The sequence below is a fragment of the Alkalispirillum mobile genome (genome assembly GCF_003664325.1).
Classification (GTDB): domain Bacteria; phylum Pseudomonadota; class Gammaproteobacteria; order Nitrococcales; family Halorhodospiraceae; genus Alkalilimnicola; species Alkalilimnicola mobilis.
The window spans coordinates 1-57,671 of the sequence record NZ_RCDA01000005.1; the positions used below are offsets into that span (position 1 = coordinate 1).

43 protein-coding genes, 2 pseudogenes and 1 riboswitch (1 of these 46 running past the window's edge) are annotated in these 57,671 nt (G+C 66.7%); of the genes and pseudogenes, 28 read left to right on the forward strand and 17 right to left on the reverse strand.

Annotated elements, in window-relative coordinates:
- The 12 genes and pseudogenes from DFR31_RS12300 to DFR31_RS12355 form a co-directional block, all read left to right on the forward strand.
- Positions 1-709: pseudogene (locus tag DFR31_RS12300) on the forward strand (hypothetical protein); the annotation flags it as partial.
- 158 nt (positions 710-867) lie between these two features.
- Entirely contained in the window at positions 868-1,758 is an 891-nt protein-coding gene (locus DFR31_RS12305) for a tetratricopeptide repeat protein (RefSeq protein WP_121443094.1), read from the forward strand.
- Between the two features lie 13 nt (positions 1,759-1,771).
- On the forward strand, positions 1,772-2,833 hold the full coding sequence (locus DFR31_RS12310) for a hypothetical protein (RefSeq protein ID WP_245971189.1): 1,062 nt from the start codon (positions 1,772-1,774) through the stop codon (positions 2,831-2,833).
- Positions 2,834-2,883: 50 nt separating this feature from the next.
- A complete protein-coding gene (locus DFR31_RS12315) occupies positions 2,884-3,897 on the forward strand; it encodes a tetratricopeptide repeat protein (RefSeq protein WP_342767666.1) in 1,014 nt (337 codons plus the stop codon).
- A 13-nt stretch (positions 3,898-3,910) separates the two neighbouring features.
- On the forward strand, positions 3,911-4,924 hold the full coding sequence (locus DFR31_RS12320; RefSeq protein ID WP_245971190.1) for a hypothetical protein: 1,014 nt from the start codon (positions 3,911-3,913) through the stop codon (positions 4,922-4,924).
- Positions 4,925-5,112: 188 nt separating this feature from the next.
- The gene (locus DFR31_RS12325; protein WP_121442999.1) at positions 5,113-5,988 is read left to right on the forward strand and encodes a tetratricopeptide repeat protein; all 876 of its coding nucleotides are present in this window, start codon (positions 5,113-5,115) and stop codon (positions 5,986-5,988) included.
- A gap of 13 nt (positions 5,989-6,001) precedes the next feature.
- Positions 6,002-6,955, forward strand: a complete 954-nt coding sequence (locus DFR31_RS12330) for a hypothetical protein (protein ID WP_245971191.1) — start codon at positions 6,002-6,004, stop codon at positions 6,953-6,955.
- 255 nt (positions 6,956-7,210) lie between these two features.
- On the forward strand, positions 7,211-8,089 hold the full coding sequence (locus DFR31_RS12335; protein ID WP_245971192.1) for a tetratricopeptide repeat protein: 879 nt from the start codon (positions 7,211-7,213) through the stop codon (positions 8,087-8,089).
- Positions 8,090-8,102: 13 nt separating this feature from the next.
- The gene (locus DFR31_RS12340; protein WP_245971193.1) at positions 8,103-9,131 is read left to right on the forward strand and encodes a hypothetical protein; all 1,029 of its coding nucleotides are present in this window, start codon (positions 8,103-8,105) and stop codon (positions 9,129-9,131) included.
- Positions 9,132-9,191: 60 nt separating this feature from the next.
- Positions 9,192-10,202 (forward strand): tetratricopeptide repeat protein, encoded by a 1,011-nt coding sequence (locus DFR31_RS12345; RefSeq protein ID WP_121443001.1) that lies wholly within the window; start codon positions 9,192-9,194, stop codon positions 10,200-10,202.
- A gap of 13 nt (positions 10,203-10,215) precedes the next feature.
- The gene (locus DFR31_RS12350; protein WP_245971194.1) at positions 10,216-11,016 is read left to right on the forward strand and encodes a hypothetical protein; all 801 of its coding nucleotides are present in this window, start codon (positions 10,216-10,218) and stop codon (positions 11,014-11,016) included.
- Between the two features lie 9 nt (positions 11,017-11,025).
- Complete coding sequence (locus DFR31_RS12355) at positions 11,026-12,090, forward strand: tetratricopeptide repeat protein (RefSeq protein WP_342767667.1); 1,065 nt, start codon at positions 11,026-11,028, stop codon at positions 12,088-12,090.
- A gap of 77 nt (positions 12,091-12,167) precedes the next feature.
- Here the strand turns inward: DFR31_RS12355 and DFR31_RS12360 are convergent.
- Positions 12,168-13,017 (reverse strand): annotated as a pseudogene (locus DFR31_RS12360) (transposase).
- Positions 13,018-13,419: 402 nt separating this feature from the next.
- Between DFR31_RS12360 and ettA the strand changes: the two are divergent.
- The 3 genes from ettA to DFR31_RS12375 are packed head-to-tail and all read left to right on the forward strand — an operon-like array spanning position 13,420 to position 17,086.
- Complete coding sequence (gene ettA / locus DFR31_RS12365; protein WP_121443003.1) at positions 13,420-15,087, forward strand: energy-dependent translational throttle protein EttA; 1,668 nt, start codon at positions 13,420-13,422, stop codon at positions 15,085-15,087.
- A 7-nt stretch (positions 15,088-15,094) separates the two neighbouring features.
- Positions 15,095-15,919: a ModD protein gene (modD, locus tag DFR31_RS12370; RefSeq protein ID WP_121443004.1), complete on the forward strand. Its 825-nt coding sequence runs from the start codon at positions 15,095-15,097 to the stop codon at positions 15,917-15,919.
- 45 nt (positions 15,920-15,964) lie between these two features.
- Complete coding sequence (locus tag DFR31_RS12375; RefSeq protein WP_121443005.1) at positions 15,965-17,086, forward strand: sensor domain-containing diguanylate cyclase; 1,122 nt, start codon at positions 15,965-15,967, stop codon at positions 17,084-17,086.
- A gap of 49 nt (positions 17,087-17,135) precedes the next feature.
- Here DFR31_RS12375 and DFR31_RS12380 read toward each other — a convergent pair whose 3' ends face one another.
- Positions 17,136-17,687, reverse strand: coding sequence for a rhodanese-like domain-containing protein (locus DFR31_RS12380; protein WP_121443006.1), 552 nt, complete (start codon positions 17,685-17,687; stop codon positions 17,136-17,138).
- 176 nt (positions 17,688-17,863) lie between these two features.
- On the opposite strand from DFR31_RS12380, the gene purU reads away from it, so the two are divergent.
- Both purU and DFR31_RS12390 read left to right on the forward strand, forming a co-directional pair.
- Positions 17,864-18,733 carry a formyltetrahydrofolate deformylase gene (purU, locus tag DFR31_RS12385; protein WP_121443007.1) on the forward strand — a complete coding sequence of 290 codons (870 nt, stop codon included), beginning with the start codon at positions 17,864-17,866 and terminating at the stop codon, positions 18,731-18,733.
- 118 nt (positions 18,734-18,851) lie between these two features.
- Positions 18,852-19,067, forward strand: a complete 216-nt coding sequence (locus DFR31_RS12390; RefSeq protein ID WP_121443008.1) for an SPOR domain-containing protein — start codon at positions 18,852-18,854, stop codon at positions 19,065-19,067.
- Positions 19,068-19,153: 86 nt separating this feature from the next.
- On the opposite strand, the gene DFR31_RS12395 is transcribed toward DFR31_RS12390, so the two are convergent.
- Positions 19,154-20,431: an O-acetylhomoserine aminocarboxypropyltransferase/cysteine synthase family protein gene (locus DFR31_RS12395; RefSeq protein WP_121443009.1), complete on the reverse strand. Its 1,278-nt coding sequence runs from the start codon at positions 20,429-20,431 to the stop codon at positions 19,154-19,156.
- Between the two features lie 259 nt (positions 20,432-20,690).
- A riboswitch (cobalamin riboswitch) is annotated at positions 20,691-20,837 on the forward strand.
- A gap of 166 nt (positions 20,838-21,003) precedes the next feature.
- Between DFR31_RS12395 and DFR31_RS12400 the strand changes: the two genes are divergently transcribed.
- Both DFR31_RS12400 and DFR31_RS12405 read left to right on the forward strand, forming a co-directional pair.
- Entirely contained in the window at positions 21,004-23,796 is a 2,793-nt protein-coding gene (locus DFR31_RS12400) for a ribonucleoside-diphosphate reductase subunit alpha (protein ID WP_121443010.1), read from the forward strand.
- Positions 23,768-24,922 carry a ribonucleotide-diphosphate reductase subunit beta gene (locus DFR31_RS12405; protein ID WP_425452574.1) on the forward strand — a complete coding sequence of 385 codons (1,155 nt, stop codon included), beginning with the start codon at positions 23,768-23,770 and terminating at the stop codon, positions 24,920-24,922. Before DFR31_RS12400 ends, DFR31_RS12405 begins: the two co-directional genes overlap by 29 nt.
- Here DFR31_RS12405 and DFR31_RS12410 read toward each other — a convergent pair.
- The gene (locus DFR31_RS12410; RefSeq protein WP_121443012.1) at positions 24,919-25,845 is read right to left on the reverse strand and encodes a LysR family transcriptional regulator; all 927 of its coding nucleotides are present in this window, start codon (positions 25,843-25,845) and stop codon (positions 24,919-24,921) included. The genes DFR31_RS12405 and DFR31_RS12410 overlap by 4 nt on opposite strands.
- 97 nt (positions 25,846-25,942) lie before the next feature.
- Between DFR31_RS12410 and metE the strand changes: the two genes are divergently transcribed.
- From metE to DFR31_RS12430, 4 genes are all read left to right on the forward strand, one after another.
- Entirely contained in the window at positions 25,943-28,261 is a 2,319-nt protein-coding gene (metE, locus tag DFR31_RS12415) for a 5-methyltetrahydropteroyltriglutamate--homocysteine S-methyltransferase (RefSeq protein ID WP_121443013.1), read from the forward strand.
- A 236-nt stretch (positions 28,262-28,497) separates the two neighbouring features.
- Positions 28,498-29,121, forward strand: coding sequence for a DUF1007 family protein (locus DFR31_RS12420; RefSeq protein WP_121443014.1), 624 nt, complete (start codon positions 28,498-28,500; stop codon positions 29,119-29,121).
- A 3-nt stretch (positions 29,122-29,124) separates the two neighbouring features.
- Positions 29,125-30,141: a nickel/cobalt transporter gene (locus tag DFR31_RS12425; RefSeq protein ID WP_211328307.1), complete on the forward strand. Its 1,017-nt coding sequence runs from the start codon at positions 29,125-29,127 to the stop codon at positions 30,139-30,141.
- Between the two features lie 230 nt (positions 30,142-30,371).
- The gene (locus tag DFR31_RS12430) at positions 30,372-31,691 is read left to right on the forward strand and encodes a short-chain fatty acid transporter (RefSeq protein WP_121443015.1); all 1,320 of its coding nucleotides are present in this window, start codon (positions 30,372-30,374) and stop codon (positions 31,689-31,691) included.
- A gap of 44 nt (positions 31,692-31,735) precedes the next feature.
- Here the strand turns inward: DFR31_RS12430 and DFR31_RS12435 are convergent, their stop codons facing one another.
- The 7 genes from DFR31_RS12435 to DFR31_RS12465 all read right to left on the reverse strand — a co-directional run bounded on the left by DFR31_RS12435 (position 31,736) and on the right by DFR31_RS12465 (position 39,365).
- The gene (locus tag DFR31_RS12435; RefSeq protein ID WP_121443016.1) at positions 31,736-32,209 is read right to left on the reverse strand and encodes a universal stress protein; all 474 of its coding nucleotides are present in this window, start codon (positions 32,207-32,209) and stop codon (positions 31,736-31,738) included.
- Positions 32,210-32,341: 132 nt separating this feature from the next.
- Entirely contained in the window at positions 32,342-34,297 is a 1,956-nt protein-coding gene (locus DFR31_RS12440; protein ID WP_121443017.1) for an acetoacetate--CoA ligase, read from the reverse strand.
- Between the two features lie 22 nt (positions 34,298-34,319).
- Positions 34,320-35,102, reverse strand: a complete 783-nt coding sequence (locus tag DFR31_RS12445; protein ID WP_121443096.1) for a 3-hydroxybutyrate dehydrogenase — start codon at positions 35,100-35,102, stop codon at positions 34,320-34,322.
- Between the two features lie 13 nt (positions 35,103-35,115).
- The gene (locus tag DFR31_RS12450) at positions 35,116-35,556 is read right to left on the reverse strand and encodes a universal stress protein (RefSeq protein ID WP_121443018.1); all 441 of its coding nucleotides are present in this window, start codon (positions 35,554-35,556) and stop codon (positions 35,116-35,118) included.
- Between the two features lie 31 nt (positions 35,557-35,587).
- Complete coding sequence (locus tag DFR31_RS12455; protein WP_121443019.1) at positions 35,588-36,976, reverse strand: GntP family permease; 1,389 nt, start codon at positions 36,974-36,976, stop codon at positions 35,588-35,590.
- 272 nt (positions 36,977-37,248) lie between these two features.
- Positions 37,249-38,709 (reverse strand): sigma-54 interaction domain-containing protein, encoded by a 1,461-nt coding sequence (locus DFR31_RS12460; RefSeq protein ID WP_121443020.1) that lies wholly within the window; start codon positions 38,707-38,709, stop codon positions 37,249-37,251.
- 86 nt (positions 38,710-38,795) lie between these two features.
- Positions 38,796-39,365, reverse strand: coding sequence for a superoxide dismutase family protein (locus DFR31_RS12465; RefSeq protein ID WP_211328309.1), 570 nt, complete (start codon positions 39,363-39,365; stop codon positions 38,796-38,798).
- A 176-nt stretch (positions 39,366-39,541) separates the two neighbouring features.
- Between DFR31_RS12465 and DFR31_RS12470 the strand changes: the two genes are divergently transcribed.
- The 3 genes from DFR31_RS12470 to fadJ all read left to right on the forward strand — a co-directional run bounded on the left by DFR31_RS12470 (position 39,542) and on the right by fadJ (position 43,959).
- Positions 39,542-40,369 carry an SDR family oxidoreductase gene (locus DFR31_RS12470; protein WP_121443021.1) on the forward strand — a complete coding sequence of 276 codons (828 nt, stop codon included), beginning with the start codon at positions 39,542-39,544 and terminating at the stop codon, positions 40,367-40,369.
- A gap of 126 nt (positions 40,370-40,495) precedes the next feature.
- The gene (gene fadI / locus DFR31_RS12475) at positions 40,496-41,812 is read left to right on the forward strand and encodes an acetyl-CoA C-acyltransferase FadI (protein ID WP_121443022.1); all 1,317 of its coding nucleotides are present in this window, start codon (positions 40,496-40,498) and stop codon (positions 41,810-41,812) included.
- The gene (gene fadJ, locus DFR31_RS12480; protein WP_121443023.1) at positions 41,809-43,959 is read left to right on the forward strand and encodes a fatty acid oxidation complex subunit alpha FadJ; all 2,151 of its coding nucleotides are present in this window, start codon (positions 41,809-41,811) and stop codon (positions 43,957-43,959) included. Before fadI ends, fadJ begins: the two co-directional genes overlap by 4 nt.
- An 80-nt stretch (positions 43,960-44,039) precedes the next feature.
- Here the strand turns inward: fadJ and DFR31_RS12485 are convergent, their stop codons facing one another.
- Positions 44,040-44,567 carry a thioesterase family protein gene (locus tag DFR31_RS12485; protein WP_121443024.1) on the reverse strand — a complete coding sequence of 176 codons (528 nt, stop codon included), beginning with the start codon at positions 44,565-44,567 and terminating at the stop codon, positions 44,040-44,042.
- Positions 44,568-44,818: 251 nt separating this feature from the next.
- Between DFR31_RS12485 and DFR31_RS12490 the strand changes: the two genes are divergently transcribed.
- A complete protein-coding gene (locus DFR31_RS12490) occupies positions 44,819-46,162 on the forward strand; it encodes an OmpP1/FadL family transporter (protein ID WP_121443025.1) in 1,344 nt (447 codons plus the stop codon).
- 138 nt (positions 46,163-46,300) lie between these two features.
- On the forward strand, positions 46,301-48,940 hold the full coding sequence (locus tag DFR31_RS12495; RefSeq protein WP_121443026.1) for a PEP/pyruvate-binding domain-containing protein: 2,640 nt from the start codon (positions 46,301-46,303) through the stop codon (positions 48,938-48,940).
- Between the two features lie 135 nt (positions 48,941-49,075).
- Here the strand turns inward: DFR31_RS12495 and gdhA are convergent, their stop codons facing one another.
- The 5 genes from gdhA to DFR31_RS12520 all read right to left on the reverse strand — a co-directional run.
- On the reverse strand, positions 49,076-50,425 hold the full coding sequence (gene gdhA, locus DFR31_RS12500; RefSeq protein WP_121443027.1) for an NADP-specific glutamate dehydrogenase: 1,350 nt from the start codon (positions 50,423-50,425) through the stop codon (positions 49,076-49,078).
- A 219-nt stretch (positions 50,426-50,644) separates the two neighbouring features.
- Positions 50,645-53,122 (reverse strand): acyl-CoA dehydrogenase, encoded by a 2,478-nt coding sequence (locus DFR31_RS12505; protein WP_121443028.1) that lies wholly within the window; start codon positions 53,120-53,122, stop codon positions 50,645-50,647.
- 97 nt (positions 53,123-53,219) lie between these two features.
- On the reverse strand, positions 53,220-54,410 hold the full coding sequence (locus DFR31_RS12510; protein WP_121443029.1) for an acetyl-CoA C-acyltransferase: 1,191 nt from the start codon (positions 54,408-54,410) through the stop codon (positions 53,220-53,222).
- Positions 54,411-54,445: 35 nt separating this feature from the next.
- Positions 54,446-56,863 carry a 3-hydroxyacyl-CoA dehydrogenase/enoyl-CoA hydratase family protein gene (locus DFR31_RS12515; protein WP_121443098.1) on the reverse strand — a complete coding sequence of 806 codons (2,418 nt, stop codon included), beginning with the start codon at positions 56,861-56,863 and terminating at the stop codon, positions 54,446-54,448.
- Between the two features lie 40 nt (positions 56,864-56,903).
- Positions 56,904-57,671 carry the 3' end of an AMP-dependent synthetase/ligase gene (locus DFR31_RS12520; RefSeq protein WP_245971195.1) on the reverse strand. Its footprint extends 1,080 nt past the window's final position, so the window shows 768 of its 1,848 coding nt (coding positions 1,081-1,848); its start codon lies off the right edge, out of view; the stop codon is at positions 56,904-56,906.

Below are 57,671 nucleotides of genomic sequence, written 5' to 3' on the forward strand. Positions count from 1 at the left end.
CGACGAGGACGCCTTCGAGCAGATGAGCATGCTCGCCTACCTGTCCGCCGTGACCCTGGTCGACGCCAGCCTGTTCCTGCTGCGCACCACCTACACCATCCGCCAGTGGTTCGAGCGCTTCACCCGACGGCGCGACATGGCCAGCCGGATCGCCCACGAGCTGGCCACCGAAGAACCGCCCGAACTGCGCTACGACCCCGAGGCCCGGGAGGCCCACACCCGCCGGGTCCGGCAACTGCGGGCCTGGGTGCGCCAGCTCCCGCCCGAGGCCCTTGGCCCCCTGCTCGATACCCTGACCAGCCAGCCAAGGGCTTTCGAGGTGGAGGTCGAGCACAATGGCCGGAAACAGGTGCAACGCTTCGGGCGCGAGCAGGCGCTCGTGTTCCACCAGCAGGCCATCCTCAACTGCCTGCAATGGATCGTCTCCGGCGTGGGCGAAGGCGTATACGGACCAAAGCGCACCTTCTCTGACGAAGAGCCCAACCCGGCCCAGAAGCTGTTCGAGAAGGCCGTGATCCGCATGGGTCGCGACGGACGCCCTACCAGCGAGTCGAAGCACGATGCCTATGAGGAGAACCGAGGGCGTCTATTCGAATTTTTCTCAGCTTCCAGTCAAGAAGGCGATCAAGCCAGGTTCCGCCGCAGGAACCTGGAAAAACACGTCTCGCGACTGGGAAGGCACGTCAACGATCACGAGGGACGACTTTGACGGACTTTCACAGAAAACTGCAGTGGGGGAGGCGCGCTGCCCTGTGTGCATTGGTTGCGCTGGTCTTGATCGCGGGGGGCGCAGTAGCCGCTGCGGCCGGTGAGACCGATGTAAAAGCACAAATTGACAAGCAAGCTCTTGATGCGAAGAAGGAAGGCATGCGCCTGTACGGCATCCGCTGGCGCAGCGTGGCCATACCTCATCTGGAGAAGGCGGCCGAAGCCGGCGATGTCGAGTCCATGTACACCCTGGGCGAAATCCACCGCTTCATGGACCGCGGCATGTCCCGCGAGGCCATCGACTGGTACCACCGCGCCGCCCTTGGGGGCGATCCCCACGCGATGCTAAGGCTGGAGTGGGGCATGATCTGCGAGCTCGCCGACATCTGCGCCGAGGACCACGACAGCTGGGTCGACAAGGCCCTCGAGCAGGAACTGCCCAGAGCCGAGAAGGGCGATCCGGAGGCCATGTCGACCCTCTTCGATGTCTACAACATGCTCGGCGAGCCCCGGACAGCCCTGGACTGGCTCGAGCGTGCCGCTGAGGCGGGCAACCCGGAAGCCCAGGATTGGCTGGGAACCATCACTCAGGAACGCTCCGACGAATGGCCGCCACCGCTCGAAGACGTCAAAGCCGCCGAACCCTGGTTCCGCAAGGCTGCCGAGCAGGGCTATGCACCGGCCATGAACAAGCTCTCCAAAAATTTGAGGCGGCAGGAAAGATTCGGAGAGGCCTGGACCTGGGCGCAGGACGCAGCCGATCACGGCCATGTCGACAGCCGGTTTTCCATTGCGTGGTGCCACCTCGACCCTAGCCTTGGCGAGGAAGAGGGCAATCCGTTCTGCCAGGTGGAGGAAGACCGAATCACTGGATGGGCCATGCTGCACGCCATGAACGAGGAGACGCGCGCATGGGCCCCACGGACACTGATGGAACAGGAACGCCATAGGTTGACGGAAAAGGAGATTCAGGAAGCCGAGCGACGTGCTGGACAGTGGCTGGATCAAGAGCCGCCAATGTCCAAGTTCCCGCCCAAGTACGGCTTTTAGGGAGAGGTCTCGCATGGACGCAGCCGGCACCGGCCTTGCCGCCCACAACCACTGCCGCCTGCTGTGGCAGCCACCCGAAGGCCTGCTTGCGCGCCTGCCGCGCTACCAGGCCCTGGCCCGCATCCACCGCGAGGACCGCGCCCACCGGGAGGCCGGGCGGTGGAAGACCCTCACCGCCGCCGAGATCAACCCCGAAGTACGCGCCGGGGTCGGCGGCGGTGCCGCCTTCCGGATCGGCCTGGACAACGGCCGGTTCGTGTTGCACGCCTCCCTGCGCCTGGTGCTCGGCATCGGCGGCGGAGGCAGCGTGCGCCTCACCCTCGACACCCGCCACCTGGACCTGTGGCTGACCATGCTCCACCAGGCCCTGGTCGATGTCGGCTACGAGCGGGTCGACTGGATCGACGAGGACGCCTTCGAGCAGATGAGCATGCTCGCCTACCTGTCCGCCGTCACCCTGGTCGACGCCAGCCTGTTCCTGCTGCGCACCACCTACAGCATCCGCCAGTGGTTCGAGCGCTTCACCCGCCGCCGCGATATGGCCAGCCGCATCGCCCATGAACTGGCCACCGAAGAACCGCCCGAACTGCGCCACGACCCCGAGGCCCGGGAGGCCCACACCCGCCGCGTCCGGCAACTGCGGGCCTGGGTGCGCCAGCTCCCGCCGGAAGCCCTAGGCCCCCTGCTCGACACCCTGACCAGCGAGCCGAGGGCGTTCGAGGTGGAGGGGCAGCAATACAACGCCGATGAGTCAAGACGCTTCCACCAGCAGGCCATCCTCAACTGCCTGCAATGGATCGTCTCCGGCGTGGGCGACGGCGTATACGGACCAAAGCGCACCTTCTCCGCCGACGACCCCAACCCGGCCCAGAAACTGTTCGAGAAGGCCGTGATCCGCATGGGGCGCGACGGACGGCCCACCAGCGAGGCGAAGCGCGAAGCCTATGAGGAGAACCGACGACGTCTGGACAGCTTTATGCCAACACCTTCACCAACTGCGGGTGGGCGCGAGGAGCGCAGGAAATACGACAATGCCGTTCGGATGTTATCCAGGCATCTGTCGCCGATTGACTGAGGAGCAAGAATCAACAGGTATGTCTTGGGGTGTGTTCATGGGACGGAAACATGTCTTTACGTAATATAAAAATCACTATTTTCGCGGTCCTTGTTCTTTCATTGGCAGGTGATCCTGTGGCCTCACCTGTTAATGCCGACCCAACGCCGGACCTTGACCAGACCGCCCAGCAGGCCAGGGAAGAAGGCATGCGCCTGTACGGCATCCGCTGGCGCAGCGTGGCCATTCCCCACCTGGAAAAAGCGGCCGAAGCCGGCGATGTCGAGTCCATGTACTACCTGGGCGAAATCCACCGCTTCATGGACCGCGGCATGTCCCGCGAGGCCATCGACTGGTATCACCGCGCCGCCCTGGGGGGCGATCCCTACGCCATGCTTCGCCTGAACTGGGGCATGATCTGCGAGCTGGCCGATATTTGTCCCGAGGACCACGACACCTGGGTCGACAAGGCCCTCGAACAAGAATTGCCCAGAGCCAGGGACGGCGACCCGGAGGCCATGCTTGCGCTGTATTCGATCTACGTTGCACTAGATGATGCTGAGGAGGGGCGAAACTGGCTGCGCCAGTCGGCCAAGGCGGGCCACCCCCAGGCACAGGACCTGTGGGCGAGTCGGATTCAGGAGCGCTCCGACGAATGGCCGCCACTGCTCGAAGACGTCAAAGCCGCCGAACCCTGGTTCCGAAAGGCCGCAGAGCAGGGCTATGCACCGGCCATGGATAACCTAGCCGGTAATCTGTGGCATCAGGAGGACGGGGAAAACGCCTGGAAATGGGTCGTGCGCGGCTCCGAGCACGGTTATGTAAACAACCGAGTCGTCTACGGCATATGCCATCTCAAACCTGACGATTGGGAGGATTGCCCTAAAGACAACGATCCGATCAAAGGCTGGGCCGTCCTCCACGCCGCCTACAAAGAGACCCGCAACGACGATGCCCGATGGTATTTGGAGGAATTTTCCAACCTCCTCACCGATGAAGAAATCGCCCAGGCCGAGAAATTGGCCGAGGACTGGCTGACCCGCGACCCGCCGTTGTCCTACTTCCCGCCGAAATACGGCTTTTAGGGAGAGGTGTCGCATGGACGCAGCCGGCACCGATCTCGCCGCCCACAACCACTGCCGCCTGCTGTGGCAGCCGCCCGAAGGCCTGCTTGCGCGCCTGCCGCGCTACCAGGCGCTGGCCCGCATCCACCGCGAGGACCGTGCCCACCGGGAGGCCGGGCAGTGGAAGACCCTCACCACCACCGAGATCAACCCCGAAGTGCGCGCCGGCGTCGGAGGCGGCGCCGCCTTCCGGATCGGTCTGGACAACGGCCGGTTCGTGCTGCACGCCTCCCTGCGCCTGGTGCTCGGCATCGGCGGCGGAGGCAGCGTGCGCCTCACCCTCGACACCCGCCACCTGGACCTGTGGCTGACCATGCTCCACCAGGCCCTGGTCGATGTCGGCTACGAGCGGGTCGACTGGATCGACGAAGACGCCTTCGAGCAGATGAGCATGCTCGCCTACCTGTCCGCCGTCACCCTGGTCGACGCCAGCCTGTTCCTGCTGCGCACCACCTACAGCATCCGCCAGTGGTTCGAGCGCTTCACCCGCCGCTGCGACATGGCCAGCCGCATCGCCTACACGCTCGTCAACGATCCGCAGCGGGCCGCCATCGCTGCCTGGGTGCGCCAGCTCCCGCCCGAGGCCCTCGGGCCCCTGCTCAACACCCTGACCAGCGAGCCGAGGGCATTCGAGGTGGAAGGTGACCAATTCAATGCCGAACAGTCACGGCGCTTCCACCAACAAGCCATACTCAACTGCCTGCAATGGATCGTCTCCGGCGTGGGCGAAGGCGTATACGGACCCAAGCGCTTCTTCTTGGCCGACGACCCCAACCCGGCACAGAAGCTGTTCGAGAAGGCCGTGATCCGCATGGGTCGCGACGGACGGCCTACCAGCGAGTCAAGGCGCGATGCCTATGAGAAGAATCGACGGCGTCTGGATAGCTTTATGCCATCACCATCGCCAACGGCGGGTGGGCGCGAGGAGCGCAGGAAATACGACAATGCCGTTCGGATGTTATCCAGGCATCTGTCGCCGATTAACTGAGGATCAAGAGCCGATAGGTACGTCTTGGGGTGTGTTCATGGGACGGAAACATGTCTTTACGTAATATAAAAATCACTATTTTCGCGGTCCTTGTTCTTTCATTGGCAGGTGATTCTGTGGCCTCACCTGTTAATGCCGACCCAACGCCAGAACTTGATCAGGCCGCCCAGCAGGCCAAGGAGGAAGGTATGCGCCTGTGGGGTCTCCATGAATGGATCGAATTGCAGCCATACCTTGAGACGGCTGCCGAGGCCGGCGACGCCGAGGCCATGTATTACCTGGGCGAAGCCAACCGTCTGCTCGACCGCGGCATGTCCCGCGAGGCCATCGACTGGTACCACGGCGCCGCCCTGGGGGGCGATCCCCACGCCATGCTTCGTCTGAACTGGGGCATGATCTGCGAGCTGGCCGACATCTGCCCCGAGGACCACGACAGCTGGGTCGACAAGGCCCTGGAGCAGGAACTGCCCAGAGCCAGGGACGGCGACCCGGAGGCCATGCTTGCGCTGTATTCGATCTACGTTGCACTAGATGATGCTGAGGAGGGGCGAAACTGGCTGCGCCAGTCGGCCAAGGCGGGCCACCCCCAGGCACAGGACCTGTGGGCGAGTCGGATTCAGGAGCGCTCCGGCGAATGGCCGCCACCGCTTGAAGACGTCAAAGCCGCCGAGCCCTGGTTCCGCAAGGCCGCAGAGCAGGGCTATGCACCGGCCATGAACAACCTTGCCGGCAATCTGTGGCGGCAGGACGATGTGGAGGGCTCGTGGAAGTGGGTCGTGCATGGATCTGAACATGGCCATGTGGAGAATCGGACTACCTACGGTGGCTGCCATCTCGCGCCCGAAGATCTGACTTATTGCCCGGAGGACAACGATCCGATCAAGGGCTGGGCGATACTCCGCGCCGTTTATGAAGAAACTCGACACCAGAACGCCAAATGGTACCTGGAAGAGTTCCCCGATCTACTCACCGACGAAGAAATCGCCGAGGCCGAAAAACTGGCCGAGGACTGGCTGAACCGCGACCCGCCGTTGTCCTACTTCCCGCCGAAATACGGCTTTTAGGGAAAAGTAGCGCATGGACGCAGCCGGCACCGGCCCTGCCGCCCACAACCACTGCCGCCTGCTGTGGCAGCCGCCCGTCGACTTGCTCGCGCGCCTGCCCCGCTACCAGGCCATCGAACGCAGCTACCGACAGGGTCAAGCCCACCGGGAGGCCGGGCAGTGGAAGACGCTCACCACCGCCGAGATCAACTCCGAAGTGCAGGTCGGCGTGGGCGGCGGGGGCAGCGTGCGCCTGACCCTCGACCCCCGCCACCTGGACCTGTGGCTGACCATGCTCCACCAGGCCCTGGTCGATGTCGGCTACGAGCGGGTCGACTGGATCGACGAAGACGCCTTCGAGCAGATGAGCATGCTCGCCTACCTGTCCGCCGTGACCCTGGTCGACGCCAGCCTGTTCCTGCTGCGCACCACCTACAGCATCCGCCAGTGGTTCGAGCGCTTCACCCGCCGCCGCGACATGGCCAGCCGCATCGCCTACACGCTCGTCAACGACCCGCAGCGGGCTGCCATCGCTGCCTGGGTGCGCCAGCTCCCGCCGGAAGCCCTTGGGCCCCTGCTCGACACGCTGACCAGCGAGCCGAGGGCTTTCGAGGTGGAGGTCGAACACGATGGCCGGAAACAGGTGCAACGCTTCGGGCGCGAGCAGGCGCTCGTGTTCCACCAGCAGGCCATCCTCAACTGCCTGCAATGGATCGTCTCCGGCGTGGGCGAAGGCGTATATGGACCAAAGCGCATCTTCTCTGCTGACGACCCCAACCCGGCACAGAAGCTGTTCGAGAAGGCCGTGATCCGCATGGGCCGCGACGGACGCCCCACCAGCGAGTCGAAGCACGATGCTTATGGGGAGAACCGACGGCGTCTGGATGAGTTCATGAGCCGTGATATGGAAGTGCAGGCACGGCGGGAGATTCTACAGAAGTACTCAATGGCGGCTCGTCGCCTGACAACACACCTCCGGACCCAGTAGGCAAGCTTTGTCCAGAACACTCGCCGATCACTGGGCTGCGGGTTTTCATGGCGTGTGTGAATGAAAGGTGGTTGGCCGGAGTTGCCCCGCCGGAATCAATATTGAAAGGGAAACCAACCGAGTATGCGCTATTCAAATTTCCTTCCTCAGACGGCCGGGATCATTCTGCTCACATCATTATTTGTGTCTGCCGTCGCCAGCGATCAGCACGATGTGACTCTTGAAACCTCTGCCCAACAAGCCAAGGAAGAAGGCATGCGCCTGTGGGGTCTCCATGAATGGATCGAATTGCAGCCATACCTTGAGACGGCTGCCGAGGCCGGCGACGTCGAGGCCATGTATTACCTGGGCGAAGCCAACCGTCTGCTGGACCGCGGCATGTCCCGAGAAGCCATCGACTGGTACCACCGCGCTGCCCTGGGGGGCGATCCCCACGCGATGCTAAGGCTGGAGTGGGGCATGATCTGCAAGCTGGCCGATATCTGCCCCGCGGACCACGACACCTGGGTCGACAAGGCCCTCGAGCAGGAACTGCCAAGGGCCGAGGAGGGCGACCCGGAGGCCATGTCGACCCTCTTCGATGTCTACAACATGCTCGGCGAGCCCCGGACAGCCCTGGACTGGCTCGAACGTGCCGCTGAGGCCGGCAACCCGGAAGCCCAGGATTGGCTGGGAACCATCACTCAGGAGCGCTCCGACGAATGGCCGCCACCGCTCGAAGACGTCAAAGCCGCCGAACCCTGGTTCCGCAAGGCCGCCGAGCAGGGCTATGCACCGGCCATGCATCACCTCGTTAGTAACCTCGTCCGCCAGAGAAGCACCGAAGACGCCTGGGAGTGGGTCGTCAAGGGCTCCAAGAGCGGGCACGTCCGCAAAAGGATCACATATGCCGTTTGCCAGCTCGCGCCCGAGGACTTGATTTACTGCCATCCAGCGGAGGCGGATCCCGTCAAAGGTTGGGCAATTTTATTGGCACTGGATGAAGAAACCCGTACCGACAGCGCACAGTGGAATCTCGACTATTACGCCGACCGGCTGGATGACGAAGAAATCGCCCGGGCCGAGAAACTGGCCGAGGACTGGCTGAACCGCGACCCGCCGTTGTCCTACTTCCCGCCCAAGTACGGCTTTTAGAGGCAGGTCTCGCATGGACGCAGCCGGCACCGGCCTTGCCGCCCACAACCACTGCCGCCTGCTGTGGCAGCCACCCGAAGGGTTGCTTGCGCGCCTGCCGCGCTACCAGGCCCTGGCCCGCATCCACCGCGAGGACCGTGCCCACCGGGAGGCCGGGCAGTGGAAGACCCTCACCACCGCCGAGATCAACCCCGAAGTGCGGGTCGGCGTTGGCGGCCGCGCCGCCTTCCGGATCGGCCTGGACAACGGGCGGTTCGTGCTGCACGCCTCCCTGCGCCTGGTGCTCGGCATCGGCGGCGGAGGCAGCGTGCGCCTCACCCTCGACACCCGCCACCTGGACCTGTGGCTGACCATGCTCCACCAGGCCCTGGTCGATGTCGGCTACGAGCGGGTCGACTGGATCGACGAGGACGCCTTCGAGCAAATGAGCATGCTCGCCTACCTGTCCGCCGTCACCCTGGTCGACGCCAGCCTGTTCCTCCTGCGCACCACCTACACCATCCGCCAGTGGTTCGAGCGCTTCACCCGACGTCGCGACATGGCCAGTCGGATCGCCTACACCCTCGTCAACGATCCGCAGCGGGCCGCCATCGCTGCCTGGGTGCGCCAGCTCCCGCCGGAAGCCCTTGGGCCCCTGCTCGATACCCTGACCAGCGAGCCGAGGGCGTTTATGGTGGAAGTCAAACACGATGGCCGGAAACAGGTGCAACGCTTCGGGCCCGAGCAGGCACTGGCATTCCACCAGCAGGCCATCCTCAACTGCCTGCAATGGATCGTCTCCGGCGTGGGCGAAGGCGTATACGGACCGAAGCGCTTCTTCTTGGCCGACGACCCCAACCCGGCACAGAAGCTGTTCGAGAAGGCCGTGATCCGCATGGGCCGCGACGGGCGCCCCACCAGCGAATCGAACGCCGAGGCCTATACCGAGAACCGGGAACGATTGGACACGTTTATGGCAAACGGTCATACGGCACTCTCGGAAAGCGAGTTGCATTGGAAGTACAGACAGAGGGCCGGGTGGCTTTCCCGGCACATCGAGTAGATGCCTTGCCTGGCACAGCAAGTCCGCATAGTTGAAGCAGGATTGAGCGAGGAATTGGCGATGCCCCGTACAAACATGTTTGTGGCCACCCTGGTCCTTGGGCTTTGGGCCGGGATGGCGTACCCAGCGGATGAGGAAAGGCCCTCGACACCCATATTGGGGGCCGAGGAACAGCAGGCCAAAGAAGAAGGCATGCGCCTGTACGGCATCCGCTGGCGCAGCGTAGCCATTTCCCACCTGGAAAAGGCAGCCGAAGCCGGCGATGTCGAGTCCATGTACTACCTGGGCGAAATCCACCGCTTCATGGACCGCGGCATGTCCCGAGAAGCCATCGACTGGTACCACAGCGCCGCCCAGGGGGGCGATCCCCACGCCATGCTAAGGCTGGAGTGGGGCATGATCTGCGAGCTCGCCGACATCTGCCCCGAGGACCACGACAGCTGGGTCGATATGGCCCTTGAGCAGGAACTGCCCAGAGCCGAGAAGGGCGATCCGGAGGCCATGTCGACCCTCTTCGATGTCTACAACATGCTCGGTGATCCCCGGACAGCCCTGGACTGGCTCGAGCGTGCCGCCGAGGCCGGCAACCCGGAAGCCCAGGATTGGCTGGGAACCATCACGCAGAACCGATCCGGCGAGCTCCCGCCAAAACTCGAAGACGTCAAAGCCGCCGAACCCTGGTTCCGCAAGGCCGCCGAGCAGGGCTATGCACCGGCCATGTACAACCTTTCGCTCGCCTTGCGGAAACAGGAGAGGCATGACGAGGACTGGGAATGGACCCAACAAAGTTCCCAGCACGGCCATATCAGCGGTCGGCTCGCTGTCGGCTGGTGCTACCTGGATCACACATGGGCAGACTTCTGCCCCGACGATATAGAGGACCGGATTAAGGGCTGGGCGATACTTCACGCCGTTTACAAAGAAACACGGAATGAAACAGCGGAGGGCATTCTGGGTCGGCACCAGGACCTGCTTACCGAAGCAGAAATCGCCGAGGCCGAGAAACTGGCCGAAGACTGGCTGAACCGCGATCCACCGTTGTCCTACTTCCCGCCCAAGTACGGCTTTTAGAGGCAGGCCTCGCATGGACGCAGCCGGCACCGGCCTTGCCGCCCACAACCACTGCCGCCTGGACCTGTGGCTGACCATGCTCCACCAGGCCCTGGTCGATGTCGGCTACGAGCGGGTCGACTGGATCGACGAGGACGCCTTCGAGCAGATGAGCATGCTCGCCTACCTGTCCGCCGTCACCCTGGTCGACGCCAGCCTGTTCCTGCTGCGCACCACCTACACCATCCGCCAGTGGTTCGAGCGCTTCACCCGCCGCCGCGACATGGCCAGCCGCATCGCCCACGAGCTGGCCACCGAAGAACCGCCCGAACTGCGCTACGACCCCGAGGCCCGGGAGGCCCACACCCGCCGGGTCCGGCAACTGCGGGCCTGGGTGCGCCAGCTCCCGCCGGAAGCCCTCGGGCCCCTGCTCGACACCCTGACCAGCGAGCCGAGGGCTTTCGAGGTGGAAGTCGAACACGATGGCCGGAAACAGGTGCAACGCTTCGGGCGCAAGCAGTCGCTGGTATTCCACCAGCAGGCCATCCTCAACTGCCTGCAGTGGATCGTCTCCGGCGTGGACGACGGCATCTACGGACCAAAGCGCATCTTCTCAGCCGACGACCCCAACCCGGCCCAGAAGCTGTTCGAGAAGGCCGTGATCCGTATGGGTCGAAACGGACGGCCTACCAGCGAGTCGAGGCGCGATGCCTATGCCGAGAACCGGGAACGATTGGACAGTTTTATGTCGCGTGGCGGTTCACGGTTTGAGCAGAGCGATATGCGGTCGAAGTACAGACAGAGGGCCGGGTGGCTTTCCCGGCACATCGAGTAAATGCCTTGCTTGGCGCAGCAAGCCCGCAGCGTTGAAGCAGGACTCACCGAGGAATCGGCGATGCCCCGTACGTACGTAATGGTAGTAATCCTGGTCCTTGGGCTTTGGGCCGGGGTGGCATACCCAGCGGATGAGGAAAGGCTCTCGACACCCATATTGGGGGCCGAGGAACAGCAGGCCAAGGAAGAAGGCATGCGCCTGTACGGCATCCGCTGGCGCAGCGTGGCCATACCTCATCTGGAAAAGGCAGCCGAAGCCGGCGATGTCGAGTCCATGTACACCCTGGGCGAGATCCACCGTTTCATGGACCGCGGCATGTCCCGCGAGGCCATCGACTGGTACCACAGCGCCGCCCTGGGGGGCGATCCCCACGCCATGCTCCGGCTGGAACGAGGCATGATCTGCGAGCTCGCCGACATCTGCCCCGAGGAGCATGACACCTGGGTCGACAAGGCCCTGGAACAGGAACTCCCGAAAGCGAAAGCCGGCGACACCGAGGCGATGATTGCGCTGCGTTCCATCTACGCCGTGCTCGAACAGCCTGATACGGCCGAACAGTGGCTACGCAAAGCCGCCGAGGCCGGCAACCCGCATGCCCAGGACTGGTGGGCGCGCAGCATTCAGAACCGCTCTGGCGAGCTCCCGCCAAAGCTCGAAGACGTCAAAGCCGCCGAACCCTGGTTCCGCAAGGCCGCCGAGCAGGGCTATGCACCGGCCATGAACAACCTGGTGCTCAATCTGATTCGCCAGGAAAAAATGCAGGCGGCCTGGAACTGGGTGATCAAGGGCTCGGAGCATGGCCATGTTCGAAAGCGCACCACATACGGGTTTTGCCATCTCGGTACCGGGGAACTGATTGATTATTGCCACCCGGATGAACCTGATCCCGTCAAAGGCTGGGCCGTCTTGCATGCAGTGTACGAAGAAACGAGGAACAGCACGGCCGAAAGCCTCCTGGGCCGATTCCAACACCTCCTCACCGACGAAGAAATCGCCCAGGCCGAGAAACTGGCCGAGGACTGGCTGAACCGCGACCCGCCGTTGTCCTACTTCCCGCCGAAATACGGCTTTTAGGGAAAAGTAGCGCATGGACGCAGCCGGCACCGGCCTTGCCGCCCACAACCACTGCCGCCTGCTGTGGCAGCCGGGTTCTACCCCATTTCCACGGACGGTTTGGAAACGCTTGAAAACTTCAGGTCCTGATTGGCGACTCTTCGTCTCATGCGCGGGTTATGGAACCGCTCGATGTAATCGAACAGGTCCGCCTTGGCGACATCGAGGGTCGGGTACGTCTTGCGGTTCATTCGCTCCCGTTTCAGCATGCCGAAGAAGCCCTCGCAGGCAGCGTTGTCGCCACAGTGGCCAACAGCACTCATGGAGCAAAGCAGCGCATTGCACTTGAGAAAACGCTGGTAGTCGCCGCGACACTGCCAGACCGCCATTTCAACGGCGCGCAGCACCATCTGACGATCCTGCCGATGGTGCATCGACCAGCCAACGATCAGCTTGCTGAACAGATCCAGAACCACGCACAGGTAGAGCTTCCCTTAACGTGCATCTGGCGGATGTGGCCCAGCAGCCTGTGGTTGTCGCGTTGCCGTGGGCTTGGCAGACGCAGCCGCCAATCATAATAGCCGCTTGGCGAGACCTTCAGGCATCGACACATCATGCGAACGGGGAACTCATCGCGACAACGCTGGATGGCCTGATACTTCAAGACGACTCCCTGGCAAAGTACGTTGCCGCTTCGCGCAAAACATCCCGTTCCTTCTTCACCCGGGCCAGTTCGCGCTTTACGCGGGCCAGCTCCTCATCACGCGGGCTGCCCATTCCGCCAAACGCCTGCTGCCCGGCAGCGTCTGCTTCACGCTTCCAGCGCGTCAGCAGGCTGGCCGCAATGCCCAATTCCCGGGCAACCTGGGCGCAACTGACGCCGGACTGCCGGGCGTGCTCAACCGCACCGCGCTTGAACTCTTCGCTGTATCGTCTTCTTTTGGACATGAACACTCCTTTTGCCCGTATCGGGCTTTTTAGAAGCGTCCGTAAAATCGGGGGCGACCCCCCTCCATAATGAACCCGACCGACGTTTCCACCGCCTCGTTCGCTGACCGCCTGCGGATCACCATGCAGACTGGCGAAGTTCAGGACCAGGCCGAGCACTACCTCGACCTCGCAACAGGAAACGCAAGGGGGATGTGAACCGGGGCGTTGGGAGTGCCTGCTCGGCGCCAGCATCGGGGCTTCCTGCCCGCCTCGACAACTCCATGGGTAGGAGGACTCGCCAAAGAGCGTTGCCCTTGGAATACTCGCCCCCCTGGCTGATAATGCCCGGTTCACAGTCACCTCCCCGGGCCCCTGGCGGCGTGGATCGCGCACGGGCCCCAAGCAACCGGACGGAGTCCCATGGCGCAGTACATCTACACCATGAACCGGGTGAGCAAGATCGTGCCGCCCAAGAAGACCATCCTCGAGGACATCTCGCTCTCCTTCTTCCCGGGCGCCAAGATCGGCGTGCTGGGGCTCAACGGCTCCGGCAAATCCACCCTGCTGCGGATCATGGCCGGGGAAGACAAAGAGTTTGAGGGCGAGGCCCGTGCCCAACCCGGCACCAACATTGGTTACCTGCCCCAGGAGCCCCAGCTGGACGACAGCAAGGATGTGAAGGGCAACGTCGAAGAGGGCGTGGCGGAGATCAAGGACCTGCTGACCCGCTTCGACGAGATCTCCGCCAAGTTCGCCGAGCCGGACGCCGACTTCGAAGCGCTCATGGCGGAGCAGGCCAAGCTGCAGGACCGCATCGACGCCACCGGCGCCTGGGAGCTGGACCGCAAGCTGGAGCAGGCCGCCGACGCCCTGCGCCTGCCCCCGTGGGACGCCGATGTGAGCAAGCTCTCCGGCGGTGAACGCCGCCGGGTCGCGCTTTGCCGGCTGCTGCTGTCGGCCCCCGACATGCTGCTGCTGGACGAGCCCACCAACCACCTGGACGCCGAATCGGTGGCCTGGTTGGAGCGCTTCCTGGCAGAGTTCCCCGGCACCGTGGTGGCCGTCACCCACGATCGCTACTTCCTCGACAACGTGGCCGGCTGGATCCTCGAGCTCGACCGCGGCCACGGCATCCCGTGGGAGGGCAACTACAGTTCTTGGCTGGAGCAGAAGGAAAAGCGCCTGGAGCAGGAGGCCAAGCAGGAGGCCGCCCACCGGCGCGCCATGAAGTCCGAGCTGGAGTGGGTGCGCAGCAACCCGAAAGGCCGTCAGGCCAAGAGCAAGGCGCGCCTGGCCCGCTTCGAGGAGCTGCAGAGCCAGGAGTTCCAGAAGCGCAACGAGACCCAGGAGCTGTACATCCCGCCGGGTCCGCGCCTGGGCAACAAGGTGGTCATTGCCGAAGGGGTCAGCAAGGCCTTCGGCGACCAGCTGCTTTACGAGGACCTGAGTTTCAATCTGCCCCCGGGCGGCATCGTGGGTATCATCGGCCCCAACGGCGCGGGCAAGACCACCCTGTTCCGCATGATCACCGGCCAGGATGAACCGGACAGCGGCACCATCGAGGTAGGCGAGACGGTCGAACTGGCCTACGTGGACCAGTCCCGCGACAGCCTGGATGGCAGCAAGACCGTCTGGGAGGAGATCTCCGACGGCCAGGACATCATCAAGGTGGGCAAGTACGAGACCCCGTCCCGGGCCTACGTGGGCCGGTTCAACTTCAAGGGTTCCGACCAGCAGAAGTACATCGGCGACCTGTCCGGCGGTGAGCGCAACCGCGTGCACCTGGCCAAGCTGCTGCGCAGCGGCGGCAACACCCTGCTGCTGGACGAACCCACCAACGACCTGGACGTGGAGACCCTGCGCGCCCTGGAAGAGGCCCTGCTGGCCTTCCCCGGCTGCGCCATGGTCATCTCCCACGACCGCTGGTTCCTGGACCGCGTCGCCACCCACATCCTCGCCTTCGAGGGTGACAGCCAGGTGACCTGGTTTGAGGGTAACTACCAAGAGTACGAGGCGGACCGGAAGAAGCGGCTGGGTGACGAGGCGCTCAACCCGCACCGCATCAAGTACCGCCGGCTGGGGAGCTGAGCCGCGGATGCTGGATGACGCCACCCTGTTGGCCCTGCTGGACGAGGACGCCCCCTACGGCGACCTCTCCACCGAGGCCCTGGGTATCGGCCAGGACCCCGGCCACCTGGTATTCGGTGCCCGGACGGATATGGTGCCGTGCGGCCTGCAAGGTGCCTGCCGGGTCCTTGAGCTGTCCGGGGCCAGTGCCCGGTGCGATGCCCCCGAGGGCACCCCGGTCCGCGCGGGCACCCAGCTGCTGCAGGCGGAGGGCAACGCCGGCGCCCTGCATCGGGCCTGGAAGGTGGCGCAGTACCTGGTAGAACACCTCTCCGGTATCGCGACCGCCACCCGCGCCCTGTGCCGGGCGGCGGACCCGGTACCGGTCGCCTGTACCCGCCGGGGCTTTCCCGGCACCCGGCGGCTGGCCGCCTACGCCGTTCGCACCGGCGGCGGCACCCTGCACCGTACCGGGCTGTCCGATACCCTGCTGGTGACCCCGGAGCACCGGGGGTTCCTGCCCGCCAGCAGCCTCACCCGACGCCTGCTGGCAGCGCCCAGGGTCCAACCCGGCAAGAAGCTGGTGATCGCCGTCAACAACGAGGCGGAAGCATTGCGGCTGGCGGACCAGGCCGACATGCTGCAATTGATTCATTTCAGTCCCGATGACCTGGGGCGGGTCCGGCAACGACTGGATGAACGACCGCGCCGGCCGCTGCTGGCCCCCGCAGGCGGTGTTTCCGTGGAACTTGCCGCCGCCTACCGGGATGCCGGCGCCGATCTGCTGATCAGTTCACAGCCACTGCTCACCCCACCCCTGGCGATCAAGGCCGTCCTGCAGCCGGCCGGCTGAACCGCGGGGGCCCTCCGCGGTGACCCCGCGTCTCGAGAAACCGCCATGCGCCGACCGTTGCTCCTCATCTATTGCCTGACCGCCCTGGCCGCTGGTCTCGGAGCCGCAGCGGCACTGCTTCTTCTGGCAGTCGTCGAGGCCCAACCGCTCCAACTGCTCTCGCCCGAGGTACTCGTCTCCACCCTGATTGGCCTGCTGGCGGGCGTTGTGGTCTACCGCCTGGCCATGGCCCGGTGGTCGTTGCGGTCATTGCGCTCCACCCATGAGGCGGTGCTCCACAGCATGGGGGATGGCCTCTACGTCCTGGATGCCACCGGTCGTATCCGCTACACCAACCCCGCCGCGGAACGCATTCTCGGTTTCGATGCCGACGAGATGATCGGCCGCAATGCCCATCAGCTCTTCCACGACCCAAGCGGTCAGGCCCACCCGCTTCGCTGCCCGATACTGGAGGCCGCTCGAACCGGTGAGCCCTACCAGAACAGCGAGGAGTATTTCCGGCACAAGTCCGGGCGTGCCATCCCGGTGGACGTCACCGCCACGCCGCTGCCTGGTCGGCGTGGCCACGCGGGCGTCGTGACCCTGTTCCGGGATATTTCCGAGCGCAAGCGCTGGGAGGAGGAACTTCGGGCGCTCAACCGCGAACTGCAGAGCCAGGCCCTGCAGGACGGGCTCACCGGGCTGGCCAACCGACGCGCGCTGGAGACCGGCATGCAGCGGGAATGGCGCCGGGCAATGCGCACCGATCGGCCCTTGAGCGTGATCATGCTGGACGTGGACAAGTTCAAGCCCTACAACGACCACTTCGGCCACCCTCAGGGCGACGAGGTGTTGAAGACCCTCGCGCGAATCCTGGAGGAAAATGCGCGCCGACCCGGCGACCTGGCCGCGCGCTACGGGGGCGAGGAATTCACCCTGATGCTGCCGGGTAACGAGGAGGCGGGTAGTCGCCAGGTGGCGGAGGAAATCCGGCAGGCCATGCTGGATGCACGGATCAGGCAGGCCCCGTCGGGCGGCAGCCCCTATGTCACGGTCAGTCTTGGCGTGGCGGTCGTGGTGGCACCCCGACAGCACAGCCCGGAACAGGCACTGGCAGCGGCCGACGCGGCCCTGTACGAGGCCAAGCAGGCCGGGCGTAACCGCGTCAGGGTGACAGTAATGGAGTGACGCCGGGCGGGAAAAGCGGGCACCGTCCATGGCACCCCATCGCGGGCGCTCAGGGCGCCTGGTAGATCTTGTCCCGGTTCATGTCGGTGCTCCAGGGCAACCCGGAGTTCTGCCAGCCGTTCACCACCCGCTGGCCCTCATGCTCGCCTTCACTGGCCGGATCCCCCTGGAAACCGTTTTCCACGTAGAAGACATTGGGGAAGCCCGCGTCCCGCAGGTACTCGGCACTGGGCTCTCCCCGGTCGCTGCCGGAGCGGCACATGGTGATGATCATGGCGTCCTCGGGCAGGCCCCGCTCTTCCAGCGCCCGGCCCACGGCGTCGGCAAAGTCATCGTTGATCGGCATGGCAAAGTGGTTGTTCTGTTCCATCCAGCCATCGGTGTCGACCATCCGGAAGGGGATGTTGGCGTGCACCACGTCGGTAAAGCCAACGAACATGATCTCCACCGGGTCACGCACATCGATGAACAGCAGCTCATCCCCTTCCGCCTGCACGCGCTCGTAAGTCTCTTCCGGGGTCAAGGCCCAGTCTTCGGCCAACACCGGGCCACTCAGGCCCAGCCCCAGGGCCAGGCAGGCGGTCATTATAAATCGATGCATGGTTTCCTCCTGTCGGTCGGGTTGCCACAGCAAATTGCTGAACCGCCGACAACGTATAACACATTCTAGATGTTTTAAATATATTCCTGCCGCGCCGCCCCGCAGAACCGCGGTTTGATGTGGTATAACCGGGGCAGTTGACCACGCCACCCGCCCCGAAAGGACCCGGACACGTCATGAGCGAAACCGACCGCCGCACTGCCATCCTGCTCATACACTGCCCCGACCGGCGCGGCATTGTCGCCGCCATCAGCCGGTTCCTCTCCGAGCACGGCGGTAACATCGTGGACCTGGACCAGCACGTGGATACGGAGCAGGGGGTCTTCTTTCTGCGGGCGGAGTGGGAGCTGCGCGGCTTCGCCCTGCCCGCCGACGGGATCGCCGAGGCCTTCCGCCGGGAGCTGGCGGAACCCTTCGACATGACCTGGCGGCTGCACTTCTCAGACGAGCGGCCGCGTATGGCGATCTTCGCCTCGCGCCTGGCGCACTGTCTCTATGACCTGCTGGCGCGCTGGCAGACAGGCGAACTGGCGGTGGATATCCCGCTGATCATCAGCAACCATGACGAACTGCGGCCCGTCGCCAAACGCTTCGGCATTGACTTCTACCACCTGCCGGTCACCCCCGAGACCAAGGCCAAAGTGGAGCGCCAACAGAACGACCTGCTCGCCGATTACCGGATCGACTTCGCGGTACTCGCCCGCTACATGCAAATCCTTTCGGCCGATTTCATCCAGGCCTGGCCGGAACGCATCATCAACATCCACCACTCCTTCCTGCCGGCCTTCGCCGGCGCCCGCCCCTACCACGCCGCCCACGAGCGGGGGGTGAAGATCATCGGCGCCACCAGTCACTACGTCACCGAGGACCTGGATGCCGGCCCGATCATCGAGCAGGACGTCACCCGGGTGACGCACCGCGACTCGGTGGCCGACCTGGTGCGCAAGGGGCGTGACCTGGAGCAACTGGTGCTGGCTCGGGCCGTCTGGCTGCACGTACAGCGCAAGACGCTGGTTTACCGCAACCGCACCGTCGTCTTTGACTGACCCCTGGGGACGCAGTGGGGGACGCAATGGCGCCCGCCATTGACTACCTTTCCGGTAACGGCCCGTAACGGCCGTTGTTGTCTGCCTTTCAGACCGACACCCGAGAGAGGTGCACGCCATGTCCCAAACAGTAACAGCAGCCTACGACAACGAGGACGCCGCCCGGAATGCCGTGGATGAACTCATATCGGACGGGTTTGATCAGGAGAAGGTGTTCCTGGACAAGGAGACCATCCAGGTGAAGGTGATGGTACCGGACAGCGGCCAGCGCGAAGCGGAAGAGATCCTCAAACGCCATACCCCGAAAGACATCTGGTCTCGCCCGGTTCAGTAAAACATCAGCCCTAACCGCAATGCCCCCGCCGGCCATCGGACCTGCGGGGGCATTCTTGGGACGCGCCGGCACACGGGCCGGAGTAACTATTTGGCCGCCTCCAGCGCCTGGTCAATATCGGCGATGATATCGTCCACGTGCTCGATCCCCACGGCAATGCGCACCATGTCCTGGGTAACCCCCGCCTGCTCCAGCTCCGCCTCGTCCAGCTGACGGTGGGTGGTGGTGGCCGGATGGGTGGCCAGCGACTTGGCGTCACCGATGTTCACCAGACGGGTGATCAGCTGCAGCGCATCGATGAACCTGGCACCGGCCTCCTTGCCACCGCGGATGCCGAATGAGAGGATGCCCGAGGCCATGCCGCCGCGCATGTACTTCTGCACCAGCGGGTAGTCCGGGCTGGACTCCAGACCCGCGTACTTCACCCAGTTCACCTGCGGGTGGTTCTGCAGGTGCTGCGCCACCGCCAGCGCGTTCTCGCTGTGGCGCTCCATGCGCAGGTGCAGGGTCTCGATGCCCTGCAGCAGCTGAAAGGCGTTCATGGGTGAGAGGGCCGAGCCGGTGTTGCGCAGCGGCACCACCCGGCAGCGACCGATAAAGGCGGCCTCGCCCAGCGCCTCGGTATAGACCACACCGTGGTAGGAGGGGTCGGGCTCCACCATCATCGGGAAGCGCTCGCCGTGGTCGGCCCAGGGGAACTTGCCCGAATCGACGATAACTCCGCCCACGGTGGTGCCGTGCCCGCCCATGAACTTGGTCAGGGAGTGGACAATAATATCGGCGCCGTCATCGATGGGCCGCCAGAGGAAGGGCGTGGGCACGGTGTTGTCCACGATCAGCGGTACCCCGTGGCGGTGCGCGATGTCCGCCAGCCGGCCGATATCCACCACCTCGCCGGAGGGGTTGCCCACCGTCTCGCAGAAGACCGCCTTGGTCTTTTCGTCGATCAACCCTTCCAGCCGGTCGAAGTCGTCGTGGCTGGCCATGCGCACCTCAATGCCGAAGTTGGGCATGGTGTGCGCAAACAGGTTGTACGTGCCGCCGTAGAGCTTGCTGGTGGAGACGATGTTATCGCCCGCTCGGGTGATGCACTGGATAGCGTAGGTGATGGCCGCCATGCCGGAAGCCACCGCCAGCCCACCGATGCCTCCCTCCAGCTCCGCAACACGCTGCTCCAACACCGCGTTGGTGGGGTTCATGATGCGGGTGTAGATATTGCCCGGCACCTTCAGGTCGAACAGGTCCGCCCCGTGCTGGGTGCTATCGAAGGCGTAGCTGGTGGTCTGGTAGATGGGCACCGCCACGGCCTTGGTGGTCGGGTCCGGGCTGTAGCCCGCGTGGATGGCCAGGGTTTCCGGTTTCACGTCCTGCTCCCCTCTTCTCGTTCGCTGTGCTTGCCTTGGGGCACCGCCCCGAACGGCCGGTGCGTGATCGGTACCGCCATTCTGCGCAGCCCGGTCCGGGAATAAAAGCCTGGAGCTTGTAACAAATGGGCATACCGTTAAGCGGGTGCGGCCGGCGCCGCGCTCCGCCGGATCCGACCAACCCCTGTTGCAGCATAGCGCAACCACAGTCACGGGCGACCCCCGCCGGGCGACCCTTGCACTCCCGGCCCTCATCCCATATATTGCGAGGCGTCCTCGCGCCCCCTACGAAATATGGGCCATGGAGGGGAACACCGGTGAGAATCCGGGGCTGTCGCGCAACGGTGTGACGGGGCCAGCCAGGCCACTGTCGAGCCCGAATACCTCCGAGGACCGGCCACCCCCGGTGGGTGCGCCGAGCCCGGAACCTTCGCGTCAAAGGTGCCCGGGGACAGGACGCCCTTGCTGCAGCCGGCCGCCCGCCAAGGCCGCAACGCGCTGCGCGTGTGCCCTGCCCTCACATCCCTCGCGTCGGTTCCTCCCGGTTCATCTGGACGAGCAGGAGGAATCCCATGTCCGCCAAGGCTGCCGAGGCCGCACCAACGGCCCAGAGCAACACCCAGCAAGTCATCCGCCGCAACGGCGCACTGACCGCCTTCAACCCTGACAAGATCCAGCTGGCCATGAAGAAGGCCTTCCTGGCCGTGGAAGGCGAACAGACCGCTGACGCCGCCCGCATCCAGCAGGTCACCGCCGACCTCACCGCGCAGGTGGTCCAGGCCCTGACCCGGCGCCCCACCGCCACCCCGATCCATATCGAGGATATCCAGGACCAGGTGGAGCTGGCACTGATGCGCGCCGGCGAACACAAGGTGGCCCGGGCCTACGTGCTGTACCGCGAGGAACACGCCCGCAAGCGTCGGGAGGAGCAGGCTGCCGCCCAGGACACGCCCACCCTGCACATGACCCGCGCCGACGGCGAAGAGGCGCCGCTGGACGAGTCCATGCTGCAGCGGTTGCTCGCCCATGCCTGCGAAGGGCTCGCCGACACCGAGCCGCAGCGGGTGGCGCGGGAGGCCTGGCGCAACCTCTACGACGGGGTCACCGAACAGGAGGTGCACAAGGCGCTGATCCTCAGTGCCCGCAGCCTGATCGAACGGGAGCCGGCCTACGGCTTCGTGGCCGCCAGGCTTTTGCAACACCAACTGAACGGCGAGGCGCTGCACTTTCTGGGCCGGCCCTACGCCGGCGAACCGGGGTGCGATCCTGGCTATGCGGATTACTTTACCGACTATATCCGGCGCGGGGTCGAGCTGGAACTGCTCGACGAGCAGCTACTGGACTTCGATCTGGCCCAGCTGGCCGAGGCCCTACGCCCGGAGCGCGACCTGCAGTTCAACTACCTGGGCCTGCAGACCCTGTATGACCGCTACCTGCAGCACTGGGACGGCACCCGCTTCGAGCTGCCCCAGGCCTTCTTCATGCGCGTGGCCATGGGCCTCGCCCTGCAGGAGCCGGAGCGCGAGGCGCGTGCCATCGAATTCTACCGGCTGCTCTCCAGCTTCGATTTCATGAGCTCCACGCCCACGCTGTTCAACAGCGGCACCCGGCGTCCGCAGCTCTCCAGCTGCTACCTGACTACCGTGCCCGACGACCTGGGCGGTATCTACGGCGCCATCCGCGACAACGCCCTGCTGTCCAAGTTTGCCGGCGGCCTGGGCAACGACTGGACCCGGGTGCGGGCCATGGGCGCCCACATCAAGGGCACCAACGGCCGCTCCCAGGGCGTGGTGCCCTTCCTCAAGGTGGCCAGCGACACCGCCGTGGCGGTGAACCAGGGGGGCAAGCGCAAGGGTGCGGTCTGCGCCTACCTGGAGACCTGGCACCTGGACGTGGAGGAGTTCCTGGAGCTGCGCAAGAACACCGGCGACGACCGCCGCCGCACCCACGACATGAACACCGCTCACTGGGTGCCGGACCTGTTCATGCAGCGGGCGGAGGCCGACGCCGACTGGACCCTCTTCTCGCCGGACGATGCCTCCCACCTGCACGACCTCTACGGCCCGGCGTTCAAGGCGGCCTACGAGGAGTTGGAGGCCCGGGCCGCGCGTGGTGAGATCCGCAATTACAAGGTGGTCTCCGCCAAACAGCTCTGGCGGCGCATGCTGGGCATGCTGTTCGAGACCGGCCACCCCTGGATCACCTTCAAGGACCCGTCGAACCTGCGCTCGCCGCAGCAGCACGCCGGCGTGGTGCACAGCTCCAACCTGTGCACGGAGATCACCCTGAACACGTCGGACGAGGAGATCGCCGTCTGCAACCTGGGCTCGGTGAACCTGGCCGCCCACACCACCGCCGAGGGCATCGATCACGAGCGCCTGCGCAACACGGTCCGCACGGCCATGCGCATGCTGGATAACGTCATCGATATCAACTACTACAGCGTGCCCCAGGCCCGGCAGTCCAACCTGCGCCACCGACCGGTGGGGCTGGGGGTGATGGGCTTCCAGGATGCGCTTTACGCCCAGGACCTGCCGTACGCCAGCGACGAGGCGGTCGCCTTCGCCGACCGCAGCCAGGAGGCGATCAGCTACTACGCCATCGAGGCCTCGGCGGACCTGGCCCGCGAGCGCGGCACGTACGGCAGCTTCGAGGGCTCGTTGTGGCACCAGGGTGAGCTGCCCATCGACTCGATCCGGCGCGTGGCGCAGAGCCGGGACGGCGATTGCACCATGGACACGCAATCCACCCTGGACTGGGACGCCTTGCGGAAGAAAGTGCGCGGCGGCATGCGCAACTCCAACTGCCTGGCGATCGCCCCCACGGCCACCATCGCCAATATCGTCGGTGTCTCCCAGGGCATCGAGCCGGCGTTCAAGAACCTCTATGTGAAATCCAACCTGTCCGGGGAGTTCACGGTGGTGAATCCGGCCCTGGTCCGCGCGCTGAAGGCGCACGGGTTGTGGGATGCGGTGATGGTCAACGACCTGAAGTACTACGACGGCAGCGTGCAGCCCATTGGCCGTGTGCCGGATGAAATGAAGCAACGCTTTGCCACCGCCTTCGAGCTGGACTCGGAGTGGCTGGTCCAGGCCGGCAGCCGGCGGCAGAAGTGGCTGGACCAGTCCCAGTCGCTGAACCTCTACATGGCGGAACCCTCGGGGCCGAAGCTGGACGCCCTCTATCGCCAGGCCTGGCGCTCGGGGCTGAAGACCACCTACTACCTGCGCAGCACCGGGGCCACCCAGGTGGAGAAGAGCACCATGGACCCGGCGCGGGCGAACCGGTTGAACGCGGTGAGCGCGGCGCCGGGGGGTGGACAGAGTTGCTCGGTGGATGATCCGGAGTGTGAGGCCTGCCAGTAATGCCTGGCCGTATGCACGGCTGCTGATTCAACAGCGAGAACCCAAGGAGAGCACCATGCAAAACCAGAACACCGCCGCCACCGGCCTGGAGGCCATTGAAGCGGGCGCCCACCGCGTCAGCGTGGATGAAAAGCGCATGATCAACTGCCGCGCCGACGTGAACCAGCTGCTGCCCCTCAAGTACGAATGGGCCTGGGACAAGTACCTGGCCGGCTGCAACAACCACTGGATGCCCACTGAAGTGCCCATGGGCGCCGACATCGCCCTCTGGCGCCGCCCCGATGGTCTCACCGCCGACGAACGGCTGATGATCAAACGCAATCTGGGCTTCTTCGCCACCAGCGAGTCCCTGGTCGCCAACAACATCGTGCTGGCCATCTACCGCCACATCACCAACCCCGAGTGTCGCCAGTACCTGCTGCGCCAGGCCTTCGAGGAGGCCATCCACACCCACACCTTCCAGTACATCGTCGAGAGCCTCGACCTGGACGAAGGGGAGCTGTTCAACATGTACCGTGAGGTGCCCAGCATCACCGACAAGGCTGCGTGGGCGCTGAAATACACCCAGAACCTGGAGAGCGGCCAGTTCGACACCAGCACCCCGGAGGGCGCCCAAGGCTTCCTGCGCGACCTGGTGGCCTTCTACGTGGTCTTCGAAGGCATGTGGTTCTACACCGGCTTTGCCCAGATCCTCTCCCTGGGCCGGCAGAACAAGATGACCGGCATCGCCGAGATGTACCAGTACATCCTGCGCGATGAGTCCATCCACCTGAACTTCGGCATCGACGTGATCAACCAGATCCGCCACGAGAACCCGGACCTGTGGACCAGCGACTTCGAACAGGAGGTGCTCACCATGCTGCGCGAGGCCACCGAGCTGGAGGTGGCCTACGCCCGCGACACCATGCCCCGCGGCATGCTCGGGCTCAACGCCGACATGTGCGAGGAGTACATGCACTTCATCACCAACCGCCGCTGTGCCCAGTTGGGCCTGACCGAGCTCTACCCCGGGGCCACCAACCCCTTCCCCTGGATGAGCGAGGTGATGGACCTTCAGAAGGAGAAAAACTTCTTCGAGACCCGGGTCACCGACTACCGCACCGGGGGCGCCCTGCAGTGGGACTAGACTGACGCGGGCCGAATGCCGCTCAGCACCCGAAAGGCGGTCTCGCGGGCAGTGCGCAGAAAGTCCGCCATCCAGGGGAGGTGGCCATCCTCCTCCCGGGTGGCGGCGTACAACGTGCGCCAGACACCCTCCTCGCCCAGGCTCAGGGCACAGACGTAGTCCTGCTCCAGGTACTCGGCCAGCGCCCAGTTGGGCATCCCGCAAACCCCGCGACCACTGGCCACCAATGGCATCATCAGCACGGCCATGGCGGCGGTGCGCACCCGGTGGGGGCGCACGCCGGCCGGGTCCAGGAACTGGGTGAAAATATCCTGCCGGGCGTGCTCCACCGGATAGGTGATCAATGTCTCCTCGGCCAGCTCCTGCGGGGCGATCCAGTCCCGGCCGGCCCAACGGTGGCTGCGGCCCACGGCCAGCAGCGACTGGTAGCGGAACAGCGGCTCATAGTGGACGCCGGTCAGCGGCTTCGGGTCGGCGGTGACCACCAGGTCCAGCTGCTCGTCCCCCAGCGCCGGCAGCGCGTCGAACTGGTGGCCCTCTGGTATATCGATCTCCACCTCCGGCCACTGGCGGTGGTACTGGTCCAGGGTGGGGAGCAGCCACTGAAAGCAGCTGTGGCACTCAATGGACAGGTGCAGTCGCCCCGGCCGTACCCCGCTCATGCGCATCAGCTCCTGCTCGGTAGCCCGCAGTCGGGGCAGCACCTCATCGGCCAGGTCCAGCAGCCGCTGGCCGGCGGGGGTAAAGCGTACCGGGCGGCTCTTGCGCCGGAACAGCGTCTGGCCCAGGCGGGCCTCCAACTCCTTGACCTGGTGCGACAGCGCGGACTGGGTCAGGTGCAGTCGGGCCGCCGCCGCGCTCAGCGAACCGGTATCGCGCACCGTGGCCAAGGTGCGCAGGTGGCGCAGCTCCAGCTTATTCATGAGAAACACTCATCACTCAGTTGAAAAAAACGCGATTGATTCATGATACCCCAGCGCGGAAACTGCCGCGAATCATTCAACACTGACGGAGGTTTTCATGAGCACCACTCATGTACTGGGGTATCCGCGCATCGGGGCCCGCCGGGAGCTGAAACGCGCCACGGAGGCGTACTGGAAGGGCGAAATCGACCAGGCAGAACTGGAACGTACCGGCCGTGAGCTCCGCGCCCGGCACTGGCAGGCACAACGGGACGCGGGCCTGGACTGGGTGACGGTGGGCGACTTCGCCTTCTACGACCATGTGCTCAACGTCAGCGCCCTGCTCGGTGCCATCCCCCCGCGCTTCGGCGATGCGGGCGAGATGGTGGACCTGGACACCACTTTCCGCATGGCCCGGGGCCGGGCACCCACCGGTGAGCCGGCAGCCGCCTGCGAGATGACCAAGTACTTCGACACCAATTACCACTACCTGGTCCCCGAACTGCACGCCGAACAGCGCTTCCGGCTGGCCTCCCGGCAGCTGTTCGACGAGGTGGCCGAGGCCCGGGCCGCCGGGCACCCGGTCAAGGTCGTGCTGACCGGTCCCCTCACCTGGCTGTGGCTGGGCAAGGCCAAGTCACCGGGGCTGGACCGCCTGCAGCTGTTGGACGGCGTAGTGGATGTCTACGGCGAGATCCTCCAGCAGCTGGGTGAACAGGGAGTGGAATGGGTGCAGCTGGACGAGCCGGCGCTGGTGCAGGACCTGCCCGCCGACTGGCAACAGGCCTACGAACGCGCTTATCACCGGCTGCAGGCCGGCCCGGTCAAGCTGCTGCTGGCCACCTATTTCGGGGGCTTGGGCGAGAACCTCTCCACCGCCATGGGGCTGCCGGTGGACGGGGTCCACATCGACTGCGTGCGCGATCCCGACCAGCTCACCGCCGTGCTCGACCGGCTGCTGCCGCACAAGGTCCTGTCGCTGGGGGTCATCGACGGGCGCAACGTCTGGCGCAGTGACCTGGCCGCGTTGGCCCGGGCGTTGGCCCCGGTGCGCGAGCGGCTGGGAGAGCGCCTCTGGCTGGCGCCATCCTGCTCGCTGCTGCACGTGCCCGTGGACCTCGACCTGGAAACCGATCTGGAACCGCAGCTGAGGCGCTGGCTGGCCTTCGCCCGCCAGAAGCTCGACGAGCTCGTCGTGCTGGGCCGGCTGCTGGCTGACCGCTCCGGTGCCGCGGACGAACAGGCGGTGGCGGAAGCGAGCGCCGCGCTGGCCGACCGCCAGGCCTCGACGCGCATCCACAAGGACGAGGTGGCGGAACGCCTTCAGCGGGTGGGGCCGGCCGATCGCCAGCGCCGGCAACCCTACCCGGAACGGGCCCGCAAACAGCGCGAACGCCTGTCACTGCCGTTGTTCCCCACCACCACCATCGGCTCCTTTCCGCAAACGGCGGAGATTCGCGCGGCACGCCGCGACCTCAAGGCCGGCCGGTTTACGCCCGAGGCCTACGAGGCACGCATGCGCGAGGAGATCGCCTTTGCCGTGGCACGCCAGGAGGAAATCGGGCTGGACGTGCTGGTCCACGGCGAGCCCGAGCGCAACGACATGGTGGAGTACTTCGGCGAACAGCTCGACGGGTTCGCCTTCACCCGCGCCGGCTGGGTGCAGAGTTACGGCTCCCGCTGCGTCAAGCCGCCCATCATCTATGGGGATGTCAGCCGCCCGCGGCCGATGACGGTGCGCTGGAGCGAATACGCCCAATCGCTCACCGGACGGCCCATGAAGGGCATGCTCACCGGGCCGGTCACCGTGCTGCAGTGGTCGTTCGTGCGCGATGACCAGCCTCGTTCCGAGACTTGCCGACAGATCGCCCTGGCGCTGCGCGACGAGGTGGCGGACCTGGAGGCGGCGGGGATCCCGGCCATCCAGATCGACGAGCCGGCCCTGCGCGAGGGCCTTCCGCTGCAGCAACGGCAGTGGCCGGGCTACCTGGACTGGGCGGTGGACTGCTTCCGCCTGACCGCCTCGGTGGCAACAGAGGCGACCCAGATCCACACCCATATGTGTTACTCGGAGTTCAACGACATCATTGGCGCCATCGCCGCGCTGGATGCGGACGTGATCACCATCGAGACGTCCCGCTCCGACATGGAGCTGCTGGAGGTGTTCGAGGACTTCGAATACCCGAACGAGATCGGCCCCGGGGTGTACGACATCCACTCGCCGAACACCCCGTCGGTGGACTGGATGGTGCAGCTGATGGAGAAGGCCGCCCGGCGCATCCCGGTGGAGCGGCTATGGGTCAACCCCGACTGCGGGCTGAAGACCCGTTCCTGGGCGGAAGTGGAACCGGCACTGCAGAACATGGTGGCGGCCGCGGAGATACTGCGCGAGCGCTACGGCCAGGCGCAGACCCGGCTGGCAGCCCAAGGCCGCTGACCCTTCCGGGATGACGACACGTGGGGTGGCGGGGGCAGCGCCACCCCCGCCACCTTGGTGCTCCCGACCACCCACCCGGCCCCTTGCGCCCTCGCACATCGTTACTGTATAACATTTGCCGTCCGCCCGGCCGAACCACCCAGCGGGAACCTTCTGCCGTTTCGGGGCCTCTCTCAACAGTAGGCTCCCCAGAACGGCAACCACAGGACGACACCGTGCACCGAACCGGACTCCTTATGCTCTTGCTGCTACCCGCAACGGCGCTGAGCCACCCCCACGCCTGGATCGATCTGCACGTGGACGTGGATATCGACGACAGCCAAAACGTGCACACCCTCACCCAGACCTGGGTGTTCGATCCGGTCTACACCATGCTGCTGCTGGAGGAATATGAGCGCGCCCTGCCTGGCGCCGACCAGACCCGGCAGCTGGAGGCGCTGCGCGACCGCATGATGGAAAGCATGGCCGATTACGACCACATGACCGAGGTCCGGCTGGACCAACAACCACTGGAAATCGCCGGCGCGGAGGAGACCCGAATCAAGATCAAGGATGACGAGGCCCTCAAGCTGCGCTTCACCCTCAAACTCGACGAGCCCGCCCCACTGACGGAAGGCTCCCTCAGCTACCGGATATTCGACCCCACCTATTACATCGAGATGCTGCACCCCGGCGAAGAGGCGGTCCGCCTGAAGGGCACGGCCGAGGACTGCCGGGTGCAGATCATCGAGCCCCGACCCAACGCCGCTCATCTGGCCCAGGCCGCCGCGGTAGACCTGGGCGGCAGTGCCGATGGTCTGGGGCGGCATTTCGCCCAGTGGGTGGAGATCGACTGCTCACGCTCCGGGGAGGACGACTGACGCATGTCCCACCACCGCCCGCTGATGCCGCTGGTCGCGGGGCTGCTGCTCGCCCTGCTCGTGCTTGCCACGCCCGCTGGCGCCTCCCCGCTGGGACCGGATGCACTCGGCGAGCCGGAGGGCCCGACGGAGCAGGAGCAGGAGAAGGAGGCAGCGGAGGAATCCATCGGCGCTGCAGGCACCGCGGTGGGCTGGCTGCTCAGTACCCAGCGAGACCTGCACCGGGCCTTGACCACCGGTGTCCGGGAGCTGCGAAACGACAACTCTCTGGCCAACGGGGCCTGGCTGGTCCTGATCAGTTTTGTCTACGGTGTCTTCCACGCAGCCGGGCCCGGTCACGGCAAGGCGGTGATCTCCACCTACCTGCTCACCCACCGCACGGCGTTGCGGCGCGGCATCCTGCTCTCCTTTGCCTCCAGCCTGCTGCAGGCCATCACCGCCATCCTGCTGGTCTTCGGGTTGGTGGTGGTCGCCGGCCTGCTCAGCCGGGATGCCATGCAGCAGGTGGCCACCGTTGAGCTGGTGAGTTTCGGCCTGGTGGCCGCACTGGGCGCCCTGCTCTGCCTGCGCGCCGGACGCACACTGCTGCGCCGGTGTTCACAGGGCCACGCCCACCACCACGGCTGCAGTTGCGGCCACAGCCACCACGTTGACCCCGAGGCCGTGCAGGGGCATGGCGGCCGCTGGCCGGTGGTCGCCACCATTCTGAGCGTGGGGGCCCGCCCCTGCACCGGTGCGGTGCTGATCCTGGTGGCCGCCAACCTAATGGGGCTGTGGACCGCCGGCATCCTCGCCGTGCTGGCCATGGCGCTGGGCACCGCGCTCACGGTCTCGGCCCTGGCCGTGCTCGCCGTTCGCGCTCGCGGCTGGGCCTCGGCCCTGCTCAACCGGGGAGGCGGTGGACTGCTGGCCGGCGCCGGGGACTGGGTCGCGCTGGCCGGCGGCCTGATCATCCTGCTGCTGGGCACGGCCCTGTTCGTCGCTGCCCTGGGGACCACCCCGGCAATCTACCGGCTCTGAGCCAATGGCCGGCAAGCCCGTCGCAACGCCCTTATGCGACACCCGCACCCGCGACAGGGCACATCGACACTGCTTTAACGGAAACACCGAAACGCGCTACAGTTCATGAAAGGTGCATCAAAAAGCACTGCAGGCGCCGCGTACAACCAAGAGCAGGCATCCAGCCGGCCCAAATCATGACACCAAACAACCGGGGCCGGTAACAACCAGCAAGGGGGGGAGACACCGCCATGTTCCAGCGTGTTACCAACGGTTCCGTGCGTCTAGTCGAGCGATACCTGCCCGATCCCTACATCTTCGTGCTGCTCCTGACCCTGGTGGTGTTCGCCGCCGGCGTCGGCTTCGAGCGGCAGACACCGGCCGACATGGTGCAGTACTGGGGGGACGGCTTCTGGAACCTGCTGGAATTCGGCATGCAGATGGTCCTGGTGCTGGTCACTGGCTTCGTACTGGCCAGTACCCCGCTGTTCCGAACCATCCTGCAGGCACTGGCGCGCCTGGCGAGGAGCCCCGGGCAGGCGATCATCCTGGTGACCGTGGTGTCCATGGCCGCGGCCTGGATCAACTGGGGCTTCGGTCTGGTCATCGGCGCGCTGTTCGCCCGGCAACTGGCGCAGGTGGTGCCGCGGGTGGACTACCGGCTGCTAATCGCCAGCGCCTATACCGGGTTTCTGGTCTGGCACGGCGGGCTGGCCAGCTCCATCGGGCTGGTCATCGCCACGGAGGGCCACTTCGCCGAGGACCAGATCGGCGTCATCTCCACCGCCGAGACCATCTTTTCCAGCTTCAACCTGCTGCTGGTGCTGGCCATGTTCATCGTCATCCCGGTGGTCAACCGGCTGATGATGCCGCCGGAGGACAAGACGGTCACCGTCGACCCGGACCGGCTGGCGCGGGAGGAGGCCCTGCCTCCGCTGAAGGATGAACGGCCGGCGGACAAGCTGGAGAACAGCGTCGTCCTGGCCCAGGCGGTGGGCATCATGGGGCTGGTCTTCCTGGCGTACTACTTCATCGTCAACAGCGGCACCCTGAACCTGAACATCGTCAACTTCCTGTTCCTGATGCTCGGGATCATGCTGCACGGCCGGCCGTCACGCTTTCTCGCCACCATGCAGGAGGCCATAAAAGGTGCCGGGGGCATCGTCATCCAGTTCCCCTTCTACGCCGGCATCATGGCGATGATGATCGATTCCGGCCTGGCGCAGAGCCTGTCGAACTTCTTCGTCTCCATCTCCAACCCGGTGACCTTCCCGCTGTTCACCTTCCTGTCCGCGGGTATCGTGAACATCTTCGTGCCCTCCGGCGGCGGGCAGTGGGCGGTGCAGGCACCGATCATGCTGGAGGCCGGCGCCCAACTGGGGGTTGATCCGGCCCGCACCGCCATGGCGGTGGCCTGGGGGGATGCGTGGACCAACATGATCCAGCCCTTCTGGGCGCTGCCCGCCCTGGCTATCGCCGGGCTGAAGGCCAAGGACATCATGGGCTACTGCCTGATCGTGCTGGCCGTCTCCGGCGTGATCATGGGCCTGGGGTTGATGTTCTTCCCGTGACCCACAGCACCCGCTGAGACACGCACCCGCGCCCGGCCCCTGGCTCAGTTCACCAGGGTGACCGGGCAGGGCGCCTGGTGCACCACCCGGTGGGAAACGCTGCCCAGCAGCAGTTCCTGGGCCCGGTTACGACCGCTCCGACCAATAACCAGCATGCAGCCTTCGGTCTCCCGGGCGTGCCGCACGATAGCGGTGGCCGGGTCGCCCTCCAGCATCATCTCCTCCACCTCGACCTTGCCCTCATCCACTTGCTCACGGGCGGCGGCGAACACCTCCCGGGCCTTCTCCTCCGCCACCTTGGCGAAGGCCTGTTCGTTGTAGTGGCTGTGGCTCCCGGCCAGCATTTCCGAGATGAGCGAAGGACTCTCCGGCAAGTCTGACGGCCGCCGGTAGGTGGCGTGCAGCAGACGCAGGGTAGCGCCGAGGGCGGCCGCCACCTCGGCGGCGTGGTCGAGCGCCCGGAGCGAACAGGCGGAGCCGTCTACGGGTACCAGAATGGTCTTGATGGATTGCGACATGGACAGCGCCCCTCCTGGCGTGGATAAAAACCAACCCCGTCACTCGTAATGACAACGGTGACACGGGGGTAAGCATAGCCGAAGAGGCGGGGCGCAGTCCGGCCGGACTGCGCCCAAGAGCAGAGAGGGAGGTCACAGCCTCGCAGCGATGGCGTCCAGCGCCTCGGGGTTGCTGAGCGCGGCCCGGTTTCCCGGCTCGCGCCCCTGCAGCATGCGGGCGACGGCGATCTCCACCTTCTTGCCGCTGCGGGTGTAGGGGATGTCCGGCACCTCCACGATGCGGCCCGGCACATGGCGGGGACTGGCGTTCTCCTTGATCGAGCGCTTGATCCGCTGCACCAGTTCATCGGTTAGTGGTTCGCCCTCGGCCATCACCACCAGCAGCAGCACCCGCACGTCACCGTCCACCGGCTCGCCCACCACCAGGCTGTCCGCCACCTCGGGCACCTGCTCCACCTGGCGGTAGATCTCCGCGGTGCCGATCCGCACCCCGCCCGGGTTGAGCGTGGCGTCGGAGCGGCCGTAGATCACGGCCCCACCGCGCTCGGTGAAGCGCACGTAGTCGCCGTGGGCCCAGACCCCGGGGAAGGTGTCGAAGTAGGCGCCCTTGTAGCGACGCTTGTCCGGGTCGTTCCAGAACTGCACCGGCATGGCCGGGAAGGGCTGACGCACCACCAGTTCACCCCGGCCGCGGCCCGCATCCTGGCCGTCATCGTCGTAGGCGGCGGCGTCCACGCCCAGCAGCCGGCACTGGATCTCGCCCCGGCGCACCGGCAGGTTGGGCGTGCCACCGACAAAGCAGCCGCAGATGTCGGTGCCGCCGGAGATAGAGGCCAGCAGCACGTTGCGCTTCACCTCGCCGTAGACCCAGTCGTAGTCCTCGGGCAGCAGCGGCGAGCCGGTGGAGAAGATCACCCGCAGGGCAGAGAGATCGTGCGCCTCACCCGGTGCCAGCCCCTTCTTGCGACAGCCGCCCAGGAACTTGGCGCTGGTGCCGAAGTGGGTGATGCCCTCGCGCTCGGCCAGGTCCCAGCAGACATCCAGGTTGGGGTACCCGGGCGAGCCCTCAAAGAGCACCAGCCGCGCCCCGGTCACTAGCCCCGAGGCCAGCCAGTTCCACATCATCCAGCCGCAGGTGGTGAAGTAGAAGAAGGTATCCCCGGGCTTGAGATCGGCGTGCAGCATCAGCTCCTTGCTGTGGTTGAGCAGCATCCCGCCCGCCCCGTGCACGATGCACTTGGGCACCCCGGTGGTGCCCGAGGAGTAGAGGATATAGACCGGGTGGTCCGCCGGCAGCTGCTCGAAGACCGGGCGGGCGCCGGCGTGGGCGGCCAAGGCCTCGTCCCAGGGGGTGAAGGGCTCGCCTTCCGGGTGACCGACATCGGGCAGCAGCGGGATGCTGAGCACCGCCGCCAGTCCGGGCAGGCGCTCGGCCAGCTCGGCGTTTTGCTCCAGGCGCGGGAAGGGCTTGCCGTTGTAGCTGTAACCGTTCACCGCCAGCAGTACCTTGGGCTCGATCTGGCTGAAACGGTCCAGCACGCCGGAGACGCCGAAATCGGGCGAGGCGGAGCTCCAGATGGCCCCCAGCCCGGTGGCCGCCAGCATGCCGATGAGCGCATGCTCGGTGTTGCCCACCACGCCGGCCACCCGGTCGCCCGGGCCCACGCCCTGGGCGCGCAGGAAGCCCTGCAACGCGGCCACCTGCTCCAGCAGTTCACCGCGGCTCAGGCGCACCGGCGCGCCGGACTCGGACACCGCCAGCAGCGCCTCGGCCGAGGCGTCCCCATGCAGGGCATGGCGCAGCAGGTTCTCGGCAAAGTTCAGCCGCGCACCGGGGAACCACTCAGCGCCCGGCATCTCCCGGCGCCCAAGCACCCGGTCATAGGGCCGGCTGGCGATTACCCCGGTGTAGTCCCAGATGCTCGCCCAGAAGCGCTCCAGGTCCTCGATGGACCACGCGTGCAGGGCGTGATAATCCTCGAACCGGCCGTAACCCTCGGCGGCCAACCAGTCGATGTAATGGGCGATATTGCTCTGCTGCAGCTCGGCCTCGCCCGGCTGCCAGAGTATTTCGTTCTGTTCGCTCATTCGCTCCTCCAATCCGTGGTGTTCAGTGCATGTGCCAGCCATGGCTGACCACGAAGGCCTGCCCGGTCAACCCGTTGCCGGGGAAGGCCGCCAGGTGGGTGGCCAGCTCGGAGACCTCTTCCAGGCTGGTGAATTCACCATCCACGGTATTCTTAAGCATAACCTTGCTGATGACTTCTTCTTCGCTGATCCCCAGCTCCCGCGCCTGCTGCGGGATCTGGCGGTCGACGAGCGGGGTGCGGACGAATCCGGGGCAGATGATGTTGGCACTCACGCCATGCTCCGCTCCCTCCTTGGCCACCGCCCGGCACAGGCCCAGCAGCCCGTGCTTGGCCGCCACGTAGGGCGCCTTCAGCGGCGAGGCCTCCATGGAGTGCACCGACCCCATGTAGATGATGCGCCCGCCTTCCGGCTGGCGGTACATCTGGCGCAGCGCCGCCCGCGTCAGCAGGAAGCCCCCGTCCAGGTGTACCGCCATCACCTTGCGCCAGTCCGCCAGTGCCAGTTCGTCCAGCGGGTCGATATGCTGAATGCCTGCGTTGGACAGGACCACGTCCAGCCGGCCGTGCCGGCGGGCGATCTCCGCCACCCCGGCGTCCACCGCCTGCTCATCGGTCACATCCATGGCCAGGCCGGTGGCGTGCCCGCCCTCGGCGCGGATCTCTTCCGCGGACGCCTCGCACGCCTCGGCATTCAGGTCGGCCACCACCACGGTGGCGCCCTCCTGTGCGTACTGCCGGGCAATGGCCAGGCCAATACCCCCTGCAGCCCCGGTCACCAGGGCCACCTTGTCTTGCATGCGCATGTCCATTCCTCCCTCAGCCCTGCTCTTCGGGAACCCGCACGGCGAGCATGTCGCAGCGGGTGTAATGCAGCAGATCATCGGTGGTGGTGTTCAGGAACCGCCCCAGACCGCCCCGGGCGTGGTTCCCCATCACGATCAGATCCACGCCGTGCTCGACGGCGGCATGGTCGATGGCACGGGGCACGGCCTGGGCCACCTCCACCCAGTGTTCGTGCTGCTCCACGCCGAGTTGCCGGGCCAGGCTTTGCAGCGCCTGCTGCTGGCGTTCCACCCACTGGCGGCTGTCGGCGCTCATGCTCCCCGCCTCACCGCCGCTGCCGAGGTCGCGGTTGCGCAGGACGTGCAGCAGGCTGAAGCGGGCGCCCAGCGCCTTGGCCAGGTCCACGGCCTTGCGGCCCGCCGGCAGCGCCTCGTCGGTCAGGTCGGTGGCGAACAGTACGTGCTTGTAGCTCATGACATTTCTCCAGATTGTTCCGCAGGGGCGCTCAGAAGGAGCCGAAGACCGTGCCCAGGGTGATGACAGTCACCAGGGCGGCCACCGGGATGACCAGCGCCACCATGAAGATGTCGGGGTAGGACTGTTTGTGGGTCAGGCGACAGATGCTCAACAGGGTGATGATCGCGCCGCAGTGGGGCAGTGTGTCCAGCGAGCCCGCCGCCAGGGTGGTGACCCGGTGCAGCAGCTCGGGGTCGATCCCCATGTCGGTGGCCATCTCCAGGTATTTGTCACCCATGGTGGAGAGGGCGATGCTCATGCCCCCGGACGACGAACCGGTGATGCCGGCCAGCACATTCACGACCAATGCCTGAGATATCAGCGGGTTGTCCGGCGAAACGCCCATCATGAAGTCGCGAATCACGACGAAGGCGGTCAGCGAGGCGATCACCGCCCCGTAACCCACCTCGGAGGCGGTATTGAAGATGGGCAGCAAGGAGTTCATGCACCCTCGGTTGATGGCCTCGCGGGTGTCCTGCAACCGCTGCCAGTTCAATCCGATGGTGGCCCCGATGGCGATGGCCAGGGAGATGATAATGGCCCAGATACCGCGCACGTCGTCGATACTGACGCCACCGAACTGGTCATCGGACAGGTACCCGGTATCCCACATGGGGATGAACACGCGGGCAAAGAGCAGGTTGAACACCACCACCAGAACGATGGGAATCAGCGCCACGATGATCGGCGGCAGGCTTCGGTTGTCTTCCTCCACCGGATCTTCGTCAGGATGGTGCCCGTATCCCTCACCGCGGCCCTTGGCCGCGCTGGCGCGCCGGGTGAGCCACAGGGTCCCGCCCGCCATCATGATCAGGCCGGCGATGATGCCCAGCCCGGGCGCGGCGAAAACGTCGGTGCCGAAGTAGCCGGTGGGGATGGCGTTCTGGATGGCGGGCGTGCCCGGCAGTGCGGTCATGGTGAAGGTGAAGGCACCCAGCGCGATCGCCCCGGGGATGAGCCGCTTGGGAATGTCCGCCTCCTTGAACAGGGCAGCGGCGATCGGGTAGACCGCAAAGGCCACCACGAACAGCGAGACGCCGCCGTAGGTCAGCACCCCGCAGGCCAGCACGATGGCCAGCACGGCACGCTGGGCGCCCAGGTACCCGGTGATGGTCCGGGCGATGGACTGGGCCGCACCCGATGCGTCCATCAGCTTGCCGAAGATGGCCCCCAGCAGAAATATGGGGAAGAACTGGATGACAAAATCACCCAGCGCCTGCATGAAGACCTGGGTGTAGCTCGCCAGCAACGGCGCCTCGCCGCTGATGATCACCGCCAACGAGGCCATGATCGGCGCCAGGAACAGCACCGAGTAGCCGCGGTAGGCGAAGAACATCAGCAAGGCGAGGGACAATACGATCCCGATAATGCCCTGCATGGGACTCCTCCTGCATGTCGTTTTGGTTTAATCCATCCCGCCGCCGGCTTTGCGCTCTTGTGTGGCGACGGTGGCCGGGTCTGTGCCCGGCTGGGGAGGGCCAGGAGCAAAGGGAGTGCCAGCTCATTCTCCGGGCAGAAAATTAACCCGTTAAACAGGCAGTTGCGAGGCATACCCGGGAGCGGGTGGGGCCTCGCGGCAGGCTGAGCCCGCGGCCAGGTGTCCGGTTTTACGGACATATTGCGCAGAACAGCCAGATAAGTGTCCGTAAATCAGGACAGCATGTCCTGTCCGCCGGACAACTGCCGGAACTTTTCGTAGAACACCGACCGGGAGATCCCCAGCAGCCGGGCGGCCGCCGAGCGATTGCCCCCGGTGGCCTCCAGCGCCTGTGCCAGGGCCTTCGCCTCCGCCTCGCGCAGGGTCTCGGCCAGGGGGCGCACCGCGGGCCGGGCGCCCGCCGGCCGTTGCGCGTTGCGTATCGCGGCCGGTAGCAGATCTGCCAGGTCGGTGGCCTCCAGGCGCGGCTTGGGCACCAGGGTCACTGCCCGCTCGAGGATATTGCGCAATTCACGGATATTGCCCGGCCAGTGGTAACCGTTGAGCAGCGCCAGGGCGTCTTCGCTCAGCGACCGACGCGCCCCGTCTTCGGCGAGTTCGGTGAGGATCGACTCGCACAACGGCGCCACGTCCTCCAGCCGCTCCGAGAGCGGCGGCACCCGGATCTCCACCACGTTAAGGCGGTAGTAGAGGTCGGGACGGAAGTCGCCGGCCTCGACCATGGCCCGCAGGTCCCGCGAGGTGGCGGCGATCACCCGCACGTCCACCCGATGGATGTTGTCGGAGCCGACCGACTCCACCTCCCGCTCCTGCAGCGCCCGCAACAGTTTGGCCTGCAGGTGCAGCGGCATATCCCCCACTTCGTCCAGGAACAGGGTCCCGCCGTTGGCCAGCTGGAACTTACCCGGCCGGTGCTCACGCGAGGCCCCGGTGTAGGCCCCGGGTGCCACGCCGAAAAACTCCGCCTCCAGCAAGTTCTCTGGAATGGCCGCAACGCTTACGCCGACGAAGGGCTGGTCGGCGCGGTTGGACATGCCGTGGATGGCCTGGGCCAGGATCTCCTTGCCGGTGCCCGTCTCGCCCAGCAGCAGCACCGGGGTATTGCGCTCCGCCGCCAGCCGGGCCTTGCGCTTGATCTCCAGCACCGGGGGGCTGATGCCGACGAAATGGGACAGATCGTAGCGTACCCGCCGCTTGGCCAGCGCCCGCTGGGCCCGGGCCAGGTCCTGCTGCAGGCGCCTAAACTTCGCCACCAGGGGGGTCAGTGGCTGCAGGTGGTCGTAGAGCACGAAGCCGACCGCCCCCTGCACCTGGTCCCCCTCGCCCAGCACGGGCAGGCGGGTGACCACCAGCGACTGGTCCCGCAACTGCATGATGTCCAGGAGGATAGGCCGGCCACTGCGCACCACTTCGCGCAACTGGCTCTGCGGGATGACCGACTCCACCGGCTGCCCCACGGCGGCCTCCGGGTCCGTCAGCCCCAGGAGTTCGGCGTAGCGGTCGTTGATCCACAGCACCCGCGCGTCGCGATCCACCACGATGGCGCCGGCACTGGCCTCTTCGAAAAAACGGAACAGCGAGCGGGTGGCCTGGCGGACGATGCGCTCGATCTCCGCCTGACCGGCAGCGGGCCCCGTCGAGGGCCGTTCAGAGGACGTCTCCGGTGTCGTCATGGCCCCACTTTAGCCAAGCGAAGGGGCAGACACCAGTTCGCCCCGACAGACCGAACCGGCCTGTCGGGGCCATTCACCGCATGGGCTCAATCGCCCTTGATCACCCCGCAGGCAATGCGCGCCCCGGCCCCGCCGATGGGCTGGGTCATGTGGTCGTCCGGGTTCTCGTGGATAACCAGCGCGGCGCCGTCATCGTCGAGCATCTGCCCACCCACCGCGCCGTCCAGCGAGGCCAGCATGGTGAACAGTTCCGCGTTGACGGTGCCGTCCTCCTGCACGTAGATGTTGGTCAGATCACCCGCGTCCGGTCCCTCCGGGTTCATGAGCCCGTGCTTCTTGTCGTCCGGGTTCAGGTGCCCGCCGGAATCCATGAAGCCGTGATCGTGGTCGTCGCAATCACCGGTCTCGTGGATATGGATGGCACGGAAACCGGGCCCCTCCATCCCCGATAACTCCAACCGGATCAGCGTACCGTGCGGCCCCTGGGTGAATTCCGCAGTGCCGATGGATTCGCCATCATTGTCGAACATTTCCGCGGTGGCGGTGGGCAGCTCCTCGTCGTGGCCCCCGGCCTGGGCCATACCCAGCGTCAGCAGGCCGCAGGCCGCCACCGCCGCACCGGCTACCCAGCAGTTGTTTTTCGTTTTAGGAATCATGGTGTCGCTCTCCTCCCGTGGTGTTATCGCAATCCGTTTTCTCGCATTGCTACAGAAGGCATAGGCAAGAACCACCGCTCCCGCAAGGCGTTGCAGCGCCGCTTGCCCAGTCAATCAAACGACTGTTAGAGTCCAGGCAGAACAATCAGAACCCTCGGAACGGATGGAGACACACCATGAGCCTGCACCGACGCACCCTGTTCATCACCGGCGCCAGCCGGGGAGTGGGCCTGGCCATCGCCCTGCGCGCCGCCCGTGACGGGGCCAACATCGCCATCGCCGCCATGACCGACCAACCCCACCCGAAGCTGCCCGGCACTATCCACACCGCCGCAAAGGCCATTGAACAGGCCGGCGGCCGCGCCCTGCCCCTGGTGGTGGACATCCGCGACGAGGGGCAGGTGGCGGCGGCGGTCGAGCGCACCGCCGAGCACTTCGGCGGCATCGATATCCTGGTCAACAACGCCAGCGCCATCCGGCTGAGCGGCACGCTCGACACGGCGATCAAGCACTTCGACCTGATGCACCAGGTGAATGCCCGGGGCACGTTCCTCTGCACCCGCACCTGCCTGCCCCATCTGCTGCAGGCGGACAACCCCCACGTGCTCACCCTGTCACCGCCGCTGAACCTCAAGTCGGAGCACTTCGGCCCCCACCTGGCCTACAGCCTGGCCAAGTTCGGGATGAGCCTCTGCACCCTGGGCCTGGCCGAGGAGTTTCGCGACCGCGGGGTCGCCTTCAACTCGCTCTGGCCACGCACGCTGCTGGACACCGCTGCCGTGCGCAATCTACTGGGTGGTGAGGCCATGGCCCGAAGGGCTCGCCGTCCGGAGATCATGGCCGACGCCGCCCACATGGTGCTCACACGCCCGGCGCGGGAACAGACCGGGCAGTTCCTGATCGACGAGGCGGTATTACGGGAGGCCGGCGTCACCGATTTCAGCCGCTACCGGGGGGACCCGGACCTGCCCGAATCAGCCCTGCAGGACGACCTGTTCCTGTAGGCAGGGCCGCCGTGGCAAGGCAACCTACAGCGGCTAGAGTTGAGGTCAACGGCATCTAAAACAAACGTTTTGACAACAACCCGGCACCGGTGCCACCCGGTGCGCCACCGGGAGGAGACCGCGTACATGAACCCGAGACACAACCCCGTGCCCAACCGGCGCGGTGAGCGCGTGGCCATCGTCGCCGGCCTGCGCACACCCTTTGCCCGGCAGTTCACCGCCTACCGCGACCTGTCGGCCATCGACCTGGGCATCCTGGTGACCGCCGAACTGATGGCGCGACTGGACCTGGACCCGGCGCTGGTGGAGCGGGTGGTCTACGGCCAGGTAGGCATCCTGCCCCAGGCTCCCAACATCGCCCGAGAGGTGGTGCTGGGCGCTGGCCTTCCGGCGGGCACCGATGCCTACAGCGTCTCCCGCGCCTGTGCCACGAGCTTCCAGTCCACCGCTGAGGTGGCCGCTGCGATCGCCAACGGCGAGATCGAGATTGGCCTGGCCGGTGGTGCCGACTCCACCTCGGTGCTGCCGCTGCAGCTCAGCCGGCCGCTGGCCCGGGCCCTAATCCACGCCAGCAAGGCCCGCTCGCTGCGGGAAAGACTGCGCTATTTCCGGGGCGTCCGCCCGCGCCATTTCATCCCCAGGCCACCGGCGGTGAAGGATTACACCACCGGCCTGGGGATGGGGGATATCGCCGAGCAGATGGCCAAGAACCACGGCATCGACCGCGAGGCCCAGGACCGGTTCGCCCTCGACTCCCACCGCAAGGCCCACCAGGCGTGGGAGGAGGGACAACTGGCCGACGAGGTGATGCCGGCCATTGTCCCGCCCTACAAGGAGGCGCTGGCGCAGGACAACAACATCCGCGGCGACAGCAGCCTGGAGCAGCTCGCCCGGCTGCGCCCGGCCTTCGACCGGCGCCACGGCACGGTGACCGCCGCCAACTCGACGCCGCTTACCGACGGCGCCAGCACCCTGCTGCTGATGCGCGAGGACCGGGCCCGGGCCCTGGGCCATACCCCACTGGGCACCCTGCGCAGCTGGGCCTTCACCGCCATCGACCCCTTCAACGATGGCCTGATGGGACCCTCCTACGCCACCCCGCTGGCGCTGGACCGGGCCGGCGCAACCCTGGACGACATGGCACTGGTGGACATGCACGAGGCCTTCGCCGCGCAGTCGCTGGCCAATCTCAAACAATGGCCCAGCCGCCGTTTTGCCCGCGAGAACCTCGGGCGGGACGCCCCCATCGGTGAGGTGGACCCGGAGCGCTTCAACGTCCTGGGGGGGTCCATCGCCTACGGCCACCCCTTCGCCGCCACCGGCGGCCGGATGATCGTACAAACCCTGAATGAACTGCGCCGGCGCGGCGGGGGCCTTGCCCTGACCACCGCCTGCGCCGCCGGCGGCCTGGGCGCCGCGATGGTTTTGGAGGTGGACGAATGAACACGCACCCAGAGACGGCACAAGAGAACCCGCCGGAGCGAGGAACCGCCTTTGATCTCGTCCTCGGCGATGACGGGATCGCCGTGATCACAGTGGATGTGCCCGGCGAGCGCATGAACGTGCTCAAGGGCGAGATGGTGCGCGAGGCCAACGCCCTGCTCGACACCCTGGACGAGCAGCCCGCGCTGCGAGGCGTGATCTTCACCAGCGGCAAGGCGGACAATTTCATCGCCGGGGCCGACGTGCACATGCTGGCCGCCTGCGAGACCGCCGAGGCCGCCCGCGAACTGGCACGGGCCGGACAGCGGCTGTTCGACCGGCTGGAGGCCTTTGCGAAACCGGTGGTGGCCGCCATCCACGGCACCTGCCTGGGCGGCGGCCTGGAGCTGGCGCTGGCCTGCCACGGCCGGGTGGCCACCGACCACCCGGCAACGCGCCTCGGCCTGCCCGAGGTGCAACTGGGCCTGTTGCCCGGCAGCGGCGGCACCCAGCGCCTGCCCGACCGGGTGGGGCTGCCGCTGGCCCTGGACCTGATGCTCACCGGCCGCCAGCTGCGCGCCCGCCAGGCGCGGAAGCGGGGACTAGTGGACGACCTGGTGGCCCCGCCCATCCTGCTGGGCGCCGCCCGCGAGCTGATCCATGAGCTGGCCGGGCAGCGCCGCCAGCGGCCGAAGCGGCCGCTGGCCACCCGGTTGCTGGAGAACAACCCGCTGGGCCGGCGACTGGTCTACCGCCAGTCCGAGCGCACGGTGCAGGCCAAGACCCACGGCAACTACCCGGCCCCGCCGCGCATCATCGACGCCGTGCGCGCCGGCCGGGAGCGGGGCCGCCAGGTTGGACTGGAGACCGAGGGCCGCCACTTCGGTGAACTGGCGATGACCCCCGAGGCGCAGGCGTTGATGGGGCTCTATTTCGCCACCACGGCGCTCAAAAAGGACAGCGGCACCGATGCCGGCGCCGACCCCCGTCCGGTGCGACGGGTGGGTGTGCTCGGCGCCGGCCTGATGGGGGCCGGGATCGCCTACGTGACCAGCGCCAAGGCAGAGACCCCGGTGCGCCTCAAGGACATCGCCCTGGAGGGTCTGAACAGCGGCATGCGCCATATCAACGGCGAGATCCACGCCCGAAAAAAGCGCGGGGCACTGACCGACTTCGAGGCCACGCGCCAGCGCACCCGCGTCACCCCCGCCCTGGATTACCGCGGCTTCACGGCCCTGGACGTGGTGATCGAGGCGGTGTTCGAAGACCTGGAACTTAAGCACCGGATGCTGGCCGACGTGGAGGCCCACGGCCCCGAACACGTGATTTTCGCCAGCAATACCTCGTCCCTACCCATCAGCGAGATCGCCGCCGGGGCGCAGCGGCCGGAGCGGGTCATCGGCATGCACTACTTCTCGCCGGTGGAGAAAATGCCCCTGCTGGAGGTGATCGCCACCAACCGGACCGCCCCGGAGGTCATCGCCACCACCGTCGCCCTGGGCCGGGCCCAGGGCAAGTCGGTAATCGTGGTGCGCGACGGCGCCGGGTTCTACGTCAACCGCATCCTCGCCCCCTACCTCAACGAGGCCTGCCGGCTGCTGCAGGAAGGGGTGGCGATAGACCATATCGACCGCACGCTGGTGCGGTTCGGCTTCCCGGTGGGTCCCTTCGCCCTGCTGGACGAGGTGGGGCTGGACGTCACCGAGAAGGTGGCGCCCATCCTGCACCGGGCCTTCGGCGAGCGCATGACCCCGGTGGACGTGGGCGAGCGGATGCTGGCCGACGGCCGCAAGGGGCGCAAAAGCGGCAAGGGGTTCTACCGTTACGACCGCAAGCGCGGCAAGGGCGGGCGCCCTGTGGACGAGGGGGTCTACCGACTGCTGGGGGTCACACCTCACGCCGAGCTGTCGGCGGAGGAGATCATTGACCGCACTGTGTTGCCCATGATCAACGAGGCGGTGCGCTGCCGGGATGAGGGCATCATCCGCTGCGAGCGGGACGGGGATATCGGCGCGGTCTTCGGCATCGGCTTCCCGCCCTTCCGCGGGGGGCCCTTCCACTACCTGCACCGGTGCGGCGAGGGCAACGTGGCCGCGCGCCTGCAGGCCCTGGCCGAGGCCCACGGCCCGCGCTTCACCCCGGCACCCTCGCTCCAGGGGCAAGGCTGACCACCAGTCACGGTGGATCGCCACGGGCCTGTGGGCCCTCGCGATGACGGGTGGGGTGCGCAACCACGGCTTGCAGGGCCTCAATCCAGGCCAGAGAGGTGCCCTTCGAAGGCCTGCCAGTCCGCAATGGCGGCGGGCACCGGGGGGGCCTCCGGCTCATGCCCGAGCACACGGGCGAAGACCTCCGCCGGTGCCACGTGCCCGCCCTTGCGGCGGATCACCCCCTTCACCAACCCGATGGCCACCGTGCGCCCGTCGCGCACGAAGCGCTGCTCCACGTAGAACCACTTGTCGTCCCACCAGAGCATGCGGCTCCGCAACTCAAACCGCTGAAAGGGCAGCAGCGAACGGCGCCAGCGCACCATGGACGAGGCGATCACCGGCATCCAGCGCTCCCGCACCACCACCCGGCCCAGCCCGCTGCGCAGCATCAGGTCGATCCGCCCCAGATCCATCAGGGTGAGGAAGCGGCCGTTGTTCATGTGCCGGTTCAGGTCCAGATCGAAGGGCCAGACCCGCATCCGCACCACGGACTGGTCCAATGCCCCCAGCCGGGGCCGGAAGCGGGCCATCAGACTGAGCCACAGCAGGCGGAAATACAGGTTCATCGAGCGGCCTCCTCAGACTTTCAAACGAACGTATCAAACCATAACCCGAACCGCTGTTTGAAACGAAGGCTTGCCTTTCCGGCCGCCCGAGATGCTGCAAACGCACAAAATAAATCGCCCGAATCAGCAGCTTGATTCGTTTCAAACGCTTGAATGGTGGCCCTACCCTGCCTAAGCTGAAACCAGGTCGTCAAACGATCGATTAGAACGACCGAACAACAAGAGTTACATAAAAGCATGGAGGAGAACTTATGAGCCATTTCCCCAGAGCCAGGACACTGGCCGTTGCACTGCCTTGCGCCCTCGCCCTGGGCAGCGTCTCGGGCACTGCCACCGGGGCCGCCTTCGCCCTGAAGGAGCAGAGCGCCACCGCGCTGGGCAACGCCTTCGCCGGCGCCACCGCCGGCGCAGAGGACATCACCTACAGCTTCTTCAACCCCGCCGCCCTGGCCTGGGGCTCGGGTACCGAGGTCGCCCTGGTGGGCAGCTACATCCTGCCCAAGTTCGAGTACGAGTCGGACGAGCCAGCGCCCTACCCCGGCGCCAACCGGAGCAAAAGCGAGGAGGCGGCTTTCGTGCCGGTGGGCTACGCCGCCTGGAATCTGCGGGACGATATCCGCATGGGCATCGGCGTGACCGTGCCCTACGGGCTGGAGACCGACTACGACAGCGACTGGGTTGGCCGCTACGACGCCATCAACACCGACCTGATGACCGTGGACATCAACCCGAGCATCGCCTGGCGGGTGAATGAGCAGATCGCCGTGGCGGCTGGGGTCTCGGCGCAGTACGCCGACGCCAGCCTCAGCAGTGCTGTGCCGGCATTCGACTTGGCTACCGAGTCGGCCAGTCTGGACCCGGCGAGAGATGGGGAGTTGGACGTAGAGGGTGACAACTGGGCCTACGGCTTCAACCTTGGCGCCCTATTCGAACCCGTTGAGGGCACGCGAATCGGCGTGGCCTATCGCTCCCGCATCACCCATGATCTCAGTGGTGACGCCGATTTTTCCGCTCCCGAAGATGCCGCCCCGGGGATGGAACGCCAGGACCAGAGCGTCGGTGGGGAAGCGAAGCTTCGGCTCCCGGAAACGCTCAGTATCGGCATTCACCAGGACCTGAATGAGCGCTGGGCCGTTATGGCCGATGCCACCTGGACCCGCTGGAGCCGCTTCGAGGATCTCACCGTCACCTTCGACGACCCGCTGCTGCTGGGCGGCCCGGAGGGCGTGCCCAACGCTGCCGCCGACGAGTCCTCGGACGAGTACAGCTGGAACGACACCTGGTTCGTCGCCCTCGGCGCCACCTACCGCCCCAACGAACAGTGGGCCCTGCGGGCGGGGGTTGCCTACGACGAGAGCCCCGTCAGCAGCTGCTGCCGCACCCCGCGCATCCCGGACGAGGACCGCACCTGGCTGGCCTTCGGTGCCACCTTCGAGCCCAGTGACCGGGTAAAGCTGGACTTCGGCTACACCTACATCTGGCTCAAGGACGCGGACATCGAACTCAACCACGAGAACGATAACCTGCCGACGGTGGAAGGCGAGTACGAGAGCTCCGTCCAAATCCTCACCGCTTCCTTCAACTACCGGTTCTGATCACCTGCCCCAGGAAGCGGGGCCGGACAACGCCGCAGTCCGGCCCCGTTCCACTATGGTTACAAAGGCTTGCAGCAACGCCCGGCTCCGGTTTTCTGGCAGAATGCTGCAAAGCATCAACCACTGATCAGGACCGGCATGACAGCACACTACGACGACAACGTGGTCTCCACCGGGATCGACGGCCTGGACCGGGTACTGGACGGCCTGCGCCTCGGCGACAACGTGGTCTGGCGGGTGGACGACCTGGACGACTACCGCCGCTTCGTCCGGCCCTTCGTGGACGCCGCGCGGGCCCAGGGGCGGTCCATCATCTACCTGCGGTACGGTCAGCACGAGCCGCTGCTGACCCCGGAGGACGGCATCCGCATCGTCAGCCTGGACGCCCTGGGCGGTTTCGAGGCCTTCACCCGGCAGGTCTACCAGCTGATCACCGACCACGGCCACGGGGCCTTCTACGTCTGCGACTGCCTGTCCGACCTGCTTAACGCCTGGGCCACCGACACCATGGTCGGCAACTTCTTCCGGGTCGTCTGCCCCTACCTCTACGAACTGGACACGGTGGCCTACTTCGCGCTGCTGCCCCACCGCCACGCCCACGGCACCCTGGCCCGCATCCGTGAGACCACCCAGGTGCTGATCGACGTGCGCCGGGCCGCCAACGAGATGCAGGTCCAGCCGGTCAAGGTCTGGGAGCGCCACTCGCCCACCATGTTTTTGCCCCACCGCCAGCGCGGCGAGGCCTTCCTCCCGGTGGTGGACAGCAGCGATGCCACCCGGCTCCAGGCCCTGCTGGAGCTCAAGCACCAGCAGGAGGACCAGGAGCGGCTGCTGGACTACTGGGACCGGCTGTTCCTGCGCGCCTCGCAGGTGCTGGACGAGCCACACAACACCACCGCCCGGGAGGCGGTGCGCGAGCAGATCCTCAACGTGCTGATCAGCCGCGAGCCGCGCATGCGGGCGCTGGCCAGCCGCTACCTGGGCCTGGAGGAGCTGGTCGGCATCCGCGCCCGGATGATCGGCAGCGGCTACATCGGCGGCAAGGCGGTGGGCATGCTGCTGGCCCGCCGCATCCTGCTGGAGGACGCACCGGACACCTGGCCCCGGCACCTGGAGCCCCACGACTCCTACCACCTGGGCTCCGATGTCTATTACGCCTACATCGTGCACAACGGCTGGTGGCCCCGGCTGATGCGCCAGCGCACCGACGCGGGCTACTTCGAGGAGGGGCGCGCCCTGCACGAGGCCATGCTCCACGGCGAGATGCCCCCGGAAGTGCGCGGGGCGCTGGAGCGCATGCTGGATCACTACGGCCAGTACCCCATCCTGGTCCGCTCCAGCAGCCTGATGGAGGACGGCTTCGGCAACGCCTTCGCGGGCAAGTACGACAGCATCTTCTGCGTCAACCAAGGTGACCCGGAACAGCGCCTGGCGCAGCTGGAGGACGCTATCCGCCAGGTGTACGCCTCCACCATGAGCGAGGACGCCCTGGTCTACCGTCGGCAACGGGGCCTGGCCCACCAGGAAGAACCCATGGCCCTGCTGCTGCAGCGGGTGAACGGGCGCTACCACGACCACGTCTACCTGCCCGATGCCGCCGGGGTCGGGGTCTCGCGCAACACCTTCGTCTGGGATGCGGACATGGACCCGGCCGCGGGCATGCTGCGCCTGGTCATGGGTCTGGGCACCCGGGCCGTCGATCGCATCGAGGGCGACCATGCCTGCGTCGTCGCCCTGGACCAGCCGCACAAGCGACCCTACCGCAACCGCGACGACGTCTACCGCTTCTCCCAGCACCTGGTGGACGTGCTCAACATCAATGACAACGAGCACCAGTCGCTTCCGCTGCGGGACCTGGCGGAACAGGTCCACGACCTGCCGCTGCCCCGGCTGGGGGAGCAGGACCGGGAGGCCACCCGGCGCGCCCGCAGCCTGGGCCACGCCAGCCCGGTTTGGCGGCTGACCTTCGACCCGCTGCTGCGCGACCCGGCTTTCGTGCCGCTGGCCCAGAGCATGCTCCAGACCCTGGAGGCAGCCTACGACCACCCGGTGGACGTGGAATTCACCGTGCACCTGGAGGATCAGGGCTCCCCCAGTTTCAACATTGTGCAGTGCCGGCCGCTGGCCACCCTGGGCGCCCATCAGAACCAGGTCCACCTGCCCGATAACGTCTCACCGGAGCGGCTGTTCTTCGCCACCCGCGGGCACTTCATGGGCGGCAACATCGACCTGCCCATCGCCCGGATCATCCACGTGGACGGGCCTGCCTACTCGGCCCTGAGCATCAGCCAGAAGTACGCGGTGGCCCGCCTGGTGGGCAGCCTGAACCGCGCCGTGGCCGACCGGGTCGCCTGCCCGGTTCTGCTCATCGGCCCCGGCCGCTGGGGCACCAGCAGTCCGGAGCTGGGCGTACCGGTACGTTTCGCTGACATCAGCCGGGTGTCGGTGCTGGTGGAGGTGGCGGAGCTAGGCTCCGGCATGGTGCCGGACCTCTCCTTTGGCTCGCACTTCTTCCAGGACCTGGTGGAGTCGGAGATCGCCTACGTGGCCCTGTTCCCCAACGAGCGCGGCAGCCGCTATTGCCCGGACTGGCTGACCCGGTTGCCGGGCCACTGCCGCCTGGCGCTGGACGATGGCGACACGGACCTGGAGCCCCTGGAGGACCCGGCGGTGGCCTCGGTCGTCAGCCACTACCAGGTGCATCAGCAGGGACTGCGGGTCGTGGCTGACGTGGTGCAGCAGCGCCTGCTCTGCTTCCAGCCGGAAGGCGCCCCCTGACCCGACTCTCCATGGCCCAACGCTCCCTGGCCCAGCGTCCCAGGGCGCCGGCCCATGAAAAAACCGCCCGGGGCGGACAACCCACGGGCGGTTTCCAGGGCGGGGCGGTATGGCCACCCCACGAGCAGGGCCGGATCAGATCAGGCCCATGGCCTCCATGGCCTGGCTGACCTTCAGGAAGCCGGCGATGTTGGCACCGGTAACGTAGTTGCCGGGCGCCCCGAACTCGTCGGCGGTCTCGTAGCAGTTGCGGTGGATGTTCTTCATGATCTGGTGCAACCGCTGCTCGGTGTGCTCGAAGGTCCAGGAGTCGCGGCTGGCGTTCTGCTGCATCTCCAGCGCGCTGGTGGCCACGCCCCCGGCGTTGGCCGCCTTGCCCGGGCCGTAGGCGATACCGGACTCCAGGAACAGGCGGATCGCCTCCGGGGTGCTGGGCATGTTGGCGCCCTCGGCCACGGCGATGCAGCCGTTGTCCAACAGCTTCTTCGCATCCTTCCCGTTGAGCTCGTTCTGGGTGGCGCAGGGCAGCGCCGCGTCGCAGGGCACGGCCCAGATATCGCCGTCCTCGATGTACTTGGCGTGCTGCAGTTCGTCGGCGTAGGTGGAAATCCGGCGGCGCTCCACCTCCTTGATGCGCTTGACCCGGTCCAGGTCGATGCCCTTCTCGTCCACCACGATGCCGCTGGAGTCGGAGCAGGCGATGACCTTGCCGCCCAGCTCGTAGATCTTCTCCATGGCGTAGACGGCCACGTTGCCGGAGCCGGAGACCACGCAGGTCTTGCCCTCGAGGCTGTCGTTGCGGTACTTCAGCATCTCCTCGAGGAAGTAAACGGTGCCGAAGCCGGTGGCCTCCTTGCGCGCCCGGCTGCCGCCCCAGCTCAGGCCCTTGCCGGTGAACACGCCGGACTCATAGCGGTTGGTGATGCGCTTGTACTGGCCGAACAGGAAGCCCACCTCGCGCTGGCCCACGCCAATATCGCCGGCGGGCACGTCGGTGTACTCGCCCAGGTGGCGGTAGAGCTCGGTCATCAGGCTCTGGCAGAAGCGCATAATCTCGTCTTCGGACCGGCCCTTGGGATCGAAGTCGCTGCCGCCCTTGCCGCCGCCGATGGGCAGGCCGGTCAGGGCGTTCTTGAAGATCTGCTCAAAGCCCAGGAACTTGATAATGCCCAGGTAGACCGAAGGGTGGAAGCGCATGCCGCCCTTATAGGGGCCCAGCGCGCTGTTGAACTCCACGCGGAAGGCGCGGTTGATGTGGGTCTCACCCTTGTCGTCCTGCCACGGCACACGGAAGATGATCTGCCGCTCGGGCTCACAGATACGCTGGATGATCTTGCGCTCGGCCAGCTCCGGGTACTTCACCAGCACCGGCCCCAGGGTTTCCAGCACCTCGTGCACGGCCTGGTGGAATTCGCTCTCGCCCGGGTTGCGGCGCAGTACGTCCTGAAAGATCGGTTCCAGTTTCTCGTCGAGCCTGGCTGCCATACTGTGTACTCCTTGATTTCGCACCAAGACGGTGCATTGTATTCAGCGGGCCACCGGAGACAGGTCGCCCATTTGAAGTCAGGGGCGGGGATTTTGCACCAAAATTGAGCGAATTGACATCTTTTCGGCTGTATCGATTCGTCGCACACGCCAACGCCGGCCCGGAAAAGGCCGGCGTTGAGCGCGCTGTCGCCCCGACTACAGGCGACGGGGAAAGGCTCAGGAAACCGCGCGCTGACGCCAATCCGCCCGGGTCTCCCGCGCCGACTCCGACGGACGCGGGCTGATCACCTCCGGCGGGAAGGCATCGGTGATGACGCAGTCGTAGCGCAGGTCCTCCCAGGCCTGCAGCTGCTCCGCCTCGGCCTCGGTGACCAGCCCCTGCTCGCGGGCATGGGTAAGGCGCTCGGCGAAGCTGAAGCCCTGCACCTCGCCCTTGGCCACCCACTTCTGGAACCGGTTGTACAGCGGCTCCACCGCCACCAGGGTGCGCAGGGCCACCTCCATGCGACCCATGGGGTCGTTCCGGTCCTCCTCCGCCCAGTAACCGATGGCCGTCAACCGCTCCCGCACGCCAGCCGGCTCCATCAGGGCCTCGGCCACCCGCTGGCCGTCCCGGTCAGCGGCCGCATGGTAGGGCCGCCCGAGGGGGAAGATCACCCGGCGCATGAACCCGGCCAGCAGCCGGCTGGGGAAGTTGCGCAGAAAACCGTCGAAGGCCTCGTAGATAGTGTTCAGCGAGTCGTCCAGGGCCCAGCGCACGAAGGGCAGCTCCGCCTCCGGGCTGCCGGCATCCTCGTGAAACTTGAGCACCGCCGAGGCCAGGTAGAGGTGGCTGAGCACATCGCCCAACCGGGCGGAGAGCCGCTCCTTGCGCTTCAGGTCGCCGCCGAGCACGCCCATGGCCACGTCGGCGACGAAGGCCAGGGCCGCGCTCATGCGCGAGAGCTCGCGGTAGTAGCGGGCGGTGGGCCCGCCGGTGGGGCTCCCCCCCAGGCGGGCACCGCTGAGTCCGAGCACGAAGGCGCGCACGCCCCGGTTCACCGAGTAGCCGAGGTGGCTGAACAGCAGCCGGTCGAACCCGGCCAGGTCGTCCTTGCGTGCCGCCTCCATCTCCGGAAAGACGTAGGGGTGGCAACGGATCGCCCCCTGGCCGAAGACCATCAGGTTGCGGGTCAGGATGTTGGCCCCCTCCACGGTGATGCCCACCGGGATGGCCTGGTAGCTGCAGGCCAGGTAGTTGCGGGGCCCGTAAATGATCCCGCGGCCGCCGTGGACGTCCATGGCGTCATTGAGCGAGGTGCGCATCATCTCGGTCATGTGGTACTTGGCGATGGCCGAGACCACGGACGGCTTCACGCCGAGATCACCGGCGCTGGCGGTGAGCCGGCGGGCTGCCTCCAGTCGGTAGGCATAGCCGCCGATGCGGGCCATGGCCTCCTGCACCCCCTCGAACTTGCCGATGGGCAGCTTGAACTGGCGGCGGATGCGCGCGTAGGCGCCGGTCATGCGTGCGCTCATGTGGCCGGCGGCGGCACCCAGCGCGGGCAGGGACAGCGCCCGGCCCACCGACAGGCATTCCATCAGCATGCGCCAGCCGCGCCCGGCCATCTCCGGCCCGCCGATGATCCACTCCAGCGGGATGAAGACATCCTCGCCCTGCACCGGGCCGTTCATGAAGGCCATGGCCATGGGGAAGTGGCGCTCCCCCACCTGCACCCCCGGGTGATCGGTGGGCACCAACGCGCAGGTGATCCCGCGATCCTGCTCGCCACCCAGCAGCCCGTCCGGGTCATGCAGCTTGAAGGCCAGACCGAGCACCGTGGCCACCGGCGCCAGGGTGATGTAGCGCTTGGAGAAGTTCAGGCGGATGCCCAGCACCTCGCGGCCCTCGTGCTCGCCGCGGCAGACCACCCCGTAGTCCGGCATGGACGCCGCATCGGAGCCCACGTCCGGCCCGGTGAGGGCGAAACAGGGGATCTCTGTGCCATCCGCCAGCCGGGGCAACCAGTAGTCCTTCTGCGCCTGGGTGCCGTAGTGCATCAGCAGCTCCCCCGGCCCCAGGGAGTTAGGCACCATCACCGTGACCGCCGCCGAAATGTTGCGGGTGGCGATGCGCGTCACCACGCAGCTCTGGGCATAACTGGAAAACCCGTGGCCACCGTACGCCTTGGGGATGATCATGCTGAAGAAGCGCTCCCGCCGGATGTAGTCCCACACCTCAGCGGGCAGGTCGTGAGCCTCCCGCTCGATCTGGTCGTTGTCCAGCATGCGGCAGAGCGCCACCACCTGGTTGTCGAGGAAGGCCTGCTCCTCTTCCGTGAGCGCGGTCACCGGGGTATCGCGCAGCTGCTGCCAGTCCGGCTGCCCCTGGAACAGCTCCCCCTCCCACCAGGTATCCCCGGCCTCCAGCGCCTCGCGCTCGGTGGCGGTCATGGGCGGCAGCACCCGCTTGAAGGCGCGGAAGACCGGCCGGGTGACCACCCGCCGACGCAGCCCCGGCAGGTTGAGCAACAGCGCCACCGGAGCCAGCACCAGGGCGGTGATGCCCGCGGCGGTGCCGGAAGCCACGCCGGAGAGCCACAGGCCCAGCAGGTAGAGGGCCACGGCCGCCGTCCATACCGGCAAGCGGACACCGCGGTAGGCCAATGCCAGAAAGCCCAGCAGGGCCACCACGATCGCGATAAGGGTGTTCATTTTCATCTCCTCCTGACGGCGCGGGTGCATAGCCCGCGCCTACTACAAACGATTGTTTGATACCCGGCCGAAGTCAAGGCCGGGTCCGGTCGCCCCGTTACACCCGCTCGAACAGGCCGGCGGCACCCATGCCGGTGCCCACGCACATGGTGACCAGGCCGTAACGCCCGCCGGTGCGGCGCAGACCGTGCACCAGCGTGGCCGTGCGGATGGCGCCGGTGGCCCCCAGCGGATGGCCCAGGGCAATGGCCCCGCCCTGCGGGTTGACCCGCTCCGGGTCCAGGTCCAGGTCGCGGATCACCGCCAGGCTCTGGGCGGCGAAGGCCTCGTTGAGCTCCACCCAGTCCACTTCGGGCAGACTGACGCCGGCCCGTTTCAGCACTTGCGGCACCGCCTCCACCGGGCCGATGCCCATCACCTCCGGCGCTACCCCGGCCACCGAGTAGCCGGCAAAGCGCGCCAGCGGTTCCAGCCCCAGGGCCTTGACCTTGCGCTCGCTCATCAGCACCACCGCCCCGGCACCGTCGCTCATCTGCGAGCTGTTGCCGGGCGTGACGCTGCCCCGCGCCGCGAACGCCGGCTTCAGCCCAGCGAGTGCCTCCGCGCTGGCCTCCGGCCGCGGCCCCTCGTCGGTGTCCACCAGCCGCTCCCGCAACGCGATGGCGTTGGCCTGCGGGTCCACCGCCGACTCGCGCACGGTGTAGGGCAGGATCTCGTCCCGGAAATGCCCGGCCTCGGTGGCGGCCACCGCCCGCTGGTGGCTCTGCAAGGCGAAGGCGTCCTGTGCCTCGCGGCTCACCGCCCAGCGCTCGGCCACCTTCTCGGCGGTAATGCCCATGCCGTAGGCGATGGCCAGGTGCTGGTCGTCCTGGAACAGGGCGGGGTTGAACCGCGGCTTGTGACCCATCATCGGTACCTGGCTCATGGACTCGGTGCCGCCGGCGATCACCACGTCGGCCTCACCCAGGCGAATCCGGTCGGCGGCCAGGGCCACCGCCTGCAGCCCCGAGGCGCAGAAGCGGTTGACGGTGTAGCCGGGAACGCACTCCGGCAGTCCGGCCAGCAGCGCGCTGACGCGGGCCACGTTCAGCCCCTGGCTGCCCTCCGGCATGGCGCAACCGACGATCACATCGGCGATCTCGGCCGGGTCCAGCCCTGCGCAGCGGTCCACCGCCCCACGAATCACGTGGGCCAGCAGGTCGTCCGGGCGGGTATGGCGGAAGGCGCCGCGCGGGGCCTTGCCCACCGGGGTGCGCTGCGCGGCGACGATATATACGGCTTCAGTCATGGTTGTTCACTCCTCCATTCGATCACCGGGCCGGCTCAGTTGCGCAGCGGCTTGCCCGTTTTAAGCATGTGGACGATTCGCTCGCGGGTCTTGTCAGTGCGCAGCAGTTCCACGAAGGGCTCCCGCTCCAGCTTCAGCAGCCAGGCCTCGGGTACCGTGCTGCCCGCCTCCACCTCGCCCCCGCAAAGGGCGGCGGCGGCACGCTCGGCCACGGCGTAGTCGTGGTCGGAGATGAACCCGCCGGCGTGCATGTTGACCAGCTGCGCCTTCAGGTTCGCCAGCCCCGCCTTGCCCGCCACCCGCACCGGTGTCTCCAGTGGCGGCCGGTAGCCCGCCTCGGCCAGCGCCCGGGCGTGGGCGTGGGCCACGTGCAGGATCTCGTGCGGGTTGAGCACCACGGTATCGGACGGCCGCAGCAGACCGAGGCGCCGGGCCTCCACCGCGCTGCCGGCGACCTTGCCCATGGCGATGGTCTCGAAGTAGTTGCGGATGAAGGGGAAGACGTCACCGTCCGGGGTGAGCGCCGAGGCGCGGCGGGCCAGCTCCTTGCAGCCACCGCCGGCGGGGATCAGCCCGACCCCGGCCTCCACCAGGCCCATGTAACTCTCCAGGGCCGCCACCACGTGGTCGCAATGCATGACGAACTCGCAGCCCCCGCCCAGGGCCATGCCGCGCACCGCCCCCACCACCGGGATGCGGGCCTGGCGCAGGCACTCGGTGGCCTGCTGGAAGCGCGCCACCATGTCGGCCAGGGCGTCGTAGTCCCCCCACTCCAGGGCACCCACGACCTGCTTGAGGTTGGCGCCCACGCTGAACGGCGCCTTGGACTGCCAGAGGACCAGCGCCCGGTAGCGCCCCTCGGCCTTGGCCACCGCCTCCAGCACGCCCGCCAGCACGTCGTCGCCGATAGCGTGCTGCGGGCTGCGGAAGCTGAGGATGCCCACGTCCGCCTGCAGGTGCCAGAGGCGGACCGCGTCGGTCTCGAAGGTGGTGACTCCGGTCTCCTGTTCGGCCTCGCCCAGCACCCGGTCCGGGAAATACTGGCGCTGGTAGACCGGGAGGTCGGAGCGCGGCTGCCAGTTGTGGCCACGGGCACTCCAGGACGCTTCCGGGCGATGCACCCCATCCACCTGCGCCACCCACTCCGGCAGCGGTGCATCCACCAGCGCCCGGCCGGCGTCGATATCCGCACGGATCCAGTCGGCGACCCGTCGCCAGCCGGCCGCCTGCCAGGTCTCGAACGGCCCCAGCTTCCAGCCGAAGCCCCAGCGCATGGCCAGGTCCAGGTCGCGGGCGTTGTCCGCGATATCGCCCAACCAGTAGGCGGCGTAGTGGAAGACGTCGCGCTGGATGGCCCACAGGAACTGCGCCTGGGGGTGGTCGCTGTCGTGCAGGGCCGCCAGCTTCTTCGCCGGATCGCGCTCGGCCAGGATCGCCTGCAACGCCTCGTCGGCCTGCTGCCGGGCCGGTCGGTAGTCGCCGCGCTCCGGATCGAAGACCTGGATCGCCTTGCCCTCTTTCCGATAGACACCACGGCGGGTCTTCTGCCCCAGCGCACCTTGCGCCACCAGACCGTCCAACCAGTCGGGCAGGCGGATATAGGCCTGCCAGGGATCCGCCTCCAGCAGCTTGGCGGAGCCGGTCACCACGTGCTGCAGGGTGTCCAGGCCTACCACGTCGGCGGTACGGAAGGTGGCCGACTTGGGCCGGCCGATGGCCGGACCGGTGAGCGCGTCCACCACGTCTGCCGGGATGCCCAGCCGCTCGGCGTGGTGCAGGGTGGCGGCGATGGAAAACACGCCGATGCGGTTGGCCACGAAGTTGGGGGTGTCCTCGGCACGGAGCACCCCCTTGCCCAGGGTACCCACCAGGAAGCTTTCCAGATCGTCGAGCACCTCGGACCGGGTGGCCCGACTGGGGATCAGCTCCACCAGCGGCATGTACCGCGGCGGGTTAAAGAAGTGCACGCCGCAGAACCGCTCGCGCACGGCGTCGGGCAGCACCTCGGCCAGGGCGTTGATGGACAAGCCGGAGGTGTTGCTGGCCAGCAGCACGCCCTCGGGCAGGTGGGGCGCGATGCGGGCGAACAGATCGCGCTTCAAGTCCAGCCGTTCGGCGATGGCCTCGATCACGAAGTCGCAATCGGCGAGCTGGTCCAGCCCGGTTTCGTAGTTGGCCGGCACGATGCGTTCGGCCACCGCCGGCTCTGCCAGCGGGGTGGGTTGGGCCTTGCGCAGGCCCTGGATGGCCTTGCGGGCATGGGCATCCGGGTCGCCGCCCTCGGCGGGCAGTTCGAAGAGCACCGCCTCCACGCCGGCGTTGACGAGGTGGGCGGCAATCTGCGCGCCCATCACCCCGGCGCCGAGCACGGCGGCGCGGCGGATCTGGCGGGGCCGCTGGGCGACGCCGGCATCGCCACCGGGCGCCATCCTTGTCTTCAGCACTGAACTCATCTTCTCCTCCATCGGTGTTGTCGTGGGCCGGACGGCGGCATCACTGCCCGGATTGGCCGGAGGCACCGGCCGGGCTGGCGTGCCCGGCATAAAGCGCCTCCAGCTCGTCGTGGAACTGGTGCGTGATCTGGGCGCGCTTGAGCTTGAGGGTGGGGGTCAGCATGGCGTTGTCCACGCTCCACGGCTCCGGCAGCACGCGCAGTCGCCGTACCTGGGCGTAACCGGGAAAGGCGTGCAGCAGGTCCGCCACGCGCGATAGCAGGCAGGCCTCCACCTGCGGGTCCTCGCGGGCCGCCCCGATGGCCTCCGGCAGGCCGTGCGCCCGGGCCACGCCGGGCCAGGCGGCCTCGTTGAGCACCACCAGCGCCCCCAGGTAGGGCCGGCCCTCACCGACCACCATGACCTGCTCGAACACCGGGTCGTTGGCGATGGCCAGCTCCATGTCCGCCGGCGGCACCTTCTCGCCGTTGGCCATGACGATGATCTCCTTGAGGCGGCCGGTGATGGTGATGCGACCGGCCTCGTCCAGGCGGGCCTGGTCACCGGTGTGCAACCAGCCCTCGCGGTCCAGGGCCGCCCGGGTGGCCTCGGGATTGTTCCAGTAGCCGAGCATCACGTTGGGGCCGCGGACCTGCAGCTCGTCCTGTTCGCCGATGCGCACCTCCACGCCGGGGAGCGGTTTACCCACGGTACCGGGCCGGTTGTCCTCCAGCGTATTGACGGCGATCACCGGGCTGGTTTCGGTGAGCCCGTAACCCTCGAGCACCGGCACCCCCAAAGAGAGAAAGAGCTGGGCCACGTCCCGGCT

Bases quoted from the DNA above. Each gene is read 5' to 3' on its own strand.
- DFR31_RS12305 (WP_121443094.1), top strand. From the start codon at position 868: ATGCGCCTGTACGGCATCCGCTGGCGCAGCGTGGCCATACCTCATCTG.
- DFR31_RS12310 (WP_245971189.1), top strand. From the start codon at position 1,772: ATGGACGCAGCCGGCACCGGCCTTGCCGCCCACAACCACTGCCGCCTG.
- DFR31_RS12315 (WP_342767666.1), top strand. From the start codon at position 2,884: ATGTCTTTACGTAATATAAAAATCACTATTTTCGCGGTCCTTGTTCTT.
- DFR31_RS12320 (WP_245971190.1), top strand. From the start codon at position 3,911: ATGGACGCAGCCGGCACCGATCTCGCCGCCCACAACCACTGCCGCCTG.
- DFR31_RS12325 (WP_121442999.1), top strand. From the start codon at position 5,113: ATGCGCCTGTGGGGTCTCCATGAATGGATCGAATTGCAGCCATACCTT.
- DFR31_RS12330 (WP_245971191.1), top strand. From the start codon at position 6,002: ATGGACGCAGCCGGCACCGGCCCTGCCGCCCACAACCACTGCCGCCTG.
- DFR31_RS12335 (WP_245971192.1), top strand. From the start codon at position 7,211: ATGCGCCTGTGGGGTCTCCATGAATGGATCGAATTGCAGCCATACCTT.
- DFR31_RS12340 (WP_245971193.1), top strand. From the start codon at position 8,103: ATGGACGCAGCCGGCACCGGCCTTGCCGCCCACAACCACTGCCGCCTG.
- DFR31_RS12345 (WP_121443001.1), top strand. From the start codon at position 9,192: ATGCCCCGTACAAACATGTTTGTGGCCACCCTGGTCCTTGGGCTTTGG.
- DFR31_RS12350 (WP_245971194.1), top strand. From the start codon at position 10,216: ATGGACGCAGCCGGCACCGGCCTTGCCGCCCACAACCACTGCCGCCTG.
- ettA (WP_121443003.1), top strand. From the start codon at position 13,420: ATGGCGCAGTACATCTACACCATGAACCGGGTGAGCAAGATCGTGCCG.
- modD (WP_121443004.1), top strand. From the start codon at position 15,095: ATGCTGGATGACGCCACCCTGTTGGCCCTGCTGGACGAGGACGCCCCC.
- DFR31_RS12375 (WP_121443005.1), top strand. From the start codon at position 15,965: ATGCGCCGACCGTTGCTCCTCATCTATTGCCTGACCGCCCTGGCCGCT.
- DFR31_RS12380 (WP_121443006.1), bottom strand. From the start codon at position 17,687: ATGCATCGATTTATAATGACCGCCTGCCTGGCCCTGGGGCTGGGCCTG.
- purU (WP_121443007.1), top strand. From the start codon at position 17,864: ATGAGCGAAACCGACCGCCGCACTGCCATCCTGCTCATACACTGCCCC.
- DFR31_RS12390 (WP_121443008.1), top strand. From the start codon at position 18,852: ATGTCCCAAACAGTAACAGCAGCCTACGACAACGAGGACGCCGCCCGG.
- DFR31_RS12400 (WP_121443010.1), top strand. From the start codon at position 21,004: ATGTCCGCCAAGGCTGCCGAGGCCGCACCAACGGCCCAGAGCAACACC.
- DFR31_RS12405 (WP_425452574.1), top strand. From the start codon at position 23,768: ATGATCCGGAGTGTGAGGCCTGCCAGTAATGCCTGGCCGTATGCACGG.
- DFR31_RS12410 (WP_121443012.1), bottom strand. From the start codon at position 25,845: ATGAATAAGCTGGAGCTGCGCCACCTGCGCACCTTGGCCACGGTGCGC.
- metE (WP_121443013.1), top strand. From the start codon at position 25,943: ATGAGCACCACTCATGTACTGGGGTATCCGCGCATCGGGGCCCGCCGG.
- DFR31_RS12420 (WP_121443014.1), top strand. From the start codon at position 28,498: ATGCTCTTGCTGCTACCCGCAACGGCGCTGAGCCACCCCCACGCCTGG.
- DFR31_RS12425 (WP_211328307.1), top strand. From the start codon at position 29,125: ATGTCCCACCACCGCCCGCTGATGCCGCTGGTCGCGGGGCTGCTGCTC.
- DFR31_RS12430 (WP_121443015.1), top strand. From the start codon at position 30,372: ATGTTCCAGCGTGTTACCAACGGTTCCGTGCGTCTAGTCGAGCGATAC.
- DFR31_RS12435 (WP_121443016.1), bottom strand. From the start codon at position 32,209: ATGTCGCAATCCATCAAGACCATTCTGGTACCCGTAGACGGCTCCGCC.
- DFR31_RS12440 (WP_121443017.1), bottom strand. From the start codon at position 34,297: ATGAGCGAACAGAACGAAATACTCTGGCAGCCGGGCGAGGCCGAGCTG.
- DFR31_RS12445 (WP_121443096.1), bottom strand. From the start codon at position 35,102: ATGCGCATGCAAGACAAGGTGGCCCTGGTGACCGGGGCTGCAGGGGGT.
- DFR31_RS12450 (WP_121443018.1), bottom strand. From the start codon at position 35,556: ATGAGCTACAAGCACGTACTGTTCGCCACCGACCTGACCGACGAGGCG.
- DFR31_RS12455 (WP_121443019.1), bottom strand. From the start codon at position 36,976: ATGCAGGGCATTATCGGGATCGTATTGTCCCTCGCCTTGCTGATGTTC.
- DFR31_RS12460 (WP_121443020.1), bottom strand. From the start codon at position 38,709: ATGACGACACCGGAGACGTCCTCTGAACGGCCCTCGACGGGGCCCGCT.
- DFR31_RS12465 (WP_211328309.1), bottom strand. From the start codon at position 39,365: ATGATTCCTAAAACGAAAAACAACTGCTGGGTAGCCGGTGCGGCGGTG.
- DFR31_RS12470 (WP_121443021.1), top strand. From the start codon at position 39,542: ATGAGCCTGCACCGACGCACCCTGTTCATCACCGGCGCCAGCCGGGGA.
- fadI (WP_121443022.1), top strand. From the start codon at position 40,496: ATGAACCCGAGACACAACCCCGTGCCCAACCGGCGCGGTGAGCGCGTG.
- fadJ (WP_121443023.1), top strand. From the start codon at position 41,809: ATGAACACGCACCCAGAGACGGCACAAGAGAACCCGCCGGAGCGAGGA.
- DFR31_RS12485 (WP_121443024.1), bottom strand. From the start codon at position 44,567: ATGAACCTGTATTTCCGCCTGCTGTGGCTCAGTCTGATGGCCCGCTTC.
- DFR31_RS12490 (WP_121443025.1), top strand. From the start codon at position 44,819: ATGAGCCATTTCCCCAGAGCCAGGACACTGGCCGTTGCACTGCCTTGC.
- DFR31_RS12495 (WP_121443026.1), top strand. From the start codon at position 46,301: ATGACAGCACACTACGACGACAACGTGGTCTCCACCGGGATCGACGGC.
- gdhA (WP_121443027.1), bottom strand. From the start codon at position 50,425: ATGGCAGCCAGGCTCGACGAGAAACTGGAACCGATCTTTCAGGACGTA.
- DFR31_RS12505 (WP_121443028.1), bottom strand. From the start codon at position 53,122: ATGAACACCCTTATCGCGATCGTGGTGGCCCTGCTGGGCTTTCTGGCA.
- DFR31_RS12510 (WP_121443029.1), bottom strand. From the start codon at position 54,410: ATGACTGAAGCCGTATATATCGTCGCCGCGCAGCGCACCCCGGTGGGC.
- DFR31_RS12515 (WP_121443098.1), bottom strand. From the start codon at position 56,863: ATGAGTTCAGTGCTGAAGACAAGGATGGCGCCCGGTGGCGATGCCGGC.